Genomic DNA, 57,671 nt, shown 5'->3' with positions numbered 1-57,671 from the left:
CGTGGAGATGTTAATTCTTCCGGGAGGAGTAGCTTGGGAGAAAAGAGAAATAACAACGATCAACAATCTGGTTTCAGAACTATTTGAAAAGGGGAAAACAATTGCTGCAATTTGTGGGGCAACTTTTTATTTAGGACAGTTGGGGATTTTAGATAATCTGAAGCATACAAGCAACGATTTGAGTTATTTAAAAGCTATTGTTCCAGAGTATGGAGGACAAGAAAATTACCAAAATAAATTAGCAGAGACCGACAAGAATATCATTACAGCGAATGGAATTGCCCCAATTGAATTTGCGACTGAAATTTTTAAGAAAACAGAATTGAAATCTGATGATGAAATTGAAAAATGGTTTCAATTATTCAAAAATGGGATATGGAGTGAATAATAAAGTCGACGTTGGGCTTCATTTGAAAACTCATATTATATTTAAAGTAAATACAAAACATGTTTAGAAAGTTCTTTTTAAAAAAGCAGTATAAAAAGGTTGATGAAATTTTCGATGACAATTCTTTTAACCAGAATCTATACCAAGGTTTATTAAAAGCATTCAATACATTACTTGAGGATATAAAAGACGGTGAATTATACTCTTTTGGGATTTTTACCTCGGGTGAATATAGTTATGCTGGAATTACTGCAAACACATATTCAGGACTAGACAAAGTTATCAAGGAATATAAAGACAATTCCTCCTACACAAATGTATCTGTTGATGATTTGAAACATGAACTAAAATGGTCTCCTTGCGATTGGGTTTATAATTGCGAAATAAATAATGATGAATTGGATAAAGTTGACCAAAAACTTCAGGAGTTAAATGAAATATCAAATTTGATTATTGACAAGTATAATGACTTTGACAGTGCATTAGTAGTTGTTGACAATAAGATTATTCAGAGACTAAATAAATTATACTGTGCTTGTCTAAGTAAACTAAAGACTGAACATAGTGAAGTTTCTAGAAATATAATATTTGGGATATGGCTGGGTGATCAATCAGAAGAAGACAGAGTGAGATTTATTAGCCAAATTAATAGTAAGGAATTAGCTAAGAAATTTATAACTGAGTCTAGATTAGGAATTGAAACTTATGAATCTAGACAATAAAAACAAAAGCGCAACAAGTTATCATAAAGTAGCACCGAATACACAACAATGGTTCATACCTAATATGCCTTGTCGCAGGCGCAACACAAGGCATACTACGCATAGCTTAGCTGTTGTGTCACATATAGATATGACACACTAATATTATTCTCAAAAAGAAAAAAAATGAAAATTATATTGATTATTGTAGGGGTTATTTTAATGATTACCATAATTGTTTGGGCTTATTATGGAGGTTTTAAAAAAGTAAATTGCCATATTGAAAAACAAGGAGGAGAAATTCTTGTATATAGACAAATGACTGGTGACTATGCTCAAAGTGCAAAATTAATGGATGAAATTTATCATTCATTGCTCGATAAATATGAAATTGAAACGTTTAAAGGATTTGGAATTTATTATGACAATCCCAAAGAAGTGGAAAAAAGTAAGTTGCGTTCTGAAATCGGTTGTGTTATTGAGAAAAAGGATAGTTCTAAATTGACTCAAATACAAAATGATTTTAAAGTAAAAACATTTCCTGAAAAAAAGTATATAATAGCCGAATTTCCAAATAAAGGAAAACTTTCAATCTTATTTGGACTAATGAAAGTGTACCCTGCAATTGAGAAATTTGTGAAGGAAAATCATAATAAACAAGAGGGGTTTGTTATGGAAATTTACGATGTCCCAAATAAAAAAATAGAGTACAGAAAAGAAATTATTGAATAAAATATACAACGGCGCAACAAGCCATCGTAAAATAGCTCTGGCTTGGTGGGATTTGAAAGTTCAGCTCCTGCGTGAGCTGCAGTACAAACAAGAAAGCGAAAATACCACACGCATGGCGGGGCCACTTCATACGGCAGAACCGTTGTGTTTAATGCTTGACTGAAGACGGATACTAATCAAAAATGTCTAATTTATGAAAAGAGAACTTATTTCAAACGGAAATCCATTAGAAGATGTAATCGGTTTTAGTCGAGCCGTAAGAGTAGGTCCATATATTTCTGTTGGTGGAACTGCTCCTGTAGGACCCGATGGAAAAACTGTTGGTATTGGTAATCCTGGCGTTCAAACTCGTAGGTGTTTGGAAATAATTAAAGATGCTCTAGAACGGGCAGGATCTGGATTAGAAGATGTTGTTAGAACCCGCATTATGCTGACCAGAATTGAAGATTGGGAAGAAGTTATAAAAGTGCGAGCCGAATATTTTAAGAAAATCAAACCAGTAGATACCGTTATGCAAGTAACAAGATTTATTAATCCTGAATGGTTAGTAGAAATTGAAGCAGATGCAGTAGTAAAATCGGAATAAATTTTAAGAGCACTAAAATACAAGGGCTCGGCTATAAGTAATTGCTTGTTATCGCCTACTTCTGAAAATCCTAGCGTATTTTCAGTTTGGTGTGTACTTGCAAAGTTAAGTGCTAAATCACGCAACTATTCATAACCGAGCTGTTGTGTGTAATTCCCCCTATAGTAATATGAGGAACAAAAGACATTACAGATTAATATTAATAGCATTAATATTTTTCGTTTCTGTTTGCGGGTATGGTCAACAGCAAAAAAATGACGACTTAATAAAAGTGTTTGTTGGAGAATTTGACGAGGTTGGCGTTGAAAGTGGATATGTAAATATTGCTGGTGATACAATAATTCCAATTGGAAAATATCACTATTGTTACACAGATACTCTTAGAAATTATGCGATAGTTTTGCGGAAACAAGGAGGGTTAATAGCAATTGACAAGAATGATCAGGAATTATTCGAAATCTTTTGGTTTGACAATGGTCCTGACCCTATTTCGGAGGGACTTTTCAGAATCAAAAAAAATGGAAAAATTGGTTATGCAAACAAGTACGGTGAAATTATAATAGTCCCACAATTCGATTGCGCGTTTCCTTTTAAAAATGGCAAAGCAAAGGTTTCGAATGATTGTAGAATTATTCCAGAAGATGAGCATAAAAGATGGGAAAGCGAAAACTGGTTTTACATTGATCAAACAGGAAAAAAAATGAATTTAAACGCCCTACAACAGCGGGTGCTATGTTATCCATAAAGCTTGATACAACCTCAATTTACGGCATTTATCTTCAAAAAATGGCAATAAGGGGTTCATGCATAGTCGCATTGTTGCACGATGTTATCCCTCCGTTGATCTCCACTTCGTTAGGTTTATTGTTTGTGCTTTGCAAAAGCAGAGTAATACGGCTTGTGAGATTAAAATATAATTAAAGGGGGCAACATACATCACTTAAGTAATTAACCTAAGAAGAACGATTTAGAATGATGAATAAATTAAATGTATTGATAGTGGCAACAGTCTGTCTTGTTTTATCAGCTTGTGCACATGAAGAACTGAGCCTGAAAGCCAGTGCCTCAAAAAGTAAAATTCATTTGGGTGAAAGTCTTCGCATCCGTTTGGCCATAGAAGGTATTGAAAGTGATGTTTTAAAAAGAAATGGAGAAGCTAAGGGGTGTGGTCTGGACAATTTTTTTGCAGATTTTCAAGACGATAATAATTTCAGAACCTTTGTTAGTGTATGTCCTAAATCGCTGGGCAAAAACAAGCTTGGTCCATTTAAAATTACGTTGATGGGTAAGGAGCTGACCTCCAACGAAGTTATTGTTGAGGTTGTCGAGCAATCAGTTGAGTACATTCATGTCGAAATGCCCAAAGAAGGTCGGGTAGGTGAAAGAATTAACATCAAAATAACAGGTCATTCTAATGGTTCACTGTCAACAGAGTTTAAAGAAAACGATGTTTTAAAAATCAACATTCAATCCTGTAGCTCACAAGTATCAAACGGAAAATATACAATCAAAAACGAGTACACAGCCACGCTTAAGCGTAAGGGCATATTTGAAATAAATCGAAATGTGTTTAAAAAACTACCAGCTCATATCCGGATAGAGCCGGTTAGAATTGAGGTGAAATAAGAGTAAGCACAGGAGGAAATGTCAGCTGCAGTATTTCTGTTTCAACAAGTAACACAAAATAGTTTAACAATCAGCATGAATAAAATTAGTTTAATCGTTATTGTTTTTTGGGGATTATGCAATGTGAAAACAATGGCTCAAACAAGTGCGGTGTTCCATACAAAGCAGGAATTGATAAATATGTCAGCTGTTGAACTCCGATTATTGAAAAATGAAGTCTTTGCACGTCATGGCTATAGTTTCAAATCTGCTGATTTACGAGACTATTTTAACAATACCAGTTGGTATGCAGAATCTCGTAACTATACAAATGACAGGCTCTCAGATCAAGAGAAAGAATACTTAGAGCGAATAATGTCAATTGAAAAAACTAAAAACACCGATTATATCTTCAAAATAGATTCTCCGGATATAAAAAAATTTGAACCGAAGCTGACAAAAAAGCTTATCGCTTTAAAAAATCCTGTATTTGGACGAGCTGAGCATGAATCAGTTTATAGCTATATTAAAACGAAAGCAACTTACTATGAAATTAAAAGATTTCGCATAACAGATGAAATCGATGGCGTGATTTCCTTTGTTTTTTTTCCTGGTTTAGAATTGGATGGGAATCTTAAACTTATCTTTTTTTCAACATTTAATAATCAAGGAAAGGAGATTAAAAGTGTTCGGTTAGCCAAATATGAGAGGCAGTCTGATGTGTACTATCACGAAGCTGGATTTATAAAAGGAGATCTGATAGAAGTGAGAAGAAATTACTCAACTGTAGAGGGTGAGGAGTTTAGTATCGATAGATATAAAATTAACTATAAGGGAGGTATAATTAAGAAATAACGCTACCCGCTGATCTCAACTTCGTTTTGCTTGTAGCTGGTACTCTGCAAAGGCAAAAAAATGCATAGGTTTAATTAATCCCGAAACAAGGGAAGCCTGAAGCTCATTTAGTTATCATGACAGAGAAATATCAAAATAAATACCGTATTGCATCAGCTCGTTTACCAGGGTGGGATTATGGATGGAATGCTGCGTATTTTGTAACGATTTGTACCCATGGTCGCAAACATTATTTTGGTGATATTGTAAATGAGGAAATGCAATTGTCTGATATTGGACATCTGGCACACAAATATTGGTCAGAAATCCCTAACCATTTTCCGTTTGTTGAATTGGACGTATTTGTGGTTATGCCAAACCACGTACATGGTATCGTAATAATTAACAAACCCAATGATGAATGTCATGATGAACGTTATGTAGAGACGTCCAATTTGGGCGTCTCTACATTGGGCGTATCTGCCACAAGGATGGCATCAAATGCATGGCAACCCGGATCATTAGGGGTTATTATCAATCAATACAAACGAATATGTACGATAAATGCCAGAAAAATTCATGCCGATTTTGCATGGCAATCTCGTTATTACGATCATATTATACGGAATGATGAATCCTTATGTCGTATAAGAAATTACATCAAAAACAATCCTTTAAAATGGATGAAGGATAAATTTTATGAATGAGAATGCTATCTTGTAACAAGATAAAGAGGGAATGCCCCTAATTCTGCGGCAGCGTGGGATTCAATTTACCAGTCTTTATCGTGATTGGATTAAGAAAATTCATTGATCGTGGAGATGAATGATTTACATGAGTTGATTAATCGTTTTTCATCTTAATCCGGAACAGTTTTAGCTTGATCTTTTTAAACAAAATCAATATAAATGCTAATAAATTAAGTTTTCTACATAATCAAATAGTTTTAATATATATTTTTGCATTTTATATCATAATAATTTATATAAGTGAGGAAATTGATAAGAAATGAATGTAATTAAGAAAATCTGTTTGACCCTAAGTTTGTTGAGTATCGTTTGTGTGCTTAAAGCACAGAATGATATAAGATCCTGGTATCAGATATTGAATGAGAACGACGATAAAAGTGCTGTAATAAGTGAATGGAATACCACCTTTGAGTTTGAAAAGCAGGCTAATCAGATGATGCCCAGGGTGATTAAAACCGATGTGTGTAAAATAATTCCCTTGTGTGGTAGACAGTTGACCAGAACCTATTTTACGAATTCACACAAAGCTCTTCAGAAGTACAAAATTGTATCATCAAAAGGGAATCGACGTGTAAAACCGGTTATTGGGGATCAGAAGGATACTGATATCTTTCAAACGGATGGTCAATTTTATCATTTTTCGCTGAATGTGACTGAAAAAGATCAATTTATTGAGTTTAAGATTGTGACGGTTTATGATGACATCCGCTTTTTTACACGAGAAATGATTCCAGATAATCAGTTTTTTGTGAAAAAGAGACGTGTTAATCTTATAAAACCAACTTGGTTAAAATTAAACATACGCGACTATAACTTCGATCAGGCACAAGTTCAGAAGTCAGATTCTGTATCTGTCGATGGTCATCAGATCATCAGATATGAATTTGATCATATCTCTTCTCCGGTTCAATGTGACTATTCACCTTCGGCTCCGCATGAAATACCTCATTTGTTTTTTTCAGCTGAGGCATATCAACTGGAGGAAACAGAATGGACACCTATTTTAAAAACAACACAAGATCTCTATGCATGGTACAAAGAAATGTTGGGGAATAGTGATCTGAATTCAAAAAGTTTCGCCTCTGTACTTCCTGAAATTCTGAAAGATAAAAGCAGTAAACAGGATAGCATCCGTTCTATATTTTATTGGGTACAGGATAATATCCGATATATTGCATTTGAGAAAGGGATAGATGGGTTCAGGCCCCAGAGCGCTGACTTGGTTTTTAAAAACAAATATGGCGATTGTAAGGGGATGGCAAATCTGTTAAAAGCCATGTTAAATGCCGCTGGATTTGATGCACGCTTAAGCTGGTTGGGAACACGAGATTTACCTTATAATTACGCAACATCATCAATTGCTGTGGATAATCATATGATTTGCACCTTGATTGATAAGGAGGACAAAATCTTTATGGATGCGACAGAGAGATATGTTCGCTTAGGCGATTGTGGAGAACGAATTCAATCCAAAGAGGTTTTAATTGAAGATGGTCAATCGTTTATAATCGATACAATCGAAGTAGATGGCATGCCGGCGAATCGTAAAAATTATAACTTGAAATTAGGGCTTAAAAAGAAAAGCCTTAAAGGTGAAATGCGTTTCGAGTATCTGGGTGAAAGTCAAAGACGATTTTTCCAGTTTATGTCCACGGTAAAATTAGAAGATCAGAAAAAGGCGATTGTTAATTTGTTTGATCATGAGGCTCAATGCGAGATTGATTCGATACACCCTTTACCCATTAAATTTAATCGCGATACGAATTTTGTGATGCAATCAAGGGTTTTAAAATCGAATGCCTTGTTAAAAATTGGTAATGAAGTCTATTTAGGGATTTCTGATTTAACACCTTATTTTAATCCTTATATCGATACACTTAAATGTAATAAATTGTATTTTAAGGAAACGATTAATGAGAATGTGAAAGTAGATTTTGAGATACCTGATACATTACATCTGAAAAGCTTACCAAAGTCAATTAGGGTTCAGTTTAATGATGTTTCTTTTAAAGCAGGTTTTGATAGTAGTAATGGGAGAGTAAGCTATTTTTCCCAATTACAGATTCCCAATCGAATTTTCACAACTAAGGAGCTGTCGAATTTATTGGATATATTGAAACAACAAAAAAAATACAGAAGTCAGAAAATAGTGTTTGAAACAAAATTGTAAAAATGGTACGTAAAATTTTATTAGTTGGAATCTTGCTTGTTAGCTACTGTAATGCTTTTGGACAAAAAGACACTTTAAGAGAAATTCAGTTGCGAAAGCTATTTTGGGACAATCCAACAGAAAAATGGAAGGCGACTGACATTCCAGGCAAATGGGATAATGAGTCTGCGGTTATTCTGGCTAAGGAAACTAATTATTGGGTGAAGAAACAAGCCATTATTTCTGTTTTAGAGGAGAAATATCATACGCATAAGAGAATAAAAGTTCTGGATGATAATGCAGTTACTGCTTATTCTCAATTCACTTTTGGAGAAACAGAAAACAGAGGCTATAACAGTATTTTCTTATCAAATTCTGTGTCGTATTACTATGGAATTAAATTGATTAAGCCAGACGGAAGAGAAGAACTGATTGATAATTCAGAAGAGGTGCGTGAGGAGGTGTCTCATCGAAGATCACAAGTTGGGTATAATAAAATAGCGATTCCTAATTTGGAAAAGGGAGATATAATAGACTTCTACTATTGTGTTGAAAAAAAGTTTGCGATGAATGCATTTTATGTTTTTGATCCCATTCGTTATTTCATTAACGATAATTACCCAATAGTCCATCAGGAACTTACTGTTGAACTTGCCCGAAGATGTTACTTGAACTGTAAATCCGTAAATGGAGCCCCGGAATTACAGGAAGACAGCACGGGAGGTGATAAAAGAGTTTTTACTTATCGTATGATTGATCAGGACAGAGATAAATTAGAGATTCAAGGCTGGTCATATCCTTATGCCGAGCTGCCATGCATTAAATTTCAAGCGTTTAATTCTGCGCCAGCTTTTACAGCTGTACCAGCTTATGCCGATTTTTGGGGAGACCTTCAGAAAAAAAAATCGGATGTGAATTTAAAGGGGGTAATAGGTTTATCTAAAACAATACAAAACCCGGGTTATGGGGTTTATTATTCGTCATTGAAAAAATATATTAAAGACAAGTATGGAAAAAAAGCCATGGTAAAACCAGAGCTTATTGTGAACGATGCCTATTTCTTTTTACGTGAATTCTGGTGTCAACAGCCTTTATTTATGGAAGCTCAAAATGGTGGCTCATGGTATAACTTTAATATGAACAAATTGGTAGGAGCAATGAGTCGTTTGCTTAGATATTATGAGATTGAACATGATATCCTGTTTATGGTTCCCAAATCTCTGGCTAAGGAATCTGACCTCTTGTTTATTGATGAACTGCGTGTAGGGTTACATGTAAAATGTTCTGACAAGCCAATTTTCATAACTGACCTGAATTTAAATTCGTTTCCAAACCTGATTTCAGATTATTTTAGAGGGGTTAAGGCTTATGCTGTTCCAATACTGGCAGAAAACCCCAATGTAAAGGAAATTGAAATACCACTTGGTAAGCGAGGAAAAGTGGATATTGATATTCAATCTGAACTTTCGCTTGATTATGAGAATTCAAAATTGGAAATTGTATCTGAATTTAATATTTCAGGATTGGCCAAGCAGCAATGGGATTCAGTTGTTCTGAATCGTGCCGTTTATCACCGAGAATTTAAATCTGCTGAATATGGCGAGTATATAGAGGATAGAGGTAAAAGGAAAGATTTGGATGCCTATCGAAATTTTCAAGAGAAATTAGCCATACAATTGGAAGAAGGAGATAAGCTTAGACTGAAAAAAATGGAAAAGCAATTGGAATATTTCTTTGGGATAAATCAACCTAAAGTATTGGAGTTTGAGCTTATTTCATCAGGTCGGTGGTTTGAGAATGAAGATTTGAAATTTAGACTTAAGTGGGAGACAGGTGAGCCTCTTGTTTCGGCAGGTGAGAATCTGTTTTTATCGATAGGTAAATTTTCAAAACGTGGAATTAATAAAGCAGATTTGGAGAAAGATAGACATCTGGATATTCATTTCGACGGTAGTAATACCATTTCTCATGAGATTAAAATTAAAATTCCTGAAACTTATAAACTCAGTGGTCTGGAAAACTTGTCAAGCCATTTTGAAGATGAAAACTTTAAAATGAATTGTATCGTTGATACGACAGCAGGGGATTCAAAAGTGCGTTTTGAACAAGAAATAAAATCAAATCACTTAGATAAATCAGAATGGAATAATGTTGTTTCCTTTTTTGATCGCTGTAAAGACATGAACGAAAAGCAGCTTTTAATTCAACTGGAAAACAATTAAACTCAGTTGCATTGAATATGGTAAGTCTGATCGTGTGGTAACGTGAGGGCAATGATGAAAAGTGAGATATAATAATTTAACAATCAATATGAATAAAATAATTTTAAGCGCTATTATTTTTTTTGGATTAGGTGCAAACACCCTATTTTGTCAAAACCTGACTAAAGACTTTAAAATATCATTACCAGAATACACAATACACGAGAGTCGCTATAGTTCACTTGATTTTGTCGATTCAAGGATTGATACTTTAAAAATGGGGATTATACAACGTGGTGCTTTTAATAGAAAAGCCAAAGTTATTGCTAAAGTTCCTTTATCAATCCAGTTGAAAAATGTGATTGAGTCATTAATAGATTCCACGGCAAATAATGGTGAATTATTATTCCAATTAAGACAACTTACATTTGCTGAAGTAACAGGAGCAATGAGTGAAAAAGGATATTGCTATTTAAAAGCAGAATTATATTCCCAAAATAATGATCAATACCAGAAATTAGCATCAATAGATACCTTAATTCTGATAAAATCATTGGATGTAACCAAGCCTTTATTTAAGAGTGCAAGTAAAACGATAACCGATTTTATTGCAAATAACCTTTTAAAAGAATCTATTGATTCTGATTATTATACTTTCAATGATATCCAGGAAATTGATAGTCTCGAGAAACGTAAAATAAAGGTTTATAATACTGATACCTATACAGAAGGCCTTTATTATACTTATCAATCTTTTAGTTGTCAGAAACCCGACAAACAGGCAAAGGTAGAGGTGGAAAAAAACGGTAAAATTTCTCGTGTTAAAATTTCAAACGCAGAGAATAAGATTATAAAAGTTAAGCCTAAAGATATATATGCGATTGTATATAATGGCAAGCCTTACGTTACAACAAAGTTTGGCTATTTTCCATTACAAAAATCAAAAGGTGATTTTTATTTTGTTGGTAAAACAAACGTTTCTGCAAATTCGGGTGATGTGGTGGCTGCCGGAATGTTTTTTGGAGTCATTGGTTCTTTATTAGCATCAAATGCAAATGCAACTTTTATAATGAAGTTAGATCACAACAATGGAGGTTTTATTCATATTCGGGAAGTAAGGGATTATTTATAAACCACGAATCTCAATCTCACGATTATCTTAACTTTGTTTGGATTGTATGGGAAAGAAGTAACCGATGTATAAGCTCAAGGTATGGCCTGAATGAATAAAAAAGCCCCTTATTCCGAAAGTTTTTCGGTCTGAGGGGCGAGTTGTAAGTAAAAATCATAACTGAATGGAATTCGCTCTATTCTGTTTCGCTGAAATAGATGTCGTGTTTCCAAAAACGTGTTAGAAAATCCAGGTTTGGATAGAATACCTTATCGAATTCTGAAGAAAGGCCACTTAGCTGCTCTTTGTACTGATCGAAGTAGTATTGTGTGAGCTCCTTTGAGGCATGTTTAGAAACAATGACATCCCAAAACTTGTCTCTCAGCTTCTCAGCCTTGTAGAAAGGGTTCTTCTCGTCAGGGATGATATCGACAAAGTTGTAAGAAATCTCCATGCCCTGTTGCGAATTAACGAAAACAAAAGCTTCTGTCCATTTCTTATTTAAATCGTCCAATTCGTCCGATCCCATTTCAATCGTTATATCAGCAGAGCCTTCGGGTAGCTTTATATTCTCGCATTTCCGGTAGTAACACCCAAAATCAGATACAAATTTAGACAGCTCATTTGATGGCATAAAAGCAATTGGAGAATTCTTGTTAAAAGAGATAAAGTGTTTCTTCTGCTTTTCAAGTTCCTCAATTTCTAAGCGCTGTGTGGCAGGATCTAAAAAAGCGAGCTTCAGTTTTTCTTCTTCTGATGCCTTTTCATCCAGTATGAAATCGGCGTCGAAATCTTTATACAAAACAATGCCGCTATTCCACCATTTGCCTTGCCACTGGTTGATAGACAGAAAAAGAATCGATTCGTTTGGGGTCAAGCTCATTTTGGGCGTAATGGATTGCTTTGTTATCTCAAATCGTCTGCCTGAAGCAATATGCTCGACGATGAGATCATTTTCATCCTCGCTTTTATAGATAAAAGCGGCCCTTATGCTTTTCGAGATATTTAAAACATCCTGATATAAGGGATGCGCTTTGCCAATAAGGCTCGCAGCCCATTCTTTACCATTTAAAGCAAGCAAACGGGTGCGATAGTGCCATATAAAGTGGTAGCGATTTTCGAATAAATTAGCGTTTTGGGTGTCTGCTGCATGCTCAGGACTCATATCCGAAAAGTCTTCGGCCAGTATGATCTCTTCAAAATTTGCGAGACGATTATATGCGTCCGGATAAAAGAGGTAAGTCCGAAACAGGATATTATCAATCAGATCTCTGACACAGTTGATATGACAAGCTTTATGGGGTAAGCTATAATATTGTTTCAGATCCTCATTCACTTCATAATCGATACTTTCATTGTTGAGAACATCTATGAGTTGATCAATCAGACCGGCAATAAAAAAGCTATTCAAAAATATAATGGTATTAGGTCGTTTTACACTTAGGTAATACCAAACTAAAAATTGAATATCACAGGAATTGATAGAACCACCTTCGTCATACTCTTCGCTTGAAAAAGGAACGGCATGCCCGTAAAGTTCTTTGTGCTGGCGTCTGAATGTTTGGTAAATTTGAGTATCCGAAACAATATCTTCAACAAAAGAGGCCAGCATACATGCAAATTCAATTGCATCTTCCTCTTGCATGGCGTTATCTTCGGTAAAGTAAAGATCTTCCATCAGGACATCTTTAAATTGATTAGCCAGATTAATATAGGACGAGTCACTGACGACTTCCTCGTTATAGGGTTTCAACAACAACCAATCGTGAATGGTAATTTCATTATTTTGCATAGGATTAGATGTTTATAAGATTAACTACAAGTTTAAGTGTTAAATAAACTTAATGAATTTTAATGATAAAATATAGATATTGATAATTAAAAATAAAAAAAGTGTTGGCTCGAATATTTGTTTTAATTGAAAACAATTTGCTCGGAAATAATCGCTTTTTAGGGATGAATGTTTATCTTTGAATTCCTTGAAAAACTAAGAATAAGAACTAATCGTTTCGTTTATACCTCAGTATGGAGAATTTTATCGTTTCGGCTCGAAAATATCGCCCATCAAGCTTTCAAACAGTAGTTGGGCAGCAGTCAATCACCACTACACTAAAAAATGCCATAAAAAATAATCATTTGGCTCATGCCTACTTGTTTTGTGGTCCGCGTGGAGTAGGGAAGACATCTTGTGCCCGTATTTTTGCCAAAACCATTAATTGCTCAAACGTAGGATCTGATTTTGAGGCTTGCAATACCTGCGAGTCGTGTATGGCGTTTAACGAGAATCGTTCTTATAATATACATGAGTTGGATGCTGCATCGAATAATTCAGTAGATGATATTAGAACCCTGATCGATCAGGTGCGTATCCCACCGCAAATTGGGAAATACAGCGTTTATATTATCGACGAGGTTCATATGCTATCGCAGCAGGCTTTTAATGCTTTTCTAAAAACTTTAGAGGAGCCACCTGCACATGCCATTTTTGTATTGGCAACAACTGAAAAGCATAAAATTATCCCAACAATTTTGTCGCGTTGCCAGATATTCGATTTTAGTCGTATAAAGGTTGGTGATGCGGTGAGTCATTTGAAACATATTGCCGAAACTGAAAATATCCGTATTGCTGAAGAAGCCTTAAATGTAATAGCACAAAAGGCGGACGGTGCTATGCGTGACGCTTTATCAATCTTCGATCAGATTGTTAGTTTTTCAGGTAAGGATATTACTTTCGAGAATGTGATTCAGAACCTGAATGTTTTGGACTACGACTACTATTTCAGGATGGTGGACGCTTTCCTTGAAGGAAAAGTCACTGATGTTTTAATTCTATTTAATGAGATTGTAGAAAAAGGATTCGATGGACATCATTTTGTCGCAGGTTTGAGTTCTCATATCAGAGATATACTGGTGGGGAAAGATGCTGCAACCCTTCAATTGCTTGAGGTTAGTGATAGTGTTAAAGAAAAATACACCCAGCAGTCAAAGAAATGCGAGGTTGATTTTTTATACGATGCTTTAGGTATCCTTAACGAATGTGACATACATTATAAAAGCAGTCAAAATCAGCGCCTACTTATCGAGCTCACTCTAATTCAATTGTCCCAGATAATTGAATCAAAAAAAAAAGGTGCTAGTCTGAAGAAAAATTTCCGACGACTTTTGAAAATACGAGTTGAGGGACGTGCCTCAACTCCCAAAACTGCAGGAACCAAAGATAAAGCTCCTGTTCATCCTCAGCAAGAAGCGCAGCGAACGACTCCTCCTGCTTCCTCACAAGCTCAACAAAGAGTTTCGATTTCGCCGAGTGTAAGTCCATCCTCAATATCAATTAAGGCGGCTATGAGCCGGGGTATTGCTAACAGACCAGAAACTTCACCCAAACAAGAATTAAAATCAAAGGAATCTCCAGCTAATTATAAAGAGGCACAGAATCAGCCTTATTCAGCTAAAACAGTTGTTGAAAAGTTGAAGGAATATACAATTATTAGAGGTAAAAGTGAACGAATTCGCTTAGCTGTAGCCAATTGTGACGCTGAAATAAGAAAAGATGGACAGCTGGTTGTAAAGGTGAGTAATCAAATTCAAGAGGATGATATTCTAGCCGTTAAAAATGAAATGGTCAATTATCTGAAAAGAGAATTACAAAATTCGACCATCAATTTTATTACAGAAGTAACAGAGACCGCAACGAAAAAAAGATTGTATACTGACACCGATAAATTCAAATATTTGTGTGAGAAAAATCCGGTTTTAGAGCAGTTGAAGCAGAAATTTTCCCTCGATTTCGAATAAATAAGATTTTGAAGCCTTAAAAATGACTAAAAGTCACATTATACACCCGGTATTCAAGTATGTATTGTGTTGATTTTTAGGCTGTTTTTATTAGAGAAAAAAATCGTTAAAAAATAAGCACTTTTATATTCTGAAATAAAAAAAATACATATGTTTACCCTCGAATTAAACGCTGTTTAATTCACAATAAAAACACACAATCAAGTTTATTTTTTAATTAAAAATTACACAAAACACCAACTGACATGGCAACAACATCAAAAATCATCTATACAAAGATTGATGAAGCACCGGCCCTTGCAACTTATTCACTATTGCCAATAATTAAGGCATTCGTAGAGGCGTCAGGTATCGAAGTTGAGACCAAAGATATTTCTCTTGCTGGGAGAATTATCGCTAACTTTCCGGAAAATTTGACCGAAGATCAAAAAATTCCTGACAATCTAAATGAATTGGGAGAGTTAGCAAAAACTCCAGAGGCTAACATTATTAAGTTGCCCAATATCAGTGCATCAATTCCTCAGCTTAAGGCAGCAATCGCTGAATTGCAAGCTAAAGGTTACAATTTACCTAATTATCCTGAGGAAGCAATTACAGAAGAAGATAAAGCATTACAAGCACGTTTTGCTAAGGTTCTTGGTTCTGCAGTTAACCCTGTTTTACGTGAAGGGAACTCTGATCGTCGTTCAGCTGCTTCAGTTAAGAAATACGCTCAGAACAACCCACATCGCATGGGTAAATGGTCAGCTGATTCTAAGGCTCACGTTGCACACATGACTGAGAAAGATTTCTACGGAAGTGAAAAGTCTGTGACTATGCCTAAAGCAACTGATGTAAGAATCGAATATGTTGATAATAATGGCGCTATTACTGTTTTAAAAGAAAAGCAGGCATTATTAGAAGGCGAAGTAATTGATACATCAGTGATGAATGTAAAAGCTTTACGTGCTTTCTATGCAAAAGAAATTGAAGCTGCAAAAGAAGAAGGCTTGCTATGGTCACTTCACCTTAAAGCAACGATGATGAAAATCTCTGATCCTGTAATGTTTAAACATGCAGTTGAGGTATTCTATGCTGAAGCTATTAAGAAGCATGCTGACACTATCAAAGAGTTGGGCGTAAACTTCAATAATGGCTTAGGCGATCTTTACGCTAAGATTGAAAATTTACCAGCAGATAAGAAAGCTGAAATCGAAGCGGATATTATGGCCGTTTACTCAACTCGTCCTGATATTGCAATGGTTGATTCAGACAAAGGAATCACAAACTTACATGTTCCTAACAATGTAATTATCGATGCTTCAATGCCGGTTGTTGTTCGTGATGGAGGTAAGATGTGGAATTCTGCTGGCGAATTACAAGATACAAAAGCGTTAATTCCAGACCGTTGTTATGCAACAATGTTCCAGGTTTGTTTCGATGACTGTAAGAAAAATGGTGCATACGACGTAGCAACTATGGGATCTGTATCAAACGTAGGTTTGATGGCTCAAAAAGCTGAAGAGTATGGTTCTCATGACAAGACTTTCATGGCTCAGGGCGAAGGTGTAATTCGTGTTGTTGAGTTCGATGGAACTGTTGTAATGGAACAGGCTGTTGAAGAAGGTGATATCTTTAGAATGTGTCAAGTTAAAGATGCACCGATTCAGGATTGGGTTAAATTAGCTGTTAACAGAGCTAAAGCGACTCAAACTCCGGCAATTTTCTGGTTAGACGAAAACAGAGCTCATGATGCTCAGTTGATTAAGAAAGTAAACACTTACCTTGCAGATCACGATACAACCGGACTTGATATTCGTATTATGAGCCCGGTTGATGCGATTGCTTTCTCTTTGGAGAGAATTCGTAAAGGTGAAGATACTATCTCAGTAACTGGTAACGTATTGCGTGACTACTTAACTGACCTTTTCCCAATTCTTGAGCTGGGTACGTCTTCTAAGATGTTATCAATCGTTCCATTGATGAATGGTGGTGGTTTATTCGAGACTGGTGCAGGTGGATCAGCTCCTAAGCATGTTCAGCAGTTCGAAAAAGAGAATCACTTACGTTGGGATTCTTTAGGTGAGTTCCTTGCTTTGGGTGTTTCTTTAGAGCATTTAGCACAAACTACTGGTAACGAAGACGCTAAGTTGTTTGCTGAAACACTTGATGCTGGTGTAACTAAATTCTTAGCTGAGAGCAAATCACCATCACGTAAAGTGAATGAGTTGGATAACCGTGGTTCTCATTTCTATTTAGCAATGTACTGGGCTGAAGCTCTTGCTGCGCAAACTAAGAATGCAGAATTGCAGGCACGATTTGCTACAGTTGCTAAAGAACTTGCTGATAACGAAGCTCAGATTATTGAAGAGTTAAATTCAGTACAAGGACAACCAATGAATATTGGTGGATATTTCATGCCATGTGACGAATTAGCTAATAAAGCAATGCGTCCAAGTGCAACACTAAATAAAATTATCGATACTTTAGCTGCTTTGTAAGCTTAAAACGATAACTGTAACAATAGCCTTCCGGAAATGGAAGGCTATTTTTTTTGCATACTACGCAATAAAACACTTTCAGGTCTGATTTATTAGTCAAATCTTTGCAACTCGTTTCAAATCCATTATTTTTGCATTTTAAATTATTCTAAATAAAAATAAAATGCAACTCCACAATAAATTGAGCAAGGAGGAAGCGCTCAAAAAACTTCATGCAGAGAGTTTTAAACGCACAACACTTTCTTTCTATCGTTACGTTATACTTGAAGATCCCCAATCGTTTAGAGATGCCTTGTTTCTTGAATGGGATAAATTAGGTTGTTTGGGACGAATTTATATTGCCCGTGAGGGAATAAATGCTCAAATGAGCGTTCCTGAGCACAATTTAGACGCTTTTAAGGAAGCTTTGAATGTTCGGGTCGAATTGAAAGATATGCCGATAAAATGGGCTGTAGAAGATGACGGGAAATCTTTCTTCAAATTAATAATTAAAGTTCGTCCGAAGATTGTTGCTGATGGTTTGGATGATGGGAGTTTTGATGTGACCAATGTTGGGAAACATCTTAGTCCAATGGAATTTCACGAATCTTTGGACGATCCCAATACTGTTGTGATAGATATGAGAAATCATTACGAAAGTGAAGTTGGTAAATTTGAAAATGCCATATGTCCCGATGTGGATACTTTCCGGGAAGAAATTCAAATGGTTGTTGATGACTTCTCTGATAAAAAGGATAATAAGGTTTTGCTTTATTGCACAGGAGGGGTGCGATGCGAAAAGGCTAGTGCATACCTCAGACATCATGGTTTTAATGATGTAAATCAGTTACATGGTGGTATTATTGAATATGCCCGACAAATCAAACAACTGGGAGTTAAATCAAAATTTATTGGTAAAAACTTTGTTTTTGATGAGCGTTTGGGAGAAAGTATTGATGGACAAATTATAAGCAAATGTCACCAATGCGGGGCTCCTTGTGATACCCATACCAATTGTGCTAACGATGATTGTCACCTCCTTTTTATTCAATGTCAGTCTTGTCGTGAGCAATACCAAGGTTGCTGCACCGATGAATGTAAAGACATTATTGCCTTGCCACAGGAGGAAAGAATTTTGATGCGTTCAAAATTTCACGATAAGTATTCAAAGAGTCAGATTTACCGTCAACGAATTCGTCCTAAATTGAATCATTCTTAGGTGAAATCAGTTTCTTTTTTTTGTATCTTCAAAACAAAAACAAGAATTATGGATCAACCAAATCAAAAGAATCAGCTCAGTTTTCAGCCTTTGAATATCTCCAATTTTAGTGATTTTGAATATCTTTTTGCTGAAAGAGGAACATGTAATGGGTGTTGGTGCATGTATTGGCGTTTGCAGGCAGAAGAATTTGAAGCTGGTAAAGGGGAGAAAAATCGGCTTGCAATGAAAGCAATGGTCGAATCAGGTGAGCTTGCGGGTATTATCGTTTACAATGCTAATGAACCTATTGGCTGGTGTTCTTTTGGAAATCGGGAACACTTCCCAAGATTACCCAAATCGGAAGAGCTACTTGAAATTGAAGACAGGAATGCATGGGTTATCACTTGTCTGTTTGTTAAAAGAAACTGGAGAAGGAGAGGCGTTAAAAGAGCCTTGTTAAAGCATCTAATCGATTATTGCGGTATGCAAGGGGCCAAAGTTATTGAAGGTTATCCTTGTAATTCTACTTTCAGTAAATATCCGGATGCTTTTGCCTGGACAGGGATTTCTAAAGCTTATAAAGCAGTGGGTTTTAAAGAAGTGGCTAAAGAAACCGGAAATAGGCCATTTATGCGATGTTATTTGTAATGTCATACTTTTACATTGTATTGAAATAATGATCCAAATACAAGATTTAATCGCTTGATATTAAGAAAATAGATCTTATCTTTAATAGAAACATGAATTTAAACCCATCTAAAATTAAATATTATGACCGAAGGAAAAGAAAGTGTTTGCGTATTTAAAGGTTCAATTATTGATGTCAACTACTATATGGAGTGCCTGGATGAAATAGGTATTTCGTCTATTATTAAAGATGATTTTCAGTCTGGAATTCATGCAGGATTCATTGGTGGATCTCCCGAAGCTATTGAGTTATTGGTTGATATGGATAATGCAGAAAAGGCCCTCGAATGTATCAAAGGATTGCAAGAATAGCCTATTTCGTATTTTATAAAAAGCATAAAAAAGTCGGGAAACGTATTTGTTCCCCGACTTTTAAATTTTTCCAATTTCTTAAATTAAAAGGCAGTAATAATACCCATGAAGTCTTCAGCAACCAGCGAAGCACCACCAATAAGACCACCATCAACATCTTCGTTACTAAATAGCTCTTTGGCATTAGATGGCTTACAGCTTCCACCGTATAGAATAGAACAGTTTTGTGCAGCCTCTTCACCGTATTGTTCAGCAAGCGTCTTGCGGATAAAAGCGTGCATTTCCTGAGCCTGATCGGCTGATGCCGTTACACCCGTACCAATCGCCCATACGGGTTCATAAGCCAAAATTACTTTTCCAAAATCTTCAACAGAAAGGTGGAATAAACCGTCAGCAATTTGAGATTTAACCACATCAAAATGCTTTCCACTCTCACGTTCTTCCAAAACTTCGCCAATACAGAAGATTGGTGTTAGATTGTTTTCAAGGCAAAGGTTGGTTTTCTTTACCAGAATTTCACTGGTTTCACCATAGTAGCTTCTACGCTCTGAGTGACCAAGAATCACACATTCAGTTCCTGTAGATGCAATCATAGAAGCTGAAATTTCACCTGTGTAAGCACCACTTTTTTCATCGGCACAGTTCTGAGCCGAAACACGAATCTTATTGCTGGTAATGGCCTTATTTAGCTCAGTAAGGTGAACGAAAGGAGCGCCAATGATAACTTGAACATCTTTGATATCGGTAGACTCAACCAAACCGTTAATTTCTTTTGCCAACTCGATACCTTCTTGAAGGTTGTTGTTCATTTTCCAGTTTCCTGCAACAATTTTTTTTCTCATAACTGTCATCTGTTTTTTAAAGCTTAAATCGGGACTTTAGTATAAGGAATCCTCCGATTAAAAGCAGTAAAGTTGTTGTAATACTTAAAATAACTAATTTATTAGTCAGTGTTTGATGTTGTGTTATTGAATAGGCTGCTAAATTAGCCTTTATTTCTGTTGTTTTGGGTATATCTCGCCAATGCCATTTGTTTAAAATCGTTCCATTTTGTAAAAGTACGAGACCAGGGTTGGAACGAATAATGGTTTTTAACTGAATTTCATCAGTAGTATAAAATTCGTAGAAAGCATTGTTCTTTTCTTTAAAGCTGTTTATTTCATCATCAGCAGAAGCCGTTAAGCAGATGAAATTGTAGTTCTGATTTCTGCACCAATCTGCCAATTCATTAATCTCTTTCAAATTTGTAAGATTCATTCCTTTAAGATGACGACTGACCAATAAAAATGTGTAGGATGAGTCATTCAGAATTTGTTCGGTAATATCACCAGACTGCTCATTCGAGATAGAGAAATCGTGGATAGGCGCTTTATAACCGTCTTTAATTTTAATCTGCTCAACGTCAACATAAGTCCAGCTTGAATCCTGCCAGGGGTAATTGCTTTCATCAAACTCCTTAATTACGCCATCTTTTTCGTATTTAAAAATAGATTTGTATTCGTCAGCGGGTGCACCTTCAGGAATCGTCATACTTTCCTGAATATTGGCACCAATGTGATAAGGACGGAAATCGATAAAGGGTAAGTGGCGATATGAATAATAAGAACTGCCCAATGCAATCATTAATGAAAAGGCAAGCAAGAGGTTCTGAGTTATTTTAGAGCTTTTATCTTTTTCCATATTTCGGGTAAAGAATACAACAAGAGTAAAAGCCAGAATAATAATGTTTTTTCCAAATGTCTCCCAGTTCGTTAATATTAATGCGTCACCAAAGCAGCCACAATCAGTAACCGGATTCGTCAGAGCTAACAGCAATGTAAGGGGAGTGAAGAATAACATGAAAAGAAGTGCCAGCCAGGATGCACTTTTTTTATACACATTAAATAAGATAAGCATTCCGACGCTGAACTCGAGCGTGGAAAGGATAATAGCCATTGAAAAGGCAATACCTGTCAATGAATCCATTCCAAAAGCCAAAAAATAATCTTTAAACTTAAAGGTCGATCCCATAGGATCAATGGCTTTAACAAAGCCTGAAAAAATAAAAAGGGAACCGACCAGAAGGCGGCTTATAGATCTTAGTAAGCTCATGCAATTGTTTACTTTTGGGGGTTGCTTATAATATGTTTATTCACCGAATTCCAGCTTAATTAGTCCAAATACCGAATAGTTAATCATATCGTAGTAATTGGCATCAATTCCTTCCGATATAATCGTTTTTCCTTTATTATCTTCGATCTGCTTGGTGCGATTAATTTTCATCAAAATCAGGTCAGTATAAGAAGACACCCTCATACTTCTCCAGGCTTCATCGTAATCATGATTTTTCTTTTCCATCAAGCTTTTGGCTTCCTGAAAGTATCTAGTATACAATTCCAAAGCTTTATCATGATCTAAGGCTTCGTCCGAAGGGCCAAGTTCAAGTTGGATGATTCCCATGATACAATAGTTTACAATACCAATAAACTCAGAACGAATATCATCCTCAATTTTACTCATCCCTTTTTCTTCAATACTCCGAATACGTTGCGCTTTGATATAAATTTGATCCGTTAGTGAAGTCGGACGTAAAATACGCCATGCCGTACCATAATCTTTCATTTTCTTGGTATAGATATCGGTACAAATCTTGATAATGCTATCGTATTGCTCGTTGGTGGTCATGTTGGATTTTTGAGTTTGTTCTATTGTAGTCATCTATAAATGAAGCTTAATTTTTAATGAATCAGTCTATCTTGATAATTGAATTAAATAATAAAAACGTCTTATCTCAGGACAAACCGGCAGCTTTGACAATTTTCTTTTATTTTTGTTCAATTATTAATAAAAATAGCCATCACATGCAAAAATATAAAACAAATCCTTCAAATCAGAAGATCGAATCAATTATGTGTGGTAAGAATTCAATATCTTTTGATAAACCTTTGGTTATGGGGATTTTGAATTTAACACCTGATTCCTTTTTTGATGGTGGACAATATATCGATGCCAATTCAATTCTAAAACGAGCCAAACAAATTATTGCAGAAGGCGCAGAGATTATCGACTTGGGAGCCTATTCAACGCGCCCGGGAGCCGCAGATATCGATGTTGAAGAGGAGTGGAGACGAATGCAACCGGCTTTGGCAATTATTAGGAGAGAATTGCCGGATGTGGTTTTGTCGATTGATACGTTTCGTTCAGAACTGGTTCGCAGAGTTGTTAGCGAGTTTGGTGCTTGCATTGTGAATGACATTTCAGGTGGTACAATGGATGATAAAATGTTTGCAACCGTTGCTGAATTAAAGGTGCCTTATATCATGATGCATATCAAAGGCACACCTCAAACCATGCAATCGCAAACTGTCTACAAAGATCTTATGGCTGAATTAGTCCAGTTTTTTGAAGAACGAGTGAAGCAATTGAATGAGCTTGGCGCAAAAGATATTATTATAGATCCAGGTTTTGGTTTTGGTAAGACACTGGAGCATAACTATCAAATTATGTCTCAACTGGAAGCTTTCAAGGCGTTTAACCTGCCCTTATTAATTGGGATTTCACGTAAATCGATGATTTACAAATTACTTGGTGGAGAAGCTAAAGATAGTTTAAATGGCACAACTGCCTTAAACATGGTTGCTCTTATGGGTGGTGCTCATATTTTACGTGTTCATGATGTAAAAGAGGCTGTTGAATGCGTGAAGATCTACAATCAGGTGTTGATTAAATAATAGAGCTTCTCTCTTAAGGATTATCTATTATAAATTTCTATTTTTGTTAAGGATGCATTTCAAACAAGATGCACTGTATATTCTAAAGTCATAATTAGCTTAATATTTTACATATGCCCCTAGCTTTTATAACGCTAAGTTTTTTCGATGTCCTGGATATTTTACTGGTGGCTTTCTTACTGTATCAGGTTTATATGCTGATTAGAGGAACGGTAGCTATCAATATTTTTGTCGGACTGTTTTTGTTTTATTTGATGTGGCTATTTGTAAAGGCCCTCAATATGGAACTGCTTGGTAGTATACTTGGCCAGTTTATAGGAGTTGGTGTTATTGCATTAATCATCGTGTTTCAGCAAGAGGTAAGAAAATTCCTGCTACATCTGGGATCTCGTTACAATTTTAGTCAGAAGTTTTCTTTTGAAAAATGGTTGGCTGTTGATGACAAGTCGATAAAAGACAATGAAATAAATGCCCTCATCGAGTCATGTGAGAATATGTCAAAGACGAAAACCGGGGCGTTGATTGTGATTACAAAACGGACTGATTTATATAGTTTTGCTGAGACCGGCCAAATAATAAAGGCTCGTATCTCGTCTAGCTTATTGGAATCGATCTTTTATAAAAATTCGCCTTTACACGACGGGGCGTTAATTTTGGATAACAATCGCATTCTTGCCGCACGTTGTATCTTGCCGGTTTCTGACAATCCTAATATTCCTGGTAGTTTGGGTTTGCGTCACAGATCGGGGATAGGTATTAGTCAAATAACTGATGCCCATGTAATTATTGTTTCAGAGGAAACGGGTAATATCTCCTATATCATGGGTGGGAAAATTAAGGTAAGAATCAGCACTTCGGAATTGCGTCGCTTTTTAAATGCAGATTATTCCAGCTTTGTTGTCTGACGAAGGATTCACTAATCTGCATCGAGCATTTTTCTCTGTGTGAGTCCCTTGTTACCATAAATTCCTTGACAAACATTTCATAATAAACGACTAATAAAATAATAATTGACAGGAATTTGTAAATCATTGATAAATATATTGTAAAACTTAGTGATAGTTATGTCAATCTTACCTATTTTTATAATACGGTTCTATTTAGTTTCTTTCTATGATTTATAAATTTCTCATAGTGCTCCATTTCTTTGGTCTTTTAGGGCTTAATTCAGCTCCTAAAGAGCATCAGATTAAGGCTTGGATTGAGATTGAAGGTGAGCTAAATGCTTTATCAGTTAAAGCTAAAATCGAAAATACAGGTAATGAGAATGTATTTTTGAATTACGAATTAGAAATTTTTAGTCGCAGTCGGATAAAAAAACAGAAGACACTCGAGAAAGGTAAATTTCTGGCACTAAAACAGTCAGTTTTTGCACTTTCTGAATCCAGAATGAATGTAAAAATAACCGAAGAACTTTGTGTTCAAATCAAAGTTCTTCAGGATAATCAGATTGTTGCTTTGGATTCAGTGGTTTTCCACGGGGCTAAAAAATAGTTAAACTAACTCACCTAATAACAGGCCATCATTTTCAGCTGCAATATCTTTTATTAAAATACTATAGAACGTATTTTTCTTTAGGTTTTCACCTTCAAACTGGACCGGAATATAATGTTCGCCATAACCTTTAGCCGTATTCCCATCTGTGCTTTCAACAAGAACTCGCTGAATTTTACCAATAAACTGGCTTCTGTAGTTCAGTTTGCTATTTTCAGCAATGCCTCTCAGAATCTCACTTCTTTCGGTTTTCGTTTTCTCCAAAACCTGATCGGTCATTCTTTCAGCTCGTGTTCCCTTACGAATAGAGTATTTAAAAGCATGCACATGACCAAATTCAAGATTCTTAATCATATCACAGCTTTCGGTGAAGTCAGCCTCGCTTTCGCCCGGAAAACCAATAATGATATCCGTTGTAAAGTTAAAATCAGGACGAATGGCTCTGACTTTTTCAACTGTGTTTCTAAAGGTCTTGACAGTATACATACGACGCATTCTCAAAAGCACTTCATCAGAACCTGACTGCAGACAAAGGTGCAGGTGAGGTGTCATTTTAGGATGAGACAACAGGCCTAAAAATTTATCACCAAAACCATCTGGCTCAAGCGAGGAAATTCTTAGACGGAAATCACCATCCAAATTCAGAATAGCTTCAATTAAATCATCAAATTTGTAAGTTTCAAATTCGTAACGACCAATATTCACGCCGGTAATCACAACCTCTTTTGCACCCTGATTAATTACAGCCTTCACGTTGTCGAGAATGGCCTGAAAAGGACGACTTTTAGCACGACCACGCACCGATGGAATGATACAGAACGTGCAGAAGTTATCACATCCATCCTGAATCTTGATCATGCTGCGGGTATGAAAGCCTTTTTCAGTAGCCCCATAAGCAAAAAGATCTTTATCAAGTTGTGACGGATGTTTTAATTCGCCTTTGAAATGTGAATCAACCAATGAAAACAGGGCCGATTTATTGTCATTTTCAAGCACATAATTGATTTCATCCCTACTTTCTAACTCTTCTTTTGCATTGTTAGCCATACAGCCTGTTACAACCAAAACAGAATCCTTATTTCGACGATTGGCCTGACTGATGAAGTTACGTGATTTGTGATCGCTCTGATGTGTAACTGTACATGAATTAATCACATAAACATCAGCTTCGCTTTCAAAATCAACCAACTTGTAGTTGTTGTTCTGAAAGGTAGACGCCAGAGCATCTGTTTCGTACTGATTCAGACGGCAACCTAAGGTTTTAAAGGCTATTGTTTTCATTTTATTCTATATTGTTTGCATTCTTTGTCAGAACGCACAGCTATTCTATTATTAATTGATAAGATCTCCCTCTACAGAAAAATCAGTTGCCGATTTGATTTTAACATCAACAATTTGTCCGATCAAATCTGTATTATCAGTCAAAAACCTAACATTGATTTTACCTTCTGTCATTCCGGCCAAATAGCCTTCGTGTTTTGCAGGTCCTTTCACCAAAACCCTGAAGATTTTGCCAATCATACTTTCATTATAATTTCTTGAAGTCAGTTTTAAATCTTCGGTTAAAACCTGATGACGCTCTTTCTTTACCTCAAGCGGTACTGAATCGAACCAACGATGGCTTAATGCTCCGGGACGCGGTGAATATTTAGCAATATAAGCCATATTGAAATTAAATTCCTTCAGTGCAGCACGAGTAGCATCAAATTGCTCATCACGTTCACCTGTAAAACCAACAATAATATCGGTAAATAACGTGGCTTCAGGAATCAAACGGCGAATGGTTGTAACGGATTGTCGGTATTTTTCGAGTCCATGTTTACGATTCATAGCAATCAACAGTTTGTCGTCACCAGATTGAAGAGGTAAATGGATTTGTTTTGCCAAACACTTGTACTGAGCAATCACTTCAATGACTTCATCGGTCATGTCACGAGGGTGAGGTGAGGTGAAGTAAACCCAAAATTCGCTTGCTAATTGATTTCCCATTTCCCCAATTTGACGAAGCAATTCGGGAAACATGATTTCCGTATCAGGCTTATCCAAACCGTATGAATTTACATTTTGTCCTAATAGTGTAATCGATTTATAACCTCTGCCAACCAAAGATCTGACTTCTGCAAGTATCTCTGATGATGGGCGTGACACTTCCCGTCCACGGGTATAAGGAACCGCACAGAATGAACAAAACTTGTCACAACCATTCTGAATGGGCACAAAAGCCTCAAAATCGGAAGCATAATCAGGTTTTACATTCCAAAACTCTGTAATGTTATCATTATGAGTATCGAAACCATTTTGGATCCCGTTGGGGGTTGTAATACCATATTGATGAATCATTTCTGGCAAGTTTGGCAAATCTTTCATCTGAAAGATAATATCGAAAAGCTTTAAAAACTTTTCATGATCAGAAGGCAGAACACAGCCAGAAACAAAGGTAATCAGGTTGGAACGATTTTTCCATCTATTCCATTTTGCTATTTTAGAATAAACTTTATCGATCGCATTTTGACGTACCGAACAGGCCAGAATTCCAATTAAATTAGCTTCAGTTTCTTCTTCAGTCCAGGTATAACCCATTTGTTCAATCACGGTTCTAACGCGCTCTCCATCAGAAGCATTCATTTGACAGCCCAGTGATATTAGATGATATTTCATTTCAATCTGATAATATGATTATTTGCAAATACGATGATTTAATAACCATCAAATTAATTTACGAATTCTTATTTTGAAATCATAAGCAAAATAGCTTTGGCTCATCTTTCTGCACCTTGTTTTAAAAATAAACTTCGGTATGTATTGGGCCCAATTTGATACCTTGTTTCTCAAGAATATCATAGGCTTCGTAAATCATGTGACAATTGCCGCAAAGATAACAGATTGTATCAGGTGATACGGGATTTTTCAGAAGATATTCGGTTACCCGACCGTTAAAATCACCTGTATTTTCTCCTGAAGTGCATAAAATGTAGCGATTGGGATCATACGACTCACTTTCATAGGCTTCCTCTTTATGACGAATACCATGCAAAAGAGTGTAATCCATCTCAGGGTGTGTATGTATAAAACTATGGATAGGAGAGATACCTGTTCCTGTACTAATAAACATGAATTTCTTAGATTTTATTTCATCGTCTTTAAGTGAAAAGTGACCAAATGCACCATCCACATCCAATTCATCACCTGGTTTGCATTTTTTCAATCTCTTTGAAAGCAACCCGTCTTCAACTTCTTTGATTAAGACCTCCAAATAATCATCTTGTTCTGCACTGTATATTGAATATTCTCTACGATCTATGCTACCACTAAAACCAAGAGTAATGTATTGTCCTGTTCTAAATGTAAAATCCTTTTTCTCCATTCGAATAACGTAAGTTGATGGAGTCAGGTTTCTGATGCTAATAACTTTATGCGAATTCATTTATTTTGTCTTGCTTTTTTTTTGAAATATAAGGCTATTAAAATCGATATCTTATTATATGGAATCGATCAAAATAAGCTTTCGCAAAATAAGATGTTTTTATCCGAAATAGCAAGTCTTAGCTGATTTTTGTGATTAGAAGAGAAAGGGTAGTTGTCGAAATTAGAAAAGAGAAGCTGATAAACAAAACAGACCCAGGATAATTATTGTATCTTCATCCTTATTTCCTTTTGAAATACGAGATTTTCATATCTATTGTCATTCATGGTAAAAAAGATTGAGGAGCTTGATTTAAAACCGAGATACTTATAAAATTCAATGGCATTTTTATTTTCAATATAACAAGACAGCCAGTATGTATACCTACCTAAAGAAGCAAGTCGCTTTTCGGCTTCAATAATGAGAGCTTTTCCGATACCCTGACCATGGAAATGTTCGGAAACATATAAAATGGTCATTTCTGCAATGTTTTGTTTGTTTTCAGGAGAAATAGCCGTAAAATCTAATTCACAATATGCAATCAGGAACCCGTTTTGTTCAGCTACCAAACAAAATTTACTTTTATCTTCAATTTTTTTCAAACAATTTTCAACTGTGAAATTTGCATCTAAATATTCTGTATATTCGTTACAAACACCTTGAGTTGCGTATGTATGTAACCAAACCTGAGTTTTTAAGTATTTAATATTAAGCGCGTCGTCAATATTAGCTTGTCTAATTTCCATTTTGATTATTGTTTTTTTATCTTTTCAATAAAAAAGATTAGGTGTAAGTTCGAAGATTAATTTTATCTTGTATCACAACAAAAATCGCTCAAAAATATTTTAGAGGGAAACAAGCGATTAAAAAAAATGATATATTCGCTCACTTTTTTATAAAACGATTTTATTTTTTATGGTGTAAATGAAGAATACATATTTTGATTTGATTGAGCAAACCTATTACTTTCCTCAGGAAGGTTTTGACTTGCGTGGAGGCTACCTGTCTTTTCATGGAGTGTCCATCAAATATTTAATTGAAAAATACGGGACACCCTTCCGATTAATATATCTGCCTCGGATTGGAGAACAAATCAAAAAAGCGCGAAATCTATTCAATCGCGCTATTAAAGCCTCACATTATAGAGGCACGTATAATTATTGTTATTGCACCAAGTGTTGCCATTTTCATCATGTTATTGGTGAGGCACTTAAGCACAATGTCAATCTGGAGACTTCGTCATCTTTCGATATCGATTTGATTTTAAAACTCCACCAGAAAGGAGAATTGAGTCTAACACATACCATCGTGCATAATGGTTACAAGACCACTGATTATTTATCTAAAATTATCAAGTTGATTGATGCGGGGTTTGAGAACTGTATCATCATTCTTGATAGCACCAGCGAAATGAGTCGTTTGCAAAAGCTTGTTGGGAAAAGAAAGATAAAGATTGGTGTTCGAATGGCAATTAATGAAGAACCTCAATCGGCTTATTATACCTCACGATTAGGTATTCGCCCTGAAGAGATGCTTGAGTTTTTTAATAAGCATATCAAAGACAATAAAAATGTGGAATTAAAAATGCTTCACTTTTTTGTTGATTCTGGAATTAAAGACAGCCTTTATTATTGGGGGGAATTTCAGAAAGCACTTAATCTTTTTGTTGCTTTAAAAAAAGAATCCCCATCGCTTGACTCTTTAAATTTGGGTGGTGGATTTCCAATTAGAAACCACTTGGGATTTGAATACGATTACGAATATATGATTCGTGAAATTGTAAATAATATTAAAGAAGCCTGCGATAACGGAGGGGTTCATGAACCTGATATTTACACCGAATTTGGAAAATATACGGTAGGTGAGAGTGGTGCTATTATTTTCGAAGTGGTTGAACAAAAACAGCAAAACGATCATGAATTGTGGTACATTATCAATAACTCATTGATGAATACGATACCGGATGCATGGTCTATCCACGAGAAATTTATTCTATTGCCTATTAATAAATGGGATAACGATTACACCAAAATTAATATAGGTGGTATTTCTTGCGATCATTCTGACTATTACAACTCAGAAGACTTTAATCAGCAAATTATGCTGCCACGTTTTTCTCCTAAGGCGAAAGAACCTCTTTATATTGGGTTTTTCCATACGGGAGCATATCAAGATTCTATTTCAGGATACGGCGGCATTAAACATTGCCTGATCCCGTCACCCAAACATGTTATTGTGGATAGAGATGAATCGGGCAACTTTATAGATTACGTTTACCGTAACGAACAAAGTGTTGATGATATGATGAATATTCTTGGTTATAACGAATAATTAAAAGTAGCATGAATAATTTTGCTGGAATAGAAGACGAGTTTGCAGCTTTTGGATCTGCTTCTGTCTTATTGCAATCTATACCATATGATGGAACAAGTACCTGGGGAAAAGGTGCTGATAATGGTTTTGAAGCCTTTTTAGACGCTGCCGAAAATATGGAGCTCTACGATATAGAAACGAATTCAGAAGTTTATACAAAAGGTATACATATTCTTCCAGAATTGACGGTAAATCACAGTCCTGAAGCAGTTGTTGAAGAATCTTACCGCGTAGCTAAGAAAATGATTGAATCAGGAAAATTCCCCACATTTTTTGGAGGGGAACATTCCATTAGCATAGGGGTGATTAAAGCCTTCTATGAACAGTATCCTGATATCACGGTCTTGCAATTGGATGCTCATGCTGATCTTCGTTCAGATTATTTGGGAACTCCTTATAATCATGCTTGTGCCTTGCACGATGCTTCAAAAAACACCAATTTAATTCAGGTTGGTATTCGAAGTATGGATACAAGCGAGTTGGCTTATTTAAACAGAGAAAAATGCTTTCTCGCTGAAGATATTTACGGAACTGATGAGTGGATGCAAAAATCCATTGATATGATGGGAGAGAAGGTTTACATTACTTTTGATCTGGATGCATTTGATCCTTCTATCATGCCGGCAACAGGAACACCTGAACCCGGAGGATTGGATTGGAATACCACTATTCGTTACTTGAGAAAGGTATTTGAACAAAAAACGGTATTGGGTTTTGATTTGGTTGAATTAGCCCCTGTTAAAGGCAATAAAGCCCCTGAATTTTTAGTAGCTAAGTTGTATTATAAAATGCTATCCTATAAATTCATGCTGGCAAACCAAACGCGATAAAGCAAATACCAGGTAAAAAAACAATTTAAATCTTTTGAAGATTACAATTAGATAATAACGCATAAAATGACAACAAAAGGACCCATATCACAATTTGTAACTGAGCATTACAAACATTTTAATGCAGCAACTTTGGTTGATGCAGCTAAAGCTTACGAACAACAGCTTGAGCAGGGCAATAAAATGATGATTACCCTGGCAGGTGCCATGAGTACGGCAGAGTTGGGCAAATCATTGGCTGAAATGATTCGTCAGGATAAGGTACAGATTATTACTTGTACAGGTGCCAATCTTGAGGAAGATATTATGAATTTGGTTGCACACTCACACTATCGTCGTGTGCCGGATTATCGTGATTTTACACCGCAGCAGGAGTGGGATTTGTTGGAGCAAGGATTAAATCGTGTAACTGACACTTGTATTCCTGAAGAAGAAGCTTTCCGTCGTTTGCAGAAGCATATTTTCGAAATTTGGAAAGCAGCAGAGGAGGCTGGTGAACGCTATTTACCTCACGAGTATATGTATAAGATGTTACTTTCTGGTGTACTGGAGCAATATTACGAGATCGATCCTAAGAATTCCTGGATGCTTGCCGCAGCTGAAAAGAACTTACCTATCGTAGTTCCAGGCTGGGAAGATTCAACCATGGGTAATATCTTCGCTTCATATTGTCTGAAAGGCGAATTGAAGCCGTCTACTATGAAATCAGGTATTGAATACATGACTTGGTTGGCTGATTGGTACACTGAAAACACACAAGACAATGGCATCGGCTTTTTCCAAATTGGTGGTGGTATTGCAGGTGATTTCCCAATTTGCGTAGTGCCAATGCTTTATCAGGATATGGAAAGAACCGAAACACCTTTCTGGAGCTATTTTTGTCAGATTTCTGACTCAACAACCAGTTATGGATCCTATTCAGGAGCCGTTCCAAATGAAAAAATCACTTGGGGTAAACTGGATATCAAAACCCCAAAGTTTATTGTAGAATCTGATGCAACTATTGTTGCTCCTTTGATTTTTGCTTACCTTTTGGGCTGGTAATTCACACTTAATTATTTTATTCTAGTCATGGAAACGAACAAACCAAAAGTCATTCAAAATTATGAGAAGCTCTCAAAAGAAATACAAGAGCAGATCAAACTATTTTATTTAGAAGGCTTTAGTGAACACCTTATTGAATTTACAAACCATAAAGGTGAGTTAGTATCAGCTTTACCATTCGAAACCGATGAAAAAATCTATATGGTTCGAATGTCAGTGCGTAAAGCAATCGAATTGGTGGATCAGGATTCTGATTATGATGATGATGGTATACTCTTAAGCAGTAGAAGAGAACAATACGAAGAGAAGTATGCCAGTGATGACGATGATTTCGAAGAAGACGAAGATTAAAACACTTCGTAGAATGTATAAAGGCTGCCTAAGTAATTGGGCAGCCTATTTTATTTCAGAAGTAATAAACGATTTTAATAGACTCGTATCGATAAATTTTTCTTAATTAAAATAAGAGTGTTTTCACAAAATTGCATTGTCTTCGTGAAATCCCCGGTTAGTCTTTCCAATCTGAAGCACGCCTACGGGCTTTTTTTTCGGCTCCCAAGCGTTTGGCTTGCAAACGTCTTTCGCGAGCTGCACGACTCGGTTTTGTCGCTCTACGTTGCTTTTCCGGTTTGAGAGCATAAGCAACCAGTTTGAAAAATCGCTCAATAGCCAACTGTTTATTTCGTAATTGAGAGCGATCTATCTGAACGACAACAATTAAGATCCCTTCCTGACTAATACGTGAAGCCAGTTTCTTATAAAGGATATCCTTCTCATCTTCGCTAAGTAATTGCGTTTCTTTCAGATTAAAACGCAATTCAACCCGGGAACTCACCTTATTTACATTTTGTCCACCGGGACCACTACTTCGAGAGGTTTGGAATTTGAATTCCCGAATAAAAGCATCCTGATCTGATATACCACGTCCCATTTGTGCAAGATTAAGGAAAATTTAAAGTTTTAGTCAATTTTATAGAGTAATCAAATGCCAATATCCAATAGAAACCCCATTTTCAAAGATAGCCTATTGGAACGAATCATTTGATATCTTATTCTTTCAGAACCATATCGATACACATAACTGCTGCCAGTATCATAACGCGTATAGGCTGATCAGTTGGTACATTATCTTTAATTTCCAGTATGTAGTTATCTGCAGTTGTAAATAATTCTTTTCCTATACCTGCCCATTTTTTGCTCACATGAGCCAATTCGACATTGTCTTTCATGAATTTAAAATCCCAGCTGGTCCATTTACCCTTTAGAGTACAAAGTTGTTTGTCGTTTACATCAAAAACACTAAACTTGCCTCCAATAGAGAAGAATTTTTGTTTAAATCGTCCGACTAATTGCTCGTTTTCATCGAACACTTCTACCTTAGATAAAAAAAGTGAAACCCCTCGTTTCACACGAAGAACTTTAGCTCCGGGAATAGTCTTTATTTCTACATCGAAAGGTGTCATTCTTTTATAACCCGTGAATCGAAATAGTTTGGTGAAAAAACCAAGGTTTTCTTCACGGCAATTCATAATCATTTCCTGATTTTCAGGATCTAAAATATCAAAGTTGTTGGCCGCCTTAAACATTCCAACATGCTCCTTAACGAAATAGAGGTTTCGGTTGAGTATAGGATTCATAATATAATTTGTATTAATTTTAAATAAGGCGCAAAAATAATTATATTATGATAGGATTAAAATGTTTTTCCCAATAGTTTTCTATTAAAATTATTTTAACAATTTAACTGTTCCAATAGTCCTTCTGTTTCAGATGATTGATCCTCTGATAAATTTAATGCTGTTTCGATTACTGCCAGGTGAGAATAGGCCTGAGGAAAATTACCCAGCAAACGTTTCGATACAAAATCGATATCCTCCGAAAATAGGCCTAAATGGTTGGAATAGCTCATTAGAATATCAAATTTTTCTTTGGCTTCCTGCTTTCTGCCAATCTTGAAAAGGCTGTTAATAAGCCAAAACGAACAAATCGTAAAAGCAGATTTTGGAGTTCCAAAATCATCATGATTTTTGTAGCGAAACATCAGTCCATCATGTTCCAATTCTTTTTGAATAGTGAGAACCGTAGAAACGTATTTTTCATCCGAAGCATCAATAAAACCATAACTTTCCATTAACAAAACTGATGCATCTAAGTCATCTGAGCCATAATATTGAGTAAAAGCCTGTACTTTTTCATTCCAGGCATTTTTCATGATGTCTTTTTTTACAGCTTCGCGATAAGGAATCCATTTGTTCACATAGTAGTCAGCTTTGAGGAGTTTAGCGATTTTTACAGCCCGATCGAAAGCCACCCAACACATTACCTTACTAAAGGTAAAATGAAGGCTCTTGCCGCGAATTTCCCAGATTCCCTTGTCAGGTTTTTGCCAATTTTCGTCCACAACATTCACAATGCTTCGCACAATTGTACAGAGCTCTTCGGTATGTTCCAACGAATTTTCAAATAATTCGAATTGTTGATGAATCAAATCCAACAGAATACCATATATGTCATTTTGTTTTTGTTTGTAAGCGGCGTTTCCTACGCGTACCGGTTTTGATCCTTCATAACCGGCCAAATGGCTTAATTCGTATTCCTGGAGATTTTTTTCACCATTAATACCATACATAATTTGAACTTTTTCTTTTTTCTCAGGAATAATATCCATAATAAAATCCAAGTAGCGTTTGGCGACATTATAATGTCCTAATTGGGTGAGAATTTTAACAACCATAGAGCCATCACGAATCCAGCAAAAACGATAATCCCAATTACGAACCTCACCGATAGTTTCAGGTAAAGACGTGGTTATTGCAGCCAATACGGCGCCCGACTTTTGATAGTTAAGTAATTTTAAAACCAGGGCAGATCGATTGATCTCATCTTTATATTTGGGGTGAGTTTTTGTTTTTTCTGACCAATTCAACCAATAGGTTTTGGTTCTTTGCATAATCAGATAAATTCTTTCATCTGTTTGTTTTAAGAGTTTCTGATTATAGGTAACCAAACAAAATTCGTGTTTTTCCAGTCGAATAATGTCACTATTTAAAACTGACTCACAGCCAAAACTTGTATACAGATAAAGAGAATCGTAAGTTCCTGTTGTCGTAAATGATTTAATGAAATCGAACTCACCATATTTATTTTCAGTATGATTACGGGCATAATCCAACTTGGGATTGTAAAAAATACGAAAGCTTGGTTTCCCTTTTATGTGTTTAAAATACCGAACAAGGTCAGGTGGTGAATAATAATCATTATTCTCTGTAATATATCGAGGCATGAAATCCACTAGCTCAAAGATTCCATCTTCACAAATGAAACGTGTACAGAGAATGTTGGTGTTTTTTTTATAGTATTGAACACTGCGAATTAATTTTTCTGGGATGACTTCAAAACTACCCCCTTTTTCTTTGTCAATAATTTTAGCAAAAGCTGATGAAGAGTCAAACTGAGGCAAGCATAACCAATCCAAAGATCCTGTTTCAGAAATTAATGCTGCAGACCGACAATTTCCAACGACGCCATAATTTAAATTTTTCATAAAAAAAGATTACTTTAGTATGTGTTCACGAAACAAATCTTAAAGTAGCTAATTTTCATGATATTCAATTAATTATTCAGTAAAATAAAACTTCTGATTTTATGAATAGAATACACATTGTTTCCAATAGACTACCATTTAGTATAAACCTAAAAGATGACCAAATAGACCTGATTCCAAGCGTTGGAGGCTTGGCTACAGGTATGCGATCGGTTTATAAAGAATATAATGGAAAGTGGATTGGATGGCCGGGTTTACCTAGTGATGACATTGATGATGGGCTGGCTGACAGAATTGAAAAAAAATTATTTGAAGAAGATTGTATTTCCGTTCATCTCTCTAAAAGAGAAATTGAGTTGTATTACGATGGCTTTAGTAATCGAACAATCTGGCCCTTATTTCACTATTTTGCCCAGTATATCGATTACGATCCGGAACTTTGGGAGGCATTTGTAAATGTGAATAAGAAATTTGCTGATAAAGCTCTTGAAACATTAGAAGAAGGAGATACTATTTGGATTCATGATTACCAGTTGTTATTAGTTCCCGAAATGATTAAATCAAAGAAGCCTGGTGTTACAATTGGTTTTTTTCTTCATATACCTTTCCCGTCTTTCGAAGTCTTACGTATATTGCCTTGGCGAAAAGAATTAATTCAAGGTATGCTGGGAGCTGATTTAATCGGTTTTCACACCTATGACTATCAACGTCATTTTTTCAGTTCGGTTCGTCGTTTAATGGGCTATGAAATTTCTTTTAATCAGATCCAAATAGAGGATCGGATTATTATTGTTGATGCTTTCCCCATGGGGATTGATTATGACAAATTTAAAAAGGCAGCATCCGATATTTTTCAGAAACCACTTCAGGAAAAATCAAAATTGCACCGTGAACTTGAAAAATACTTTCTCCTGTCACCAGATCGCAAATTAATTCTATCCATTGACAGATTAGATTATTCGAAAGGAATACCGAATCGCTTAAAAGCTTTTGCAAAGTTTTTAAAGGACTATCCTGAGTTTGTTGGAAAAGTAACCCTTATAATGCTGGCAGTGCCTTCACGTGGGACAGTTGAACACTATATCAATCTCAAGAAAGAAGTTGAAGAGTTGGTTGGAAATGTGAATGGGCAATTCGGTAATATTAACTACACACCGGTTTGGTACTTTTACCGGTCGATGCCTTTTGAGAGTCTCATCGAATTATACAGCTCTTGCGATGTAGCGCTGGTTACACCTGTGCGCGATGGAATGAACTTGGTTGCAAAGGAATATGTTGCATCCAGAACCAACCGAACCGGAGTAATCATTCTTAGCGAAATGGCCGGTGTGGCAAAAGAAATGGGAGAGGCGCTTATCATTAATCCCAATAATATTAATGAGATAGCTGACAGCATCAAACAAGCCCTGACAATGCCTCTTGATGAACAACGCGAACGCATGATATTCCTACAAGACAGAATCAAACGTTACGACGTGTTTAAATGGTCAAGTGAGTTTGTTAAATCTCTTTCGAGGATGGAGAATATTCAAAATTCATTGCATGCCAAACGCATTAACAATACGATAATGGATAAAATACAATCTGATTATCAGAATGCTAAGATGCGTGCCCTGTTTTTGGATTATGATGGGACGCTGACCGGTTTCAAGAAAAATCCCAGTGATGCTAAACCCGATGAAGAATTGCACCAATTATTATATAAGTTGGAAGAAGATCCCCTTAATGTTATTACCATTATTAGTGGACGTGATAGAGCAAGTCTTGAAACTTGGTTTAAAGGACATAAAATCAACTTAATTGTTGAGCACGGGGTTTGGAGTAAAAAATTAAATCGAGAATGGAAAATGCTTTCAAATGTTACAGATGCTTGGAAGTCAAGCATTAAACCAATACTCGAAACTTTTGTTGACCGAACGCCTGGCACTTTTATTGAAGAAAAGAATTACTCTTTAGTTTGGCATTTTAGAAAAGCCGAACCAGAACAAGCTGATTTGAGAGCCAATGAATTGAAAGATGAATTAACAACCATGATTGCCAATCATAATCTCGAGATATTAGAAGGAAACAAAGTGATTGAGGTAAAAACCGGGGGGATTAATAAGGGAATAGCAGCTTTGCAATTCATTAAAAATAAGGATTTTGATTTTATTTTAGCGGTGGGTGATGACTGGACAGATGAATATATGTTTAGGGAACTCCCTGATACAGCACATACCATCAAAGTGGGGTTAAAACACACAGCTGCCAAATATAAGGTTGAATCTGTATCTATTGTTCGAAATATATTGGCTGAGTTGACCCAATAGATATTTTTTTAATGATCTTGACAAATTCTTTATATATAAAAATCCCTCTAAAACTAAGGTCTTAGAGGGATTTTAAATATCTGTATGTTCAGACTACTGGTACATTTCCTCGCGAAGAGCTTTAATCTTATCGCTGGATATATATTCGTCGTAATCCATCAATTTATCAATGGTTCCATTGGGTGTTAATTCGATGACACGAGTACTAATCGTTTGGATAAATTCGTGGTCATGAGATGACATTAAAATTGTACCACCAAAGTTGATCAGGGCATTATTAAATGATTGAATAGACTCCAGATCCAAGTGGTTGGTTGGTGTATCCAAAACCAATAGATTGGCATTATTCAGCATCATTTTTGATATCATACAACGAACTTTTTCACCTCCGGAAAGTACATTGGCTTTTTTAAAGATATCCTCTCCTGAGAATAACATTTTGCCCAGATAACCTCTCAGAAAGATTTCTGAGGTATCAGGAGAATATTGAGCTAACCAGTCTTTTAGCGTAATATCTTCCTGGAAGAATGAATTGTGATCAACTGGCAAGTAAGCAGGTGTAATAGTTACGCCCCATTCGAACGATCCCGAATCTGCTTTTTCTTGATTATTGATAATATTAAATAATGAAGTCATAGCACGTGGATCTCGTGACAAGAAGATTACTTTTTCTCCTTTTTCAATTGTGAATTCCACATTCTTAAATAAAACATCACCATCAATTTGCTTACTTAAGCCTGTGCAAGAGAAAATCTTATCACCTGCTTCACGCTCTTGTTGGAAAATAATACCTGGGTAACGACGGGTTGAAGGCTGGATATCTTCAATATTCAATTTCTCAAGCATTTTTTTACGGGAAGTTGTTTGCTTGGATTTTGCCACATTGGCAGAAAATCGAGAAATAAACTCCTGAAGTTCCTTTTTCTTTTCCTCAGCTTTCTTATTTTGATTGGCTTGCTGACGTGCAGCTAACTGTGAAGACTCATACCAGAACGTATAGTTACCAGAGAACATTTTCACTTTACCAAAATCGATATCAACAATATCAGTACAAACAGAATCAAGAAAGTGACGGTCGTGAGAAACCACAATTACAGTATTGTTGAAATTTGCCAAGTAGTTTTCTAACCACATCACTGTTTCAAGGTCAAGATCATTGGTGGGCTCATCCAGAAGAAGGTTATCAGGATTACCAAAAAGAGCTTGTGCCAAAAGAACACGTACTTTTTCCTTACCACTCAATTCAGACATCATTTTGTAATGAAGGGCTTCTTTAATCCCCAAACCACTCAAAAGTTCTGCTGCATCACTCTCGGCATTCCAGCCACCCATTTCGGCAAATTCTTCTTCAAGCTCAGAAGCTTTAATCCCATCTGCTTCAGAAAAGTCAGGCTTAGCATATAAGTCATTTTTTTCCTGCATGATTGACCAAAGCTCAGAATGACCAGCCACAACTGAATCAAGAACGGTGAAGTCATCGAATTCATAGTGATCCTGCTTTAGTACAGCCAGACGCTCGCCTGGTTCCATTGCAACCCGACCCGATGTTGAATCTAAGTCACCTGAAAGTAGTTTTAAGAAAGTTGATTTACCGGCACCATTGGCACCTATGATACCGTAACAATTCCCGGGTGTAAACTTTAAGTTAACATCCTGAAACAGTGTACGCTTACCAAACTGAATAGATAGATTTGAAACTGAAATCATTTAAACGCGAATCTTTTAATTTATGCCTCTGCTTTATCTTTGGGAAAAGATGAGAAGCAATTAAAAATAAATATATCAATACATAAAATACAATGTATTGTTTGTGAGAAAATTTGCCTTTTACCTTTTAAATCATCTCTTTACAGAAATGTTGGAAAGCTTGAAATTAGGACCATTTTCGGTTTGCGAAATTAATAATAATAGATTAGAATACAGCACATATGGAAAAGAAATTTGAAACCAGAATTAGAGATAAAATTAGGTATTTCAATATTGGCCGAAAGCAGCTTGTTTCTAATGCCGTAGAGAGTTTAATGACATATGTTCAAAGAGAAAAAACATTATTTTATTTAAAATATCCTATATTTGTTGGTCAATTTTTGAGAAATCAAAAGACTTGACCGATGACATATGTTTTGAATATAGCAAAGCATATCAACGAGTTAAATTGAATTATTTTTACTTGTTAAGATGCAATTCATCATGAATTTTGATGATATTTATTGTTTGAGTATTTCTAACTTAGACAGATAAAATAAGTCGTCTTATATCTAAAATATTGAAAAATGAAGTTATTAGAAGGAAAAACAGCGATTATTACCGGAGCGTCTCGCGGTATTGGTAAAGCAGTAGCAATTGAATTTGCAAAGCAGGGTGCAAATGTAGCATTCACCGACTTATTTTATAATGAAGCAGCTCAGGAAACTGAAAAAGAAATCGCTTCATATGGTGTTAAAGCTAAAGGCTATGCTTCAGATGCAAGTAATTTTGCTGATACAGACAAAGTTGTGGCAGAGATTGTAAAAGAATTTGGTGCTGTAGATATTTTGGTTAACAATGCAGGTATCACTAAGGATACATTGTTGATGAGAATGACTGAGGAGCAGTGGGATATGGTTATTAATGTAAACCTTAAGTCTGTATTCAACTTTACAAAAGCTGTTCAGCGTACCATGTTGAAACAACGTAGCGGATCTATTATCAACATGAGTTCTGTAGTAGGTGTGAGCGGGAATGCTGGTCAGGCTAACTATTCAGCTTCAAAGGCTGGTATCATTGGTTTTACAAAATCTGTAGCTAAAGAGCTGGGTTCTCGTGGAATCCGTTCCAATGCAATTGCACCAGGCTTTATCATCACTGAGATGACAGGACAACTTCCTGAAGATGTAGTAAAAGATTGGGCAGCTAAAATTCCTTTGAAAAGAGGTGGTACACCAGAAGAAATTGCAAAAACTTGTGTTTACTTAGGATCAGATCTTTCTGCTTACGTTACAGGTCAAACTATCCACGTTTGTGGTGGTATGAACATGTAAATCTTAGGATAGACAAAAAATATTGGAGAGGATTGTCGTTTGGCAATCCTTTTTTTATGAACTTGCATTTCTTATTCAAAGGAAAAATTATATATAATGAAAAACTATATCTACGAATTAAAATTAAAGGTTCGCGATTACGAATGTGATTTACAGGGTGTTGTGAATAATTCAGTTTATCAAAACTATCTTGAACATGCCCGTCATGAATTTCTTGAATCGGTTGGTAATAATTTTAAAGCTTTACATGAACAGGGCTTAGATGCCATGGTAGCTCGGGTTGAGATCGACTTTAAAACGTCATTGAGCTCCGGGGATGAATTTAGTGTAAAATTGAATATCGATAGGGATGGTCCTAAGTTAATCTTTCACGAAGACATCTATCGTTTATCTGATAATAAGCTTTGTGCCAAAGGGAAGGTTTTTACAATTTGCTTAAAGAATGGCAGACTAACCAAGGGGGAGATCTTCGATGAACTTTTTGCTGAACACCTAAACTAAAGGGCCTATTCCTGTCTTTGTTTAAGCCTAACGAACTCTTTCATTACCATTCTTCCCTGGGATGGTAATATTTTATATGTCACATGGGGACAAAGTCCAAATAAATACTAAAAACACCGGCTTGTATTTGCAATTATTCAAATGCAATTGAAAACCCCAACAAAAGCACATTCCCTTATTCAATGATTATCAGCAGCCTTCTTTTGGATTGAACTGATGCTTTAAAAATACGAATTAAGATCGCGCTTATCTTCTGATTAAATATCTATATTTGTTCAAATTGCCGACTCTTATTAAGACTCGATAAAAATAAATTTATTAAACCATACAAATCAGATTAAATTTTAGATGAAGAAATTAAAAGTAAATTCAGATATATCCTATTTTAGGAAATGGACACGTAAATCGTATTCAGTCTTCAAGAGTCTTAATAAGCAATGTGCAATATCATCACTACTGGTTGCTTACAGCCTTGTTGCTGTTCCTTACGAAAGTTTTGCTCAGGCAGATACTATTCTTGTAAATAACAATAAAGAGCTCGATGAAGTTGTCGTCAGCGCCCAAAGGGCAAGTGTGACCTATTCGCAAATGGCTCGGGTTGTCACCATCATGGATAAAAAGGCAATTGAGGCCGCTCCGGTTCAAAGTTTGCAAGATTTACTGGAGTATGTTTTAAATGTGGATGTGCGCCAAAGGGGAAATCACGGGGTGCAGGCCGATGTCAGCATTCGGGGAGGCAATTTCGATCAGACCATGATTTTACTCAATGGGGTAAATATTACCGATCCACAGACAGGCCATCTGAGTTTGAATCTTCCCGTTGATATTGAAAGTATTGAAAGGGTAGAAGTGCTACAAGGGCCGGGAGCCCGGGTTTATGGACCTAATGCTTTTAGTGGAGCCATCAATTTTATTACAGGAACGGAAAATAAAAATAAGCTAAAAGTAAATATCTCAGCTGGTGAAAATGGTTTTTATTCCGGATCGGCCAATACGACTATCATTAGCGGGAAATTAAAGTCATACATTGCTTTAGCTCATAAATCAAGCGATGGTTATATTGAGAATACTGACTTTAAAAATTCAAATGCTTTTTATCAGGGAAAGCTTTCAACTGAGGTCGGACTCGTAGATCTTCAACTGGGATATAATGAAAAGGCCTATGGTGCCAATTCATTCTACACGCCCAAATTTCCAAATCAATTTGAAGAAAATAAAACCTCTTTTGCCAGCCTGCGTTTAACAACCCATGGGAAAGTAAAAATGACTCCCAATATTTATTGGAGACGCAGTCAGGACAGATTTGAGTTGTTTCGAAACAACCCGGCATCCTGGTACACAAATCACAACTATCACTTGACCGATGTTTATGGATCGAGCATAAATTTCGCATTCTCATCGAGTTTAGGAAAAACAGCTGCAGGTGTGGAATTCAGATCAGAAAATGTATGGAGTAATGTCCTGGGAGAACTAATGGATGAACCCATGAAAGTTCCTGGTGAATCTGGTGCATTTTTCACTAAAAATCACACGAGAACAAACTTGAGTTATTTTTTAGAACACAATGTTTTTCTTGACCGATTTACTTTTACCGCAGGTGTACTGGCCAACTGGAATTCAGATTTAGATAGAAGTTTCAGCTTCTATCCGGGTTTGGATATGAGTTACCAAATTACAGAAGACACTAAATTGTATGCATCTGTAAATAAATCATTGCGCATGCCAACTTTTACCGATTTGTATTATGTAGGACCAAGCAATATCGGAAATAGCAATTTAGAACCTGAAGAAGCAACCACTTATGAAACGGGATTGAAATATCAAAAGGGCTGGCTTAAAGCTCATGCTGGTATCTTCAAAAGAAAAGGGAAAAACATGATTGATTGGGTAAAAGCCAATTCCGAAGATAAATGGCAAGCTCAAAATATTACCAAATTAGATACTTGGGGAATTGAATTTTCTTCACATATCGATATGAGGAATCTGATTGATGAAAATTTCTTTGTGAAGCATATTGCTATCACATATGCGTACCTCGAAATGGATAAATCGAGTGACGAATTTATTTCGAACTATGTATTAGATCAACTAAAGCACAAGTTGAATATATCGATGAATCACAAGATTTATAAATCTCTGGGGGCTTCCTGGCAATTTGCCTGGCAGGACAGAAATGGATCATATACCTGGTATAATAAAAACGATTTAAGTCAATCCGAAGAAAGATCGTACCGTCCATTCTGGTTGGTTGACACAAAACTATACTGGCAAAAACCATCCTATACAATCTATCTTGAGGCCAGCAATTTATTGAATCACGATTATTACGACATGGGCAATATTACTCAACCCGGACGTTGGATTCGTGCAGGAGTAAAATTAAATCTTGCGTTATAAGCATCAAATTTTAATATCAGTTCAAAAATTTTCAGAAAAGGCCACCTTGTGTGGTCTTTTTTATTTTGCTCATTTCCAAATCTTTGATTATATTGAAGTCAGAAAACCACCGTATTGTCTGTTAAAACCACCATTTGGGCACTATTCATTGCCGTATGAATATTTTAAACCAAAACTAAGCCCATGTTTGACCTTGATAAATGGCAAGAAATCTACGAAACCATTCGCAAAAATAAGCTTCGTACCATACTAACCGGCTTTAGTGTGTCGTGGGGTATCTTTATGCTCATCATTTTATTGGGATCAGGGAATGGTCTTCAAAATGGAGTCTTAAACCAATTTAAGGCTGATGCTGAAAACAGCCTTTGGCTCTACAGTGGCCAAACCAGTATGGCCTTTGCGGGCATGCAACCCGGTCGGCGCATCCAATTTACCAATGAAGATTATTCAAGAACGAAACATTCTGGTTTGGATGTGGATAAAATTAGTTCCCGATTTACTATCCAAGGCGATAACTTAATTTCCTACAAAACAGAATACGTTAATTACACCATTGTCGCTGTTCATCCGGATACCGAAACGCTGGAGAATACAACAAGTCTGAAAGGGCGATTTTTAAATGATATCGATATTAAAGAATATCGAAAGGTTGTGGCCATCTCAACAGTTGTTGAAGATGCTTTATTTAAAAAGGAAGAACCTGTTGGTAAATATGTCAAAATCAACAACATTCCTTTTTTGGTTATCGGAACCTTTACCGATCATTCGGAGAGGGATTTGCAAAGGGTGTATATTCCGGTTTCAACTGCTCAACGGGTTTTTGACGGGGCCAACCGCATTTCCAATATGTCTTTTACCACCAATACCCATGATATTGAAGAATTAAAGCAGATGGAGAAGATGTTAAAACGCACCTTCGCTGCACGACACAAATTCAATCCCGAAGACAAGCGAGCCATGTTCATCAACAATAATATGGAAAATTATCAGCGAACTATGGCTTTATTTGCCGGAATACGCATGTTCGTTTGGATTATTGGATTGGGAACCATTATTGCCGGAATTGTTGGCGTAAGTAATATCATGATTATCGTGGTTAGAGAACGAACCCGTGAAATCGGTATCCGAAAAGCCTTAGGTGCTACTCCTTTATCAATAGTCTCGTTGGTTTTAACCGAATCCATACTCATTACTTCGGTTGCCGGTTATGTTGGTTTGGCTATGGGAGTCATTCTTCTGGAGGTACTTGCTCCACACACTCAAATTGAATTCTTTATGAATCCTTCTGTGGATTTACGGGTTGCATTTAGTGCCACCGTTTTATTGGTTTTATCCGGAGCTGTTGCTGGATTCTTTCCTGCCCGAAAAGCAGCGTCTATTCTACCAATTGAGGCGCTTTCCGAAGAATAAATCTTGAAAGAATCTATTTTAAAGAAATGGTATTGATTCACACTTAAATAAACTAAGATGTTCGATAAAGATAGATGGACAGAAGTCTATATGGCTCTTAAGAGTAATAAAATGCGAACCTTCCTTACTGCATTTGGTGTATTCTGGGGAATATTTATGCTGATTATCATGTTGGGATCGGGAAAGGGACTTGAGAATGGGGTGTATTATGGCATGGGAGACTTTGCTACAAATTCCGTTTTTGTTTGGGCGCAACCCACCAGTAAGGCCTATAAAGGATTCAAGCAGGGGCGTCGTTATAATTTCACCAATGAAGATACAAAGGCTATATTGGACAATATCCCCGAAATTAAACTTCTGGCCCCACGTATTGAAGCCAGAGGCGGTAATGCAAACAATAATGTGGTTCGTGGTCTTAAAACGGGTGCTTTCAGCATATTGGGTGATGTTCCTGATGTAAATAAGATTGATCCCTTAAGTATGACTTCTGGACGTTTTCTAAATGAAATTGATTTGCAACAGAACCGGAAGATTGCCGTGATTGGTAAACGGGTGAAAGAGGTTCTTTTCAAGGAAGATGAAAAGGCAGTGGGCGAATACATCAAGATCAACGGAATCTTTTTTCAAGTGGTTGGTGTATTCCACTCAATGCATTCTCAGGGATGGGGCGAGTGGCAGAATCAATGCGTTTTTATTCCTTTCACGACTCTTCAAAAAACATACAATTTTGGGAATCGGGTTGGACATTATTCTATCACATCCAAAGATAATTACACGGCCAGTTATGTGGAAGCTAAAGTGAAAGATCTATTAAAACGCCGCCATAAAATACATCCTGATGATGAAAGGGCTATTGGCAGTCACAATGTTGAACAGGAATTTATTAAAATCAATAAACTTTTCCTGGGTATTTCGGGCTTAATTTGGATTGTTGGTATTGGTACGCTTTTGGCTGGAATTATTGGTGTGAGTAATATCATGCTATTTATCGTGAAGAAAAGAACCAAGGAAATTGGTATTCAGCGAGCAATCGGTGCGTCGCCATCCATGATTATTAGTTCTGTTATTACCGAATCCGTTGTGTTAACATCAATAGCAGGTTGGATTGGATTAACTATTGGCGTTGTTTTGTTGGAGTTATTGAGTTTTGCTATTGAAAAAAGCGGAGGAGAGCAACCCATGTTTACCAATCCTGAAGTGAATTTTAATTTAGCAATGATCGCTTTGGTTATTCTGATTTTATCCGGAATTGTAGCAGGAACTATCCCTGCCAAACGTGCCGTTTCTATCAAGCCCATTGATGCTATTCGGGATGAATAACTCTAAATGATCAAATAAATTTAATTTTAGAATAAGTAATTTAAAGTGTAAAAACGGCTAGCGTTTTTACACTTTTTGTTTTTTTAATCCATCTCAATATGTTTAGCCTTTGATATTTCAATTTATCCTATCACGGTTCACATTCAAATAAAAAATGGACAGATTCTATTTCCAGGATCTGAAACAATAGGGAGGAAAGCTTTTTTTCAATTTATCCTGAATCGTCTAATTCCTCATTTTCCACACATATAGCTTCGAATACATATTAAAAGAAGCATTTTGTCTACTTCATCGCATAAATTAAGCTTGAAAATATCAGGCAAAACCTATCTTTCACACTGATTTTTAAGTAATTGATTGCAATTCAAGAGCCTTAAAACCATTCTGAGATTTACATATTTAATTCTTTATGCGCCATATACTATATAAATTACAATTGTCATCAAGGTTTGAGCTTAAAAGGGGAGACAAAAGCAAATCTCAAAATTTACAAAATTAGAATATATATGGAAATGTATTAAAAATGTAATGTTACACAAGTGAATTACATTTTACAATTAGAAGTTCAAGTAAGTTACAGATTAAATCTGATTTTACTGTTGCAATATGTTACCTAGCCTGTTTAAAATGTTAATTGTAAACATCTGTAATTAGTTAATAATTCAATTATGGAACATAGTTTTGGAACTACACAAACAATAACATTTATTTATAAATAGAATCAATAAACCAAGTTTTTATAAGCTTTATATAAAGTAATTCTTTAATGTAAAAATGACATATGTTACAAATCCTGTAAACATTGAATAATACTTCAGCAAACCACTGATAAAATCTACTTATAATCAGATGTTTATGCATATAAAGGCATAATTTACTTTAAATTGATTCAATACAGATGTAATATAGGTTTACAAGTGATTTTATTATCTGGAAAAAGCATCTAAAATAGTAGTTAATGAGTCGTTTATCATATATAGGGCAAAGCTTGATGTTACAAGCTTATTCAGCTATTTATTTGTAAACAAATTTATATTTAGGCTTAATTATTCTCAGTTTTAATAGCTTTCATCCGATAGATGAATACCACACGTATATGAGGTAACATATGTAACATTTTAAGGGTTTTTTATTTGTTACTTATGTGTATTTACATAGTTGTTATTTGTGAATTGTCTATTTTGATATTTGTTATTTTTAAATTACATTTGTGTCATGACAAGAATTAACACTTGTAACAACTTTAACAAATTAGAAGACTTTATCCTTTTTTGATATAAATCGCATAAAATATGAAAGATAGAATCATTCAATTACTCAACAGTGAAGGCTTAAGTGCCTCAAAATTTGCCGATATCATTGGTGTACAGCGCTCAAGTATGTCTCATATTTTATCAGGCCGTAATAACCCAAGTTTGGACTTTATACAAAAAATTATACGCTCTTTCCCTCATATCAGCGGAGACTGGTTGATTTCAGGAAGTGGAGAGATGAGTAAAAACTCGGGGACAGCCAGCCTTTTTCAGGAGCTTATAAAGGAAGAGGAGCCTGTTCCCTACCAATCTGCTCAACCTCCCAGACTTAAAAAAGACGTCCCAGATACTCCAAAATCAAAAGATGAAGAGATGCCTAATCTGGATATGTCAGCCTTTGTTTCGGGCAAAAAGATTGAAAAAGTTGTTGTCTTCTACAGCGATAAAACGTTTAAAGAATACAATCCAGCCTAAATATACTGCCAATGGGTATGCTATATATGTTTTAAAGCCTTAGATTCCTCTTTCTAAGGCTTTTTTTACACGCAATTTTAACCCATTGCATTGAATGATTTTAAAGTCTCCACACGGATCTATTTCGCTTTGAGCAAGCGAATATTTCACTTATCTTTGGGCACGATTTACTATTAAACAGCATCTAAAGCCTCTAAAGCTCTGATGCTTCCATTTTATACCCGTAAAAAAGTATGAAGAAACTAATTCAGGACTTTGAACTTGTTAAGCACGAAGAGCTTAATTGTGAGCATTTTATACTCGACATCAAAGCCTACGAAGCTTTGCCTGAGATTCTGCCAGGCCAGTTTGTCAATGTGAGAGTTGACAATAACAGTTCGGTTTTCTTACGCCGCCCTTTATCCATCCATAATGTAGATTACGAAAGGAATGTCATTCAACTCTTTGTTAAACGCATTGGTGAAGGAACCAAATCTTTAGGTGAGCTTAAAATTGGAGACAAACTGAGTGTTGTTTATCCTTTAGGCAACTCTTATTCCATTCCTAAAAACTCTAAAACACTGCTTATTGGCGGTGGCTGTGGGGTTGCTCCCTTATTATACCTGGCTAAACACTTGCATGAAGCTGGAAATGAAGTAACCATTATTTTGGGTGTTCGTTCCTCTTACGATGCTGTTGGGCTCGAAGTCTATAAGCCCTATGGACGCATTCTGGTGACCACCGAGGACGGATCTCAAGGCGAAAAAGGGTATCCAACTCACCACTCTGTATTGAAAAACGAAAGCTTTGATTACAGCTTTACTTGTGGTCCTGAGCCCATGATGAAAGCTGTAGCGGCCTATTCTGAGTCCAAAGGCATTCCTTGTGAGGTTTCTCTTGAGAATACCATGGCTTGTGGTTTTGGAGCTTGTTTGTGCTGTGTGACAGACACAAAAAAAGGTAATAAATGTGTATGTACTGAAGGCCCTGTCTTCAATATAAAGGACTTAAAATGGTAAATTTAGAAGTAAAACTTAAGGATTTGGTTTTAAAGAATCCGGTCATGACAGCATCGGGGACCTTCGGCTTTGGTGAAGAATTCGCTGATTTTATCGATTTAAGCGATTTAGGAGGCATTATTGTAAAAGGAACCACAAGACATCACCGGGAAGGTAATCCTTATCCCAGAATGGCTGAAACGCCTTCAGGCATGCTAAATGCTGTGGGACTACAAAATAAGGGTGTTGAGAACTTCTGTCAGGACATTTACCCACGAATTAAAGACTATCAGACTAATGTGATGGTTAATGTTTCAGGTTCTATGGTTCAGGATTATGTAGAAACGGCTGCAATGATCAACGATTTGGAACATATTCCGGGAATCGAGCTTAATATCTCTTGTCCAAACGTGAAAGAAGGTGGTATGGCTTTCGGAACCTCTTGTGCTTCGGCTGAAGAGGTGGTTCGTGAGGTCCGTAAGGTGTATAAAAAGCATTTAATGGTGAAGCTATCCCCCAATGTGACTGATATTACGGCCATTGCGAAAGCTGTTGAAGGACAAGGTGCTGATTCGGTATCCTTAATCAATACCTTATTGGGTATGGCAATAGACGCAGAAACCCGTCGTCCGCTTTTATCAACAGTAACGGGTGGCCTTTCAGGTCCTTGTGTGAAGCCCGTAGCGCTTAGAATGGTATGGCAGGTGGCTCAGGCGGTTAATATCCCTGTAGTTGGCTTAGGAGGTATCATGAATGCTAAAGATGCTATCGAGTTTATTCTGGCAGGTGCAACAGCCATTCAAATTGGTACAGCCAACTTTATCGATCCTCAGGTAAGTGTAAAGGTGGTTGAAGGAATTAAAAACTATATGATACGTCATCAGGTAAGTGATATCAATGATTTGATTGGCGCTATCAACCTGAAATAAAGTGAATTGGCAATTAAAGATTTATTTCTTCAATTAAAGTTTTAAATAAAGAATTAATTCTTTATTGAGCAGATAATAGGTTTACGGATGTAATTACAACTGTAAACCTATTTGCTTTTATTGGCATTATTCGCTTAATTTGAATTGTCTAATTTCCAAGACAATCTATTATAAATACGACTCATATTCAATATGTTACACGGACATGGCGATGACGCCTATCTCTATACACAAGCTATAAAGGCCAATTTTTCGACAAATATCTGGTATGGTGGAAAATCTGAAGACCTAAAGGCCTTTATTCAAGCCAATTGGGATAAAATACATGCTTACCCTGAACCAGCAGCTGAAAGCCTTTGCGATTTAATTGCTCAGGATTTGACTATTAGCCCCGATCAGGTCTTAGCCAGCAATGGGGCAACTGAAGCCTTCTATCTGATTGCACAAGCCTTTCATTCAAAGACTTCGACTATCATTGTCCCCACTTTTGCTGAGTATGAAGATGCATGCAGCGTGAACAAACACCAGCTAAACTACCATAATTGGTCTGACCTGAAAGCTACCACCCTCTTTACAGAAGGTTTGGTTTGGCTATGCAACCCCAATAATCCGGATGGTCGTGTTGTTGAGAAGACTTTCCTAAAATCTCTTCTTATAAACAATCCTAAGTGCGCTTTTGTGGTGGATGAAGCCTATATCGACTTTACTGATGCAATTTCATCTGCAATCGATTTGATTGATGAGCACTCAAATTTGATTTTAGTAAAGTCACTGACCAAAAATTTCTCCATACCCGGCCTGAGATTGGGCTATTTGATTTCAAACAAGGATATGGTACAGAATATCCGATTTTTCAAGCCTCCCTGGACGGTTAATTCCATAGCAATTGAGGCTGGAAAGTACATTTTGCAAAGGAAACAGACTTTTCTGCCTCCTGTAAAACAATACAAATCAGACAAAAAGGAATTTGTAGAAAAATTGGCTCAAATTCCCGGTCTTAAAATATGGCCTTCAAAAACGTCCTATTTTTTGATCGAACTAGAGAAATCGAGTGCTTCGGAACTCAAAAATTACCTGATTTCTGAATTTGGCCTGCTGATTCGTGATGCCAGCAACTTTCGGGGACTGAATAATCAGTTTATTCGTGTTGCAACTTTATCCAAAGACAAAAATCAACTTTTAATCGACGCACTGACTCAATGGAGCAAATCGAACTCATAATACTACCTCTTATTATAGGATACATTTTGGATCTCATTTTTGGGGACCCACGAAACTTACCTCACCCCATTGTGGGCTTTGGCAATATGATCAATCTGGGAACTGAAAAACTCAATCATGGAGAACATCGGATTTTAAAAGGTGCTTTTATGAGTTTGGGCTTAATTCTACTGATCTATTCATCCTTCTATTTTCTTTCCATCCTGTTATTAGGCTGGGAAAAGTGGGCATTTATTGCATTCACTTCTGTGTTTGTGTTTTATGGTCTGGCCAATCGCAGTTTATTGCAAGAGGGTTACGAAGTTTTTAAACACCTCGAAGAAAAGGGTTTGGATGCCGGACGTCAGCGACTATCGTGGATTGTAGGACGCGATACCAAGCATCTGAGTGAACAAGAAATCCGCCTGGCCGTATTCGAAACCCTATCTGAAAACCTATCGGATGGTGTAGTGGCGCCTTTATTTTATTATGCAGTAGGTGGTTTGCCGGCTATGATGGCTTATAAGATGATCAATACGCTGGACTCGATGATTGGTTATAAGAATGAGAAATACCTCTACTTTGGGCGTGTTGCGGCTCGTATTGATGATGCGGCAAACTTTATTCCTGCTCGAATTACGGCTTTCTTAATGGTCGCAGTGTGCTTGAGTTACAGGGGTTTTGTTTTTATTTTCCGTTACGGACGTTCACACACCAGTCCCAATGCCGGTTATCCCGAATCAGCATTGGCAGGCATTTTAAACTGTCGGTTTGGAGGTGCACACGACTATGGTGGCAAACTGGTTGAGAAACCCTATATTGGAGAGATCGATCGTAAAATTGAGAATTCGGAGATCAAACGCATTGCTTATATCAATCATGCGGTTTGTCTTTCGACAATTATATTGATTATCGGTTTTTATTTAAGCATCAATCTGTTAATTAAATAGATTGATTAGCTTTAAGATTATAAATTATTTGCGTCTCTTTATAGACTAGCAATTCAAGTATATCATCATGATTCATTTCATTACAGGCGGTCAGCGATCAGGAAAAAGTGAATACGCTGAAAAATTGGCTCTTGAGCAATCTACCAATCCAATTTATTTGGCAACATCTCGTGTTTGGGATGAAGGGCATCGTGCTCGTATTGAAGCTCATAAGGCCCGACGTGGTGAGCAATGGGAGAGTATTGAGGAAGAAAAAGCTCTTAGTTCTCACAATTTTACGGGAAGATTGGTCCTGCTGGATTGCATCACCCTGTGGTTGACCAATATCTTTTTCGATAATGGTGAGCAGGACGATAAAAGTTTGAACGATGCCAAAGCTGAATTAGACAAAATCCTTTCTCAGGATTGTGATTGGATCATTGTCAGTAATGAGCTTGGTCTGGGTGGCCATCCGGGTAATGAAGTAGCCATGAGATTCAATGATCTACAGGGGCGAATCAACCAGTATATTGCTGCTAAAGCTGACCGTGTGAGCCTTGTTATTTCCGGAATTCCGGTAGAAATAAAATCTCCCAATAAATAAAAACTGCTTTTTAACTTGGTATGCCAATACAACATAAAGATAAATTGATTCTCAACTCAATCCTTTTATTATCTTTATCAGCTGACAACATAACCGACTAACAAAGCTTAAACAAAAATGACCAAACTAAAAATCAATCTTTTACTGATTGCCTGCATGAGCTTCTGCCTATTAAGTGCTTGCAAGCGAGTTGAAAAAAAACAAACTCAAACTAAGGAAATCATCCGCGTAGGTGTTTTCGATAAAAATGGCGATAGCCCCTGGTGTATAACCGATGCGATTGAAGCATTAAGAATCGATCCCAATATAAAAGCGGAAGTGGTTCGTGCCTCTCAAATTATGTCGGGTGAACTCGACAGTTTTGATGCCATTGTATTCCCTGGCGGAAGTGGACGTGGCGAAACCCAAAGTCTGGGTGAAACGGGTATGGAAAAATTAGTTAAGATGGTGAAAGATAATGGCAAAGCCGTTGTGGGGATTTGCGCGGGTGCTTACATCATGACCGAAACACCTGATTATCCCAGCTTAGCCTTAAATGGCTGTGAGGCCATTGATATTGAACACGATCATCGCGGGCATGGTTTAGCAAAATTTTCGTTAACCAAAGAAGGCAAAGAGATCTTTCCGGAGCTGAAGGATAGAAAACTCTCTTTTTGTCAATATTATGAGGGACCCGTTTTAGTTCCTGCCCAATCGAATGCTAAGTTTATGGAGCTGGCAACCATGCTAAGCGATGTGCATACCGTTGAAGGAACACCTGCCAACATGACCAACAACCGCCCTTTTGTAGTTGCTGCTGAAGTCGGTAAAGGCAGAGTGGCTTCATTTGTGGGACACCCTGAGTGCACACCAGGTATGCGCTGGATGCTGCCTCGTATGGTTCGTTGGACCTGCAATAAAGAACTCATTGCTTATCCTGAGAATGTGGTTCGCCCGGATATCTTTAAGAATGAGATTATCTACACGGATGATATCAACGACTTGCAGACCCAATACCATAAGCAATTGAGCGGTACAAGAGCTGAGAAATTGGAGGGTATTGAAAAAGTAATCGAATTGGCTTGCTGGTCATCGAAGAAATGGATACCTGGCATGCTTCGCGATAAGGATGCTGCAGTGAGAGTGAAAGCTTCCTGGGCATTAGTTCAATTGGAACGCACCGATGCCATTCCTGACCTGGAAGCAGCTGTGATGACAGAAAAAGACAAGAAAACTAAAACAGAATTGAAAAAGAACCTAAAAGCCTTGAAAGAAATTTTGGGATCTAAAAATTAGCGAATAGCCAACAATTAGAAACACAAAGCGGTCATCTCTACGGAAATGACCGCTTTTTGTATTTTTAGGCCCCCCATGCACTTACTATAAGCAAACTATAAATCTCAGGTCAGGGTCTGACTAAAAGTTATTCAAACTTATAAAAATTTCCCCAAGTTCTTCTTTAGCTCTATCGTAATCAATGAGTTTACCATTTCGTCCATTAAAATAATCTCGATAAGATGAGAATTCCCAATCTTCATGAGAATGAACCATACAATCAGCAACGGGATTCATATGTATGTAATTGAAACAAATCAACGGATAGTTATGCCCGTCCTGTTCAATATTTATTTGTGTGCCAAATTCAGTTTGCCAATAATTTGGAGATAGACTCTCGATTTGATTTAAACACTTGGCCTTAGTATGGTTTTGAAATATGGAGCCCGTAATTTTCTGTTGTTTCTGAATAGATCTGGTATAACTGCTCAACATTTTACCTATTGATGAGTTTAAATCTTCCTTGCGATTGTCAATCTTCGTTTTATTCACATAAACCATAAGATGAAAATGTGTAGGCATCAGACACCATGCTAAAATGCTACAAAAAGGGCTGATATGATATTTGAATTTATCTAAAAAAAACAAATAATTTTCCCTTGAATAAAACAAGGGCATATGATTATTAGTCTTATTGTATATATGATAAACGTATCCTTCTTCAAGCACCATAATATTATCTAAATTTTATTGAGAGCCTCACAAAAAAAGTGAGACCCTCAAAGTGTAACAGGTCATGCTCTGACTATAGGCAAGCTGCACATGTCAGGGTATGACTAAAGTTTTGCCTTTGTGTTTCTTATATTGAGAGCCTCACTGGGAGTGAGACCTTCAAAATATTGACCGTCATGCTCTGACTATAAGCAAGCCGTAAATGTCAGGGTATGACTAGATTTATTGGCCAACTTTCATTGATCCCGAAATTCGGGATCACAAAAAAGTGAGACCCTCAAAGTGTAACAGGTCATGCTCTATGTTTTCAGCTAAAAACCTCAGAAATTAGGTTTAAATATCAAACATTGGCACTTCCATGAGCAAGACCTTTGAGTTGGCACCAAATTTAAGATCAACATGATTGGTTTCAGATATACCAAGACCATCACGCTTCTTCAATTCATAATCTTTAATAAAAACCTCACCTTCGATTACAAAAACATACAAACCATTGCCGGCATCCTTAAAGGTATAAGTTTCCTCTGTTTGTCTATCAAATTCCCCCAGATGAAACCAGGCATTCTGGTGAATCCAAACACCCGCATCTTCGGCATTGGGCGATAGAATAAGCTTCAAGCCCTTGTGAGTTTCAATATCTTGAATTGAAATCTGATCGTATCGGGGTTCTACACCTTTTTTGTTGGGGAAAACCCAAATCTGAAGCAAATTGACTTCTTTATCCATATTGGGGTTAAATTCAGAATGAAGCACCCCTGTACCAGCACTCATCACCTGAATTTCACCCGCTTGAATCACAGTTGAATTCCCCATATTATCCTTGTGTTGCAATGCCCCGGAAAGCGGAATCGTGATAATCTCCATATCGCTATGAGGATGCGTACCAAAACCTTTCCCTGCAGCTATTCGATCATCATTTAAAACACGCAATACGCCAAAGTTCATGCGATCGGTATGATAATAATCGGCAAAACTAAAGGTATGATGGGCGTCTAACCAGCCATGATTGGCATGCCCCCGGGTATTAGCTTTGTGTAAAACAGTTTTCATTTTAATTCCTCCAAATTGATAGGTGTGGATAAATACTTTCTGTTATCTAAGTTACATCTTTTTCTTTTTTAAAACTGCCCTTGTTAAAGTCTCAATAATATTCTGTTTGAAATAATTCTAGCCCCATAACTATCAGTATGACAAGTCAAAAGATCCTTATATTTAACTCATACTTACTTTTTATCTCCAAAAAAATTATATAAATTAGATTGTTATTTATAATATGATGGTTAAAAATGACGCCATTTTTTTTAAAAATTATGTGATGAACGATTTGTGCTGAAGATTTTATAAACATTTAAAATTCAGACTCATGTCAGATCAACAAGATTTATTGGATCTCTTGCAAGAGATTAAAGCTGTTCCCAAGCAGCAAATTAAGCAGTGCGATATGCCCATTGGCATTTATTTGCAGGAATCGGAAAACCTGCACACCCGTGCAACAGCCGATTTGGCTTTCCTTAACACAGCAGGGATGACTGCTGAACTTCTGGATAAATTATTGCCTCGTATAGGTGCTCTACGCACAGCCCAAAGCAATTGGGAAGAGCTAAATACCGTTAGGCAGGATGCTAAGGAAAACTGGAAGATTGAGTGGCCTGTTTTTATGGCGTTTCGCGAAGATTTAATCGACAATATGGACTTCGCCTTTCGCAATAAGGAAGCCCTGATCAGAAAGATGAATGCCATTAAAGAAGGGGATTCTCAGGCTGATGCCATTCAGGATATGGCAAATCTTTCGGTTTTGGGTAAGGCGAATTTGGAACTCCTGGAGGCCATCAATTTCGATGCAACATTATTGGACAAGGCTGCAGCAGATGCTGATAGAATGAGCGGTTTGCTTGCGGCTGTTAACGGTCATATGTATGTAGACGACGAAAGCAAAGTGATTCGCGACCAGGCCTACACCTTATTAAAGCAGGTGGTGGATGAAATTCGCAACTACGGTCGTTTTGTATTCCGTAAAAATCCCGATCATGTGAAATCTTATTCCAGCAAATACAATAGAGATAAGTTTAATGCTTATAAAAGAAAGCAAGCCCAAGAGGCTCATGAAGATGCCTAGTGTAAATAATAAAGAGAAGCCCATCACTTCTCTTTTTTTTATGTCTGGTTTTTATACTTTTTAGGGCTTCCGTTGCAAAATTTAGTATCCCCGTTGTGCAGCGGAAAGGTATTAGTCCCCAACGGAACACCTGCCGAGTGCAACGGGAGGCCACAAACCTGCAACGGAGTACCTCATTTATGCAACGGAAGACTTGTCTGCACAACGGAACTGTCTTCTCCTGAAATAGCTTGACAGATTATTAGTATTTTTTGGATAGTAGTGTCATCTTTTTATCCATCTACGGTTATCCAAAGTTATAAAAATCTTATTCCTATTCTTTATCTAAGAAAAGATTC

51 protein-coding genes (1 of these 51 running past the window's edge) are annotated in these 57,671 nt (G+C 36.5%); 37 read left to right on the top strand and 14 right to left on the bottom strand.

The genetic code is table 11. From position 1 onward, the window contains the following. The 11 genes from EO244_RS15300 to EO244_RS15250 all read left to right on the top strand — a co-directional run. Positions 1 to 388: the 3' portion of a type 1 glutamine amidotransferase family protein gene (locus tag EO244_RS15300; RefSeq protein ID WP_129255563.1), read on the top strand. It extends 191 nt beyond the left edge of the window; the window shows 388 of its 579 coding nt (coding positions 192-579); its start codon lies off the left edge, out of view; it ends in the stop codon at positions 386 to 388. Between the two features lie 59 nt (positions 389 to 447). Beyond that, positions 448 to 1,110, top strand: a complete 663-nt coding sequence (locus EO244_RS15295; protein ID WP_129255562.1) for a DUF4303 domain-containing protein — start codon at positions 448 to 450, stop codon at positions 1,108 to 1,110. 165 nt (positions 1,111 to 1,275) lie between these two features. Continuing rightward, positions 1,276 to 1,821 (top strand): GyrI-like domain-containing protein, encoded by a 546-nt coding sequence (locus EO244_RS15290; protein WP_129255561.1) that lies wholly within the window; start codon positions 1,276 to 1,278, stop codon positions 1,819 to 1,821. A 193-nt stretch (positions 1,822 to 2,014) separates the two neighbouring features. Continuing rightward, positions 2,015 to 2,407: a RidA family protein gene (locus EO244_RS15285; RefSeq protein WP_129255560.1), complete on the top strand. Its 393-nt coding sequence runs from the start codon at positions 2,015 to 2,017 to the stop codon at positions 2,405 to 2,407. Positions 2,408 to 2,576: 169 nt separating this feature from the next. Beyond that, positions 2,577 to 3,152: a WG repeat-containing protein gene (locus EO244_RS15280; RefSeq protein WP_129255559.1), complete on the top strand. Its 576-nt coding sequence runs from the start codon at positions 2,577 to 2,579 to the stop codon at positions 3,150 to 3,152. A 227-nt stretch (positions 3,153 to 3,379) separates the two neighbouring features. Further along, positions 3,380 to 4,033: a BatD family protein gene (locus EO244_RS15275; protein WP_129255558.1), complete on the top strand. Its 654-nt coding sequence runs from the start codon at positions 3,380 to 3,382 to the stop codon at positions 4,031 to 4,033. Between the two features lie 75 nt (positions 4,034 to 4,108). Beyond that, on the top strand, positions 4,109 to 4,867 hold the full coding sequence (locus EO244_RS15270) for a YARHG domain-containing protein (protein ID WP_164977512.1): 759 nt from the start codon (positions 4,109 to 4,111) through the stop codon (positions 4,865 to 4,867). A 116-nt stretch (positions 4,868 to 4,983) separates the two neighbouring features. Next, complete coding sequence (locus EO244_RS15265) at positions 4,984 to 5,553, top strand: transposase (RefSeq protein WP_129255556.1); 570 nt, start codon at positions 4,984 to 4,986, stop codon at positions 5,551 to 5,553. A 301-nt stretch (positions 5,554 to 5,854) separates the two neighbouring features. Continuing rightward, entirely contained in the window at positions 5,855 to 7,765 is a 1,911-nt protein-coding gene (locus tag EO244_RS15260) for a transglutaminase-like domain-containing protein (protein ID WP_129255555.1), read from the top strand. Positions 7,766 to 7,767: 2 nt separating this feature from the next. After that, positions 7,768 to 9,966, top strand: coding sequence for a DUF3857 domain-containing protein (locus EO244_RS15255; protein ID WP_129255554.1), 2,199 nt, complete (start codon positions 7,768 to 7,770; stop codon positions 9,964 to 9,966). An 88-nt stretch (positions 9,967 to 10,054) separates the two neighbouring features. Next, the gene (locus EO244_RS15250) at positions 10,055 to 11,077 is read left to right on the top strand and encodes a hypothetical protein (RefSeq protein WP_129255553.1); all 1,023 of its coding nucleotides are present in this window, start codon (positions 10,055 to 10,057) and stop codon (positions 11,075 to 11,077) included. A gap of 175 nt (positions 11,078 to 11,252) precedes the next feature. On the opposite strand, the gene EO244_RS15245 is transcribed toward EO244_RS15250, so the two are convergent. After that, a complete protein-coding gene (locus tag EO244_RS15245) occupies positions 11,253 to 12,848 on the bottom strand; it encodes a DUF3843 family protein (protein WP_129255552.1) in 1,596 nt (531 codons plus the stop codon). Between the two features lie 233 nt (positions 12,849 to 13,081). Between EO244_RS15245 and EO244_RS15240 the strand changes: the two genes are divergently transcribed. From EO244_RS15240 to EO244_RS15220, 5 genes are all read left to right on the top strand, one after another. Then, entirely contained in the window at positions 13,082 to 14,851 is a 1,770-nt protein-coding gene (locus EO244_RS15240; protein ID WP_129255551.1) for a DNA polymerase III subunit gamma/tau, read from the top strand. A gap of 245 nt (positions 14,852 to 15,096) precedes the next feature. Beyond that, entirely contained in the window at positions 15,097 to 17,331 is a 2,235-nt protein-coding gene (locus EO244_RS15235; RefSeq protein ID WP_129255550.1) for an NADP-dependent isocitrate dehydrogenase, read from the top strand. A 163-nt stretch (positions 17,332 to 17,494) separates the two neighbouring features. Continuing rightward, the gene (gene trhO, locus EO244_RS15230) at positions 17,495 to 18,529 is read left to right on the top strand and encodes an oxygen-dependent tRNA uridine(34) hydroxylase TrhO (protein ID WP_129255549.1); all 1,035 of its coding nucleotides are present in this window, start codon (positions 17,495 to 17,497) and stop codon (positions 18,527 to 18,529) included. A gap of 48 nt (positions 18,530 to 18,577) precedes the next feature. Beyond that, positions 18,578 to 19,159 carry a GNAT family N-acetyltransferase gene (locus tag EO244_RS15225; protein ID WP_129255548.1) on the top strand — a complete coding sequence of 194 codons (582 nt, stop codon included), beginning with the start codon at positions 18,578 to 18,580 and terminating at the stop codon, positions 19,157 to 19,159. Positions 19,160 to 19,282: 123 nt separating this feature from the next. Beyond that, positions 19,283 to 19,510, top strand: coding sequence for a putative signal transducing protein (locus EO244_RS15220; protein ID WP_129255547.1), 228 nt, complete (start codon positions 19,283 to 19,285; stop codon positions 19,508 to 19,510). A gap of 83 nt (positions 19,511 to 19,593) precedes the next feature. On the opposite strand, the gene tpiA is transcribed toward EO244_RS15220, so the two are convergent. Genes tpiA through EO244_RS15205 form a run of 3 tightly spaced genes read right to left on the bottom strand, consistent with a single transcriptional unit; the run spans position 19,594 to position 22,207 of the window. Continuing rightward, complete coding sequence (gene tpiA, locus EO244_RS15215) at positions 19,594 to 20,352, bottom strand: triose-phosphate isomerase (protein ID WP_129255546.1); 759 nt, start codon at positions 20,350 to 20,352, stop codon at positions 19,594 to 19,596. A gap of 16 nt (positions 20,353 to 20,368) precedes the next feature. After that, positions 20,369 to 21,601 (bottom strand): BT_3928 family protein, encoded by a 1,233-nt coding sequence (locus EO244_RS15210; protein WP_129255545.1) that lies wholly within the window; start codon positions 21,599 to 21,601, stop codon positions 20,369 to 20,371. A gap of 36 nt (positions 21,602 to 21,637) precedes the next feature. After that, entirely contained in the window at positions 21,638 to 22,207 is a 570-nt protein-coding gene (locus EO244_RS15205; RefSeq protein ID WP_241687994.1) for a DUF1599 domain-containing protein, read from the bottom strand. Between the two features lie 143 nt (positions 22,208 to 22,350). Here EO244_RS15205 and folP point away from each other — a divergent pair, with 143 nt between their 5' ends. The 3 genes from folP (at position 22,351) to EO244_RS15190 (ending at position 24,714) form a co-directional block, all read left to right on the top strand. Further along, on the top strand, positions 22,351 to 23,220 hold the full coding sequence (gene folP / locus EO244_RS15200) for a dihydropteroate synthase (protein ID WP_241687993.1): 870 nt from the start codon (positions 22,351 to 22,353) through the stop codon (positions 23,218 to 23,220). Positions 23,221 to 23,333: 113 nt separating this feature from the next. Beyond that, the gene (cdaA, locus tag EO244_RS15195) at positions 23,334 to 24,125 is read left to right on the top strand and encodes a diadenylate cyclase CdaA (protein WP_129255544.1); all 792 of its coding nucleotides are present in this window, start codon (positions 23,334 to 23,336) and stop codon (positions 24,123 to 24,125) included. 208 nt (positions 24,126 to 24,333) lie between these two features. Beyond that, positions 24,334 to 24,714 carry a hypothetical protein gene (locus tag EO244_RS15190; RefSeq protein WP_129255543.1) on the top strand — a complete coding sequence of 127 codons (381 nt, stop codon included), beginning with the start codon at positions 24,334 to 24,336 and terminating at the stop codon, positions 24,712 to 24,714. On the opposite strand, the gene mtaB is transcribed toward EO244_RS15190, so the two are convergent. From mtaB to EO244_RS15170, 4 genes are all read right to left on the bottom strand, one after another. Beyond that, positions 24,715 to 25,995, bottom strand: coding sequence for a tRNA (N(6)-L-threonylcarbamoyladenosine(37)-C(2))-methylthiotransferase MtaB (gene mtaB, locus EO244_RS15185; RefSeq protein WP_129255542.1), 1,281 nt, complete (start codon positions 25,993 to 25,995; stop codon positions 24,715 to 24,717). Between the two features lie 51 nt (positions 25,996 to 26,046). Beyond that, positions 26,047 to 27,372: a tRNA (N6-isopentenyl adenosine(37)-C2)-methylthiotransferase MiaB gene (gene miaB, locus EO244_RS15180; protein ID WP_129255541.1), complete on the bottom strand. Its 1,326-nt coding sequence runs from the start codon at positions 27,370 to 27,372 to the stop codon at positions 26,047 to 26,049. Between the two features lie 121 nt (positions 27,373 to 27,493). Continuing rightward, positions 27,494 to 28,138 (bottom strand): ferredoxin--NADP reductase, encoded by a 645-nt coding sequence (locus tag EO244_RS15175; RefSeq protein WP_129255540.1) that lies wholly within the window; start codon positions 28,136 to 28,138, stop codon positions 27,494 to 27,496. A gap of 203 nt (positions 28,139 to 28,341) precedes the next feature. Then, positions 28,342 to 28,863: a GNAT family N-acetyltransferase gene (locus EO244_RS15170; RefSeq protein ID WP_129255539.1), complete on the bottom strand. Its 522-nt coding sequence runs from the start codon at positions 28,861 to 28,863 to the stop codon at positions 28,342 to 28,344. 178 nt (positions 28,864 to 29,041) lie between these two features. Here EO244_RS15170 and EO244_RS15165 point away from each other — a divergent pair, with 178 nt between their 5' ends. From EO244_RS15165 to EO244_RS15150, 4 genes are all read left to right on the top strand, one after another. Further along, the gene (locus tag EO244_RS15165; RefSeq protein ID WP_129255538.1) at positions 29,042 to 30,448 is read left to right on the top strand and encodes a type III PLP-dependent enzyme domain-containing protein; all 1,407 of its coding nucleotides are present in this window, start codon (positions 29,042 to 29,044) and stop codon (positions 30,446 to 30,448) included. Between the two features lie 11 nt (positions 30,449 to 30,459). Further along, positions 30,460 to 31,320, top strand: a complete 861-nt coding sequence (gene speB / locus EO244_RS15160; RefSeq protein WP_129255537.1) for an agmatinase — start codon at positions 30,460 to 30,462, stop codon at positions 31,318 to 31,320. A gap of 66 nt (positions 31,321 to 31,386) precedes the next feature. After that, on the top strand, positions 31,387 to 32,364 hold the full coding sequence (locus EO244_RS15155; RefSeq protein ID WP_129255536.1) for a deoxyhypusine synthase family protein: 978 nt from the start codon (positions 31,387 to 31,389) through the stop codon (positions 32,362 to 32,364). Between the two features lie 27 nt (positions 32,365 to 32,391). Continuing rightward, positions 32,392 to 32,715, top strand: coding sequence for a hypothetical protein (locus tag EO244_RS15150; RefSeq protein WP_129255535.1), 324 nt, complete (start codon positions 32,392 to 32,394; stop codon positions 32,713 to 32,715). Between the two features lie 157 nt (positions 32,716 to 32,872). Here EO244_RS15150 and arfB read toward each other — a convergent pair whose 3' ends face one another. From arfB to EO244_RS15135, 3 genes are all read right to left on the bottom strand, one after another. Next, on the bottom strand, positions 32,873 to 33,295 hold the full coding sequence (gene arfB, locus EO244_RS15145) for an alternative ribosome rescue aminoacyl-tRNA hydrolase ArfB (RefSeq protein WP_129255534.1): 423 nt from the start codon (positions 33,293 to 33,295) through the stop codon (positions 32,873 to 32,875). A 118-nt stretch (positions 33,296 to 33,413) separates the two neighbouring features. After that, entirely contained in the window at positions 33,414 to 34,001 is a 588-nt protein-coding gene (locus tag EO244_RS15140; RefSeq protein ID WP_129255533.1) for a phospholipid scramblase-related protein, read from the bottom strand. A gap of 95 nt (positions 34,002 to 34,096) precedes the next feature. Further along, on the bottom strand, positions 34,097 to 35,908 hold the full coding sequence (locus tag EO244_RS15135) for a glycoside hydrolase family 15 protein (protein WP_129255532.1): 1,812 nt from the start codon (positions 35,906 to 35,908) through the stop codon (positions 34,097 to 34,099). Between the two features lie 101 nt (positions 35,909 to 36,009). On the opposite strand from EO244_RS15135, the gene EO244_RS15130 reads away from it, so the two are divergent. Continuing rightward, positions 36,010 to 38,217, top strand: a complete 2,208-nt coding sequence (locus EO244_RS15130) for a bifunctional alpha,alpha-trehalose-phosphate synthase (UDP-forming)/trehalose-phosphatase (RefSeq protein ID WP_129255531.1) — start codon at positions 36,010 to 36,012, stop codon at positions 38,215 to 38,217. A gap of 93 nt (positions 38,218 to 38,310) precedes the next feature. Here EO244_RS15130 and EO244_RS15125 read toward each other — a convergent pair whose 3' ends face one another. Next, on the bottom strand, positions 38,311 to 39,924 hold the full coding sequence (locus EO244_RS15125) for an ABC-F family ATP-binding cassette domain-containing protein (RefSeq protein ID WP_129255530.1): 1,614 nt from the start codon (positions 39,922 to 39,924) through the stop codon (positions 38,311 to 38,313). 566 nt (positions 39,925 to 40,490) lie between these two features. Here EO244_RS15125 and fabG point away from each other — a divergent pair. From fabG to EO244_RS15065, 12 genes are all read left to right on the top strand, one after another. Further along, positions 40,491 to 41,237 (top strand): 3-oxoacyl-[acyl-carrier-protein] reductase, encoded by a 747-nt coding sequence (gene fabG / locus EO244_RS15120; protein WP_129255529.1) that lies wholly within the window; start codon positions 40,491 to 40,493, stop codon positions 41,235 to 41,237. 96 nt (positions 41,238 to 41,333) lie between these two features. Continuing rightward, complete coding sequence (locus EO244_RS15115) at positions 41,334 to 41,738, top strand: acyl-CoA thioesterase (protein ID WP_129255528.1); 405 nt, start codon at positions 41,334 to 41,336, stop codon at positions 41,736 to 41,738. A 348-nt stretch (positions 41,739 to 42,086) separates the two neighbouring features. Next, a complete protein-coding gene (locus EO244_RS15110; protein ID WP_129255527.1) occupies positions 42,087 to 44,135 on the top strand; it encodes a TonB-dependent receptor plug domain-containing protein in 2,049 nt (682 codons plus the stop codon). A gap of 183 nt (positions 44,136 to 44,318) precedes the next feature. Beyond that, positions 44,319 to 45,545, top strand: coding sequence for an ABC transporter permease (locus EO244_RS15105; protein ID WP_129255526.1), 1,227 nt, complete (start codon positions 44,319 to 44,321; stop codon positions 45,543 to 45,545). A gap of 57 nt (positions 45,546 to 45,602) precedes the next feature. After that, on the top strand, positions 45,603 to 46,865 hold the full coding sequence (locus tag EO244_RS15100; RefSeq protein WP_129255525.1) for an ABC transporter permease: 1,263 nt from the start codon (positions 45,603 to 45,605) through the stop codon (positions 46,863 to 46,865). Positions 46,866 to 48,157: 1,292 nt separating this feature from the next. After that, the gene (locus EO244_RS15095) at positions 48,158 to 48,592 is read left to right on the top strand and encodes a helix-turn-helix transcriptional regulator (RefSeq protein WP_129255524.1); all 435 of its coding nucleotides are present in this window, start codon (positions 48,158 to 48,160) and stop codon (positions 48,590 to 48,592) included. 233 nt (positions 48,593 to 48,825) lie between these two features. Further along, a complete protein-coding gene (locus tag EO244_RS15090) occupies positions 48,826 to 49,590 on the top strand; it encodes a dihydroorotate dehydrogenase electron transfer subunit (RefSeq protein ID WP_129255523.1) in 765 nt (254 codons plus the stop codon). Beyond that, positions 49,584 to 50,498, top strand: a complete 915-nt coding sequence (locus tag EO244_RS15085; protein WP_129255522.1) for a dihydroorotate dehydrogenase — start codon at positions 49,584 to 49,586, stop codon at positions 50,496 to 50,498. Before EO244_RS15090 ends, EO244_RS15085 begins: the two co-directional genes overlap by 7 nt. 192 nt (positions 50,499 to 50,690) lie before the next feature. Further along, a complete protein-coding gene (locus EO244_RS15080) occupies positions 50,691 to 51,719 on the top strand; it encodes a pyridoxal phosphate-dependent aminotransferase (protein ID WP_129255521.1) in 1,029 nt (342 codons plus the stop codon). Continuing rightward, positions 51,698 to 52,648 carry an adenosylcobinamide-phosphate synthase CbiB gene (cbiB, locus tag EO244_RS15075; RefSeq protein ID WP_129255520.1) on the top strand — a complete coding sequence of 317 codons (951 nt, stop codon included), beginning with the start codon at positions 51,698 to 51,700 and terminating at the stop codon, positions 52,646 to 52,648. The genes EO244_RS15080 and cbiB overlap by 22 nt, the downstream gene beginning before the upstream one ends. A gap of 67 nt (positions 52,649 to 52,715) precedes the next feature. Beyond that, positions 52,716 to 53,231, top strand: coding sequence for a bifunctional adenosylcobinamide kinase/adenosylcobinamide-phosphate guanylyltransferase (locus tag EO244_RS15070; protein ID WP_129255519.1), 516 nt, complete (start codon positions 52,716 to 52,718; stop codon positions 53,229 to 53,231). Positions 53,232 to 53,348: 117 nt separating this feature from the next. Then, entirely contained in the window at positions 53,349 to 54,506 is a 1,158-nt protein-coding gene (locus tag EO244_RS15065; protein ID WP_129255518.1) for a BPL-N domain-containing protein, read from the top strand. A 120-nt stretch (positions 54,507 to 54,626) separates the two neighbouring features. On the opposite strand, the gene EO244_RS15060 is transcribed toward EO244_RS15065, so the two are convergent. Next, entirely contained in the window at positions 54,627 to 55,067 is a 441-nt protein-coding gene (locus EO244_RS15060; protein WP_129255517.1) for a hypothetical protein, read from the bottom strand. A gap of 483 nt (positions 55,068 to 55,550) precedes the next feature. Next, on the bottom strand, positions 55,551 to 56,267 hold the full coding sequence (locus tag EO244_RS15055) for a pirin family protein (RefSeq protein WP_129255516.1): 717 nt from the start codon (positions 56,265 to 56,267) through the stop codon (positions 55,551 to 55,553). A gap of 313 nt (positions 56,268 to 56,580) precedes the next feature. On the opposite strand from EO244_RS15055, the gene EO244_RS15050 reads away from it, so the two are divergent. Then, a complete protein-coding gene (locus EO244_RS15050) occupies positions 56,581 to 57,333 on the top strand; it encodes a hypothetical protein (protein WP_129255515.1) in 753 nt (250 codons plus the stop codon). Positions 57,334 to 57,671: the final 338 nt, after the last annotated feature.

The sequence above is a fragment of the Ancylomarina salipaludis genome (assembly GCF_004122035.1).
In the GTDB taxonomy this organism is placed as follows: Bacteria; Bacteroidota; Bacteroidia; order Bacteroidales; family Marinifilaceae; genus Ancylomarina; species Ancylomarina salipaludis.
The sequence above is the reverse complement of the archived record's forward strand: the minus strand, read 5'-3'. Positions and strand labels throughout refer to the sequence as shown.

Bases quoted from the DNA above. Each gene is read 5' to 3' on its own strand.
- EO244_RS15235 (WP_129255550.1), top strand. From the start codon at position 15,097: ATGGCAACAACATCAAAAATCATCTATACAAAGATTGATGAAGCACCG.
- EO244_RS15170 (WP_129255539.1), bottom strand. From the start codon at position 28,863: ATGGAAATTAGACAAGCTAATATTGACGACGCGCTTAATATTAAATAC.
- EO244_RS15055 (WP_129255516.1), bottom strand. From the start codon at position 56,267: ATGAAAACTGTTTTACACAAAGCTAATACCCGGGGGCATGCCAATCAT.
- EO244_RS15060 (WP_129255517.1), bottom strand. From the start codon at position 55,067: ATGCCTACACATTTTCATCTTATGGTTTATGTGAATAAAACGAAGATT.
- EO244_RS15140 (WP_129255533.1), bottom strand. From the start codon at position 34,001: ATGAATCCTATACTCAACCGAAACCTCTATTTCGTTAAGGAGCATGTT.
- EO244_RS15110 (WP_129255527.1), top strand. From the start codon at position 42,087: ATGAAGAAATTAAAAGTAAATTCAGATATATCCTATTTTAGGAAATGG.
- EO244_RS15105 (WP_129255526.1), top strand. From the start codon at position 44,319: ATGTTTGACCTTGATAAATGGCAAGAAATCTACGAAACCATTCGCAAA.
- EO244_RS15150 (WP_129255535.1), top strand. From the start codon at position 32,392: ATGGAAACGAACAAACCAAAAGTCATTCAAAATTATGAGAAGCTCTCA.
- EO244_RS15070 (WP_129255519.1), top strand. From the start codon at position 52,716: ATGATTCATTTCATTACAGGCGGTCAGCGATCAGGAAAAAGTGAATAC.
- EO244_RS15280 (WP_129255559.1), top strand. From the start codon at position 2,577: ATGAGGAACAAAAGACATTACAGATTAATATTAATAGCATTAATATTT.
- speB (WP_129255537.1), top strand. From the start codon at position 30,460: ATGAATAATTTTGCTGGAATAGAAGACGAGTTTGCAGCTTTTGGATCT.
- EO244_RS15250 (WP_129255553.1), top strand. From the start codon at position 10,055: ATGAATAAAATAATTTTAAGCGCTATTATTTTTTTTGGATTAGGTGCA.
- EO244_RS15225 (WP_129255548.1), top strand. From the start codon at position 18,578: ATGGATCAACCAAATCAAAAGAATCAGCTCAGTTTTCAGCCTTTGAAT.
- EO244_RS15065 (WP_129255518.1), top strand. From the start codon at position 53,349: ATGACCAAACTAAAAATCAATCTTTTACTGATTGCCTGCATGAGCTTC.
- EO244_RS15130 (WP_129255531.1), top strand. From the start codon at position 36,010: ATGAATAGAATACACATTGTTTCCAATAGACTACCATTTAGTATAAAC.
- EO244_RS15115 (WP_129255528.1), top strand. From the start codon at position 41,334: ATGAAAAACTATATCTACGAATTAAAATTAAAGGTTCGCGATTACGAA.
- EO244_RS15090 (WP_129255523.1), top strand. From the start codon at position 48,826: ATGAAGAAACTAATTCAGGACTTTGAACTTGTTAAGCACGAAGAGCTT.
- EO244_RS15275 (WP_129255558.1), top strand. From the start codon at position 3,380: ATGATGAATAAATTAAATGTATTGATAGTGGCAACAGTCTGTCTTGTT.
- EO244_RS15240 (WP_129255551.1), top strand. From the start codon at position 13,082: ATGGAGAATTTTATCGTTTCGGCTCGAAAATATCGCCCATCAAGCTTT.
- EO244_RS15255 (WP_129255554.1), top strand. From the start codon at position 7,768: ATGGTACGTAAAATTTTATTAGTTGGAATCTTGCTTGTTAGCTACTGT.
- EO244_RS15245 (WP_129255552.1), bottom strand. From the start codon at position 12,848: ATGCAAAATAATGAAATTACCATTCACGATTGGTTGTTGTTGAAACCC.
- EO244_RS15155 (WP_129255536.1), top strand. From the start codon at position 31,387: ATGACAACAAAAGGACCCATATCACAATTTGTAACTGAGCATTACAAA.
- EO244_RS15220 (WP_129255547.1), top strand. From the start codon at position 19,283: ATGACCGAAGGAAAAGAAAGTGTTTGCGTATTTAAAGGTTCAATTATT.
- EO244_RS15085 (WP_129255522.1), top strand. From the start codon at position 49,584: ATGGTAAATTTAGAAGTAAAACTTAAGGATTTGGTTTTAAAGAATCCG.
- EO244_RS15175 (WP_129255540.1), bottom strand. From the start codon at position 28,138: ATGAATTCGCATAAAGTTATTAGCATCAGAAACCTGACTCCATCAACT.
- EO244_RS15265 (WP_129255556.1), top strand. From the start codon at position 4,984: ATGACAGAGAAATATCAAAATAAATACCGTATTGCATCAGCTCGTTTA.
- EO244_RS15165 (WP_129255538.1), top strand. From the start codon at position 29,042: ATGAAGAATACATATTTTGATTTGATTGAGCAAACCTATTACTTTCCT.
- cbiB (WP_129255520.1), top strand. From the start codon at position 51,698: ATGGAGCAAATCGAACTCATAATACTACCTCTTATTATAGGATACATT.
- mtaB (WP_129255542.1), bottom strand. From the start codon at position 25,995: ATGAAAACAATAGCCTTTAAAACCTTAGGTTGCCGTCTGAATCAGTAC.
- EO244_RS15050 (WP_129255515.1), top strand. From the start codon at position 56,581: ATGTCAGATCAACAAGATTTATTGGATCTCTTGCAAGAGATTAAAGCT.
- EO244_RS15260 (WP_129255555.1), top strand. From the start codon at position 5,855: ATGAATGTAATTAAGAAAATCTGTTTGACCCTAAGTTTGTTGAGTATC.
- EO244_RS15125 (WP_129255530.1), bottom strand. From the start codon at position 39,924: ATGATTTCAGTTTCAAATCTATCTATTCAGTTTGGTAAGCGTACACTG.
- EO244_RS15295 (WP_129255562.1), top strand. From the start codon at position 448: ATGTTTAGAAAGTTCTTTTTAAAAAAGCAGTATAAAAAGGTTGATGAA.
- arfB (WP_129255534.1), bottom strand. From the start codon at position 33,295: ATGGGACGTGGTATATCAGATCAGGATGCTTTTATTCGGGAATTCAAA.
- EO244_RS15100 (WP_129255525.1), top strand. From the start codon at position 45,603: ATGTTCGATAAAGATAGATGGACAGAAGTCTATATGGCTCTTAAGAGT.
- EO244_RS15135 (WP_129255532.1), bottom strand. From the start codon at position 35,908: ATGAAAAATTTAAATTATGGCGTCGTTGGAAATTGTCGGTCTGCAGCA.
- miaB (WP_129255541.1), bottom strand. From the start codon at position 27,372: ATGAAATATCATCTAATATCACTGGGCTGTCAAATGAATGCTTCTGAT.
- EO244_RS15080 (WP_129255521.1), top strand. From the start codon at position 50,691: ATGTTACACGGACATGGCGATGACGCCTATCTCTATACACAAGCTATA.
- EO244_RS15290 (WP_129255561.1), top strand. From the start codon at position 1,276: ATGAAAATTATATTGATTATTGTAGGGGTTATTTTAATGATTACCATA.
- EO244_RS15095 (WP_129255524.1), top strand. From the start codon at position 48,158: ATGAAAGATAGAATCATTCAATTACTCAACAGTGAAGGCTTAAGTGCC.
- EO244_RS15205 (WP_241687994.1), bottom strand. From the start codon at position 22,207: ATGACTACAATAGAACAAACTCAAAAATCCAACATGACCACCAACGAG.
- EO244_RS15285 (WP_129255560.1), top strand. From the start codon at position 2,015: ATGAAAAGAGAACTTATTTCAAACGGAAATCCATTAGAAGATGTAATC.
- cdaA (WP_129255544.1), top strand. From the start codon at position 23,334: ATGCCCCTAGCTTTTATAACGCTAAGTTTTTTCGATGTCCTGGATATT.
- tpiA (WP_129255546.1), bottom strand. From the start codon at position 20,352: ATGAGAAAAAAAATTGTTGCAGGAAACTGGAAAATGAACAACAACCTT.
- trhO (WP_129255549.1), top strand. From the start codon at position 17,495: ATGCAACTCCACAATAAATTGAGCAAGGAGGAAGCGCTCAAAAAACTT.
- fabG (WP_129255529.1), top strand. From the start codon at position 40,491: ATGAAGTTATTAGAAGGAAAAACAGCGATTATTACCGGAGCGTCTCGC.
- EO244_RS15190 (WP_129255543.1), top strand. From the start codon at position 24,334: ATGATTTATAAATTTCTCATAGTGCTCCATTTCTTTGGTCTTTTAGGG.
- EO244_RS15270 (WP_164977512.1), top strand. From the start codon at position 4,109: ATGAATAAAATTAGTTTAATCGTTATTGTTTTTTGGGGATTATGCAAT.
- folP (WP_241687993.1), top strand. From the start codon at position 22,351: ATGCAAAAATATAAAACAAATCCTTCAAATCAGAAGATCGAATCAATT.
- EO244_RS15210 (WP_129255545.1), bottom strand. From the start codon at position 21,601: ATGAGCTTACTAAGATCTATAAGCCGCCTTCTGGTCGGTTCCCTTTTT.